Consider the following 57,671-nt stretch of genomic DNA (forward strand, 5'->3'; position numbering starts at 1 on the left):
GGGAGTAATCCCGACCAGCACTTTGCGTTGTGCGTGGTGGTATTCGAGGGTCACACCGAGCTCGGCGTACAGCCGGGTCTTGAGGGGCCGGTCTGCGGTACGCAGGACGTCGGCGGCGTATCCCGCCGCATCGACGATCCGGGCGATCTGGTCGCGACTGAGGGCGGAGCGGACGGGTACCGTCTGCAAGCGGGTGGCGGTGCGCTTGCGCAGGGCCTCGGTCTCGGAGATCCATGCGGCGACGGTGTGGGAGGCGGCGGCGCCCGAGTCGAGCAGGGCCCGGTAGTTCGTGAGCTTGCGGTCACAGTCTGTGATGACGGCCTGGAGTTCAGCCGGAGGGTGGGGGGCGGTGGTCCGCTGGGCGGCGTGGAGGCGGTCGATGGTGTCGGCGCGTCGGCCGGGGGCGAACTGGAGGCTGATCCACCGGTCGACAGGCGGTAGGACGTCCTTCTCGCGCAGGAAGAGGTTGCGCGGGTGGTCGATCTTGTTGGCGAGGGCGTACTGCTCCGGGTAGCGGCACCGGTAGTAGGGCTCGGAGCGGACGGATTGGCAGCTCATCTTGCGGTGGCAGTACCCGCAGACGAGTCGGCCGGCCAGGACGTAGACGTGCAGCTTGCCCGCCCGTTCCTTCGGGCTTCTGGTGCGGGTGCCGGAGTCGAAGATCTCCTTTGCGTGGAGGTAGTCCTCCATGGAGACGAGCGGCGTGTGGGCGATCTGCTTGGACCAGATCCACTGGCCGGGATCGTTCCAGCGCATGCGGGTTTCGTAGCCGAGGGCGACGTCTTCGACGTCGAGGAGGATCTCCTGTTTGCGCTGCCGGTTCCAGACCTGGTGGCCGGTGTAGCGGGGGTTCTGGAGGATGGTGCGTACCGCGCCCTTGGACCAGGCGATGCCGCTGCGGTGCGGATTGCGGTCGGGGTCGTGGGCGGAGGGGCACGGGATGTCGTCGCGAGTGAGGCATTCGGCGATGGCGTAGAGTCCGCGGCCGCGGAGGCGGCCGGGCAGGAACTCGCTGAAGATCCACTGGACGACCCAGCCGACGGCGGGGTCGAGCTCCAGGCGGTGAAGCCGCTTTCCGTCGGCGGCCTTCGACGGGTTGGGATGCGGCCCGGCGTCGCCCAGGAGATAGCCGTACGGGGGTCTGCCGCCCAGGTATCTGCCCTCGACGAGGGCTTGGGCCGCCATGGCGGCGCGGACGCGGATCTTGATGCGGTTGCGTTCGCCCTTGCTCATGCCGCCGAAGACGGACATGACAAGGTCGTGGGCTTCGCTGTCGGGGTTGATCGGGCCGCCGACTTCGGGCACCCACAACTCGACGCCGTAGTGGGTGAAGAGGGGGTGGGTGAGACTGTACTGGTTGTCGTAGAAGACACGTTGCGGTTCGCCGATCACGACCGCGCTGAACCCCCGGTCGGGGTTCTTGAGCGCGTCGAGGAGTGCGGAGGCTCGTGGACGTCGGCGCCAGGGCAGGGAGCGCGAGTGCCCGATGTCGAAGTACTCGGCGACGACGCTCCCGCCGACCGGTTCGATCAGAGCCTGGGCCCGGTTCAGCTGCCAGGCACGAGAGGCCGCCGGGTCCTGCAGATCCTCGGTCGAGCACCGACCGGCGAAGGCGAAACGGATCATGCCGTGCTCCTCGGGCAAGGGCCGTGACGTGATGGGCGTGGTCGTCCGTGGTACCTCTGCACGGGCCAGAGGGCCAGCTGACCGGGACCCGTCCTTTGCGGGCGGGGAGTCTGTCGGGGATCACGGCCGGGCCTCTTGGTCGAGGGCGTTCTCGCAGGCGGCGATGAGGATGCGCAACCAAACCGCCGCTGCGCCGGGGGTGAGGGCGGGAGGCTGCTCTGGTAGGAGCACCTGGACGGGCACCTCGTTGCTCGCCCTGCTCCCCAGGTGGGAGCGGTGCTGGTGCGCGGCGTGCTGCGTGCTTTGGGTAGGTGGTGTGACGTCAGGTCGGGGCGGGCCGGGTTGCATGCTGGGGCGTAGTCGGCCGGTGCATTTCGCGCTGGCTGGACGCGTCGCCTCATCCATGGTGCTCTCCTCGAACGTCGTCGTTTGAGTGGGCACCTTCTAAGGAGAAAATCCGCCCTGATGTTGCCATCGCGACGGATCTTGTTACGCCTGGCCGAGGCGCGAGGTGGCGGCTCGTGCGTGGTGCTTAGCGCATAGGGGTGCGGGGACCGTCCTGGTTGATGGGGCTGGGTGATCACGTCGGAGACGGTCCGAACGAGGTGCAGCCCGTCGGGGGAAAGGCACTCGGGAACAGGCCCGGACGCCGGGAAACAGGCGGTTGAGTTGGTGGTGGCGGGTTCGGCGTTCTAGGTATGCACCCAAGCGACCGAACTTTGGTCGTCCACGGCAGGGCTGAGTTCATAACTACCGCTCGGTTCATCGGCTCCGCCAGGTGCTTGGCAGCGGAGAGCGAGATCCATGCAACAGGCGGGATCACCTCACTTGCGAGCAATCACCGCAAGCTCACCTTGATATCCAGCGATACCGGCGTGGGCAGGATGATCGGGCAGCCCGTACCTATGCAGAAGCCCCGCTCCTACTTGTCTCGCCACCGAAGCGGAATAACCCGATTTATGTGAATTGTGCCACCATGGTAGACGGGTGATGTCAGTGGTGTAGGGAAGAATCGCTAGCGGGGAGGAGAACTGATGACTGACGATCGAGATGCCTCTGACCAGCGCATACCCACCCCTGGTGGCTGTCGCTGGTGTGGGCTTGAGGCCCGTGAACATGCTCAGCGATGGAAGCCGCCGGTGGGATGGCACAAGTGGGAGCCTCCGACGCTTGAACAACGTAAGGAGCGCATGCTCGCACGGCGCCGACAACGTCGGGATGGAGGGACTAGAGCAACGATGCGCGTTGTTACCCTGTGGCTAGCTTTCTGAGTTGTCCGAAGATCTCGCGCAGCTGGGCGGGCACCTGATCGGGGCTGGTGAGTGCGCTTACCAGCTCATACATCATGTCCGGCTTGCCACTCGGCCCGGCAGGGCTTTTCTCTCGAAGCATGTTCAGCACTTCCTTGCTGAACTTCTTGCCGGGGCGGTGCGCGGTGAAGTCCGCCGCGGTCCAAGGCGCTTGCTTCGGCCAGACATCGTTGGCGACTGCGGCCCACAGATCGTCGGGGAAGAGTTCCTCCAGCTCATTGAAGGCATCCGGCTCGCCGACAAAGCGCACGTGATCTGCGACGGAGTCGCCGAAGAATTGCTGGAGCCGGGCATCTTTGAAGAGCCCCTTGGGCAGGTTCCGGCTGTCGGCGTCCACCATGAGCATCACGGATCGGCCGTGTTCGACGAGGTATCGGGCGAGGTGAAGTGCTCCTTCGTTGTTGAAGCAAGCCCACAGGGCGATGCCGGCCGACTGCAGGGACAGCCCTTCCGACAGTCTGAACAGCACCGGGATCACTCGCTGCTCCGTATCGCCTTCGACGGCGAGGAAGCAACGCTCGTGAAGGAGAACAGAGTTGCGCAATCCCACAGCGGTTGCGATCTGCCCGAGGTGGGCATCGATCGCGCCGTGTGTGTCGGCTCCGAGCCGCTCTATGACCGTGCGCCCGTCTTCCAATCGCAGGTGTACGACGTCCGCGATGTCGACGCCGTCGATCAGGTTCATCGAGTGGGTGGCGACGATGACGTTCACGTGCGGTAGTGCGCCCTGATCGCGGACCAGTTGCATGATCTTGCGCTGGTGGCCATAGTCGAGGTGCGTGTCCGGCTCGTCGTAGATCACGATCGTCTGGACGGGCGGTGGCGCGGACTCCTCCTCGGTGTCGGATCCCGTGGAGGCGCCGATGTCGCCGAATTCCTCGGTCGACAGGAGCTGGCTGTTCCACTCCCAGATCGCGAGGGAGATGCGACGCGAGCTGCCGAGGCCGGAACTGCCCAGGCTGACGGCCTCGCCCTTCGCCCGGGAGATCCGAAGGGGAGCTCCGCGGAGACCGTGCGAGAACGAGACCTCGGGTTCGACGAACACCTCGGTCAGATCGTCGCAACGAGTCCGGATGTGTTCGCACATCGACTTCGCATCGCTTTGCAGGCGCGCCTTGATGTCGCTTTCGATCGTCTGTAGATGCCCCTGAAGGGTCGCATCCGCCATGTGCGTCTGGTAACGGCCCATCAAGGCGGTCTTTACCGCACCGTCAGGGTCGGTTGCCTTCCCGTCGAAGGGTAGGAGCCGGGGCAGCCTGCGCTCCAAACCCTTGGGCGCCGGCACCCAGGCTGACGTGGAGGCGTGCGCCAGGCCGTACTTGCGCAGGGCGGGCTCGATGTCTGGGCGTTTGATGGAGGTGAGCTCAGGCAGGAGTTCCTTGGCGGCAGCCCTGACTTCGGCCAGCGACAGCTGAGAAGGGTCTCGTAGTCGCTCGTCATCAGGTAGTGGAGCCCAGCATTCAAGTACCGAGGCCTTGCCGATGGCCGCACTTCGACGTACGCGTAGGTTTTCGGGGAGCCCGAATTCCTCCTGCTCCCAGGCGTCGAGAGTGAAGAGTCCTTCGATCCAGGTGGACGCACAGCGCGAGCAGGGAGCGGCAGCCTCACCACCAGCCGTCTCCGCGAGCTCGTACGTACGGTCATCCTCGGCCAACTGCTCGTTGCCCACGAGGAAAGCGAGAGCCGCGAGCACGGCACTCTTCCCGCCGTCGTTCTGACCGGCGAGGATCGTCGGTGTGCTCACTGGGATGTGCTGGACGTCCTTGAGCGAGCGGAACCCGCATACCGTGAAGCTGTGGAGGTGCACCGTTCTCTGCCGCTCCGTTCGCTCGCGACGAGTGGCAATCTCGTCGTCGACCAGTAACGCCCAGCCTCACGCGTCTGCATGGGCACCGAATCCCCCAGACGCATCATCTTATGTCCTGCGGTGAACCGCCTACCGCGTATGCCGACCGATCCGACTCGATCGAGCTGATGCGTGTGGGAAGCCGGGGCTGCTGGAACCTCCGAGCCGACGCCTCGCCTGCGACCGGGGCCTGTGAGACTGCTGTGTTCTACCTGGTTGTGGAGGGGTACATGTCTCTATGATCGCCTTCTTGGTCCTCAGACGATCACCAAGTCGGTGACCTTGCGTCGGTGTTGCCGTGCCATCGCCTGTGGAATCTACGGGCCTCCGGTATGAGTCACCCTTACCCAACCGTGTCTGGCCACCACTTCAACGACATCGTGAACTCCGCGCCACCGTCTGGGCTCGGCTTCCCGCCAGGGATGGGAAAACCAGGGGCTGGTGTCCACCTGTGGAGTGCCACCTCCTCCTCTGGCATGGCGAGTTGTTGTCCCGGCTGCCGCTCCTGGTGACGGCTCACAGGCGATCGCGGAGACGTCTCAGCGCTGCGTGCACGACCTGCTGGCGTCGCGGCCCGCACCAGCGGACTCCTCAATTCCGCAGGTCGGGGGTAGTTTGGTGATCGCGTGCAGGGCTGGAATCTCGGTCCCGGACGTTGTACATGGCAGACGGCGGTTCCGGAGGGGGGATTGTCTTGACCGATGCTCTGTGTGCGTGGGTGACGCCCCGGTGCGATTCCAGCCGAGGGGCGCCGAGTGACCTTGCAGACGAGGAGTCTTGAGACCGATGACGCCGAACATCCACTCCCACGAGATCGAACTGCGTGACATCGAGGAGGCATTGGAACAGGCGCTCGGCGTCGTGCGCAACGTTCCACGCGACGGCCTTACCGCCGTGGAGTGGCTTGAGGTGTCGGCGAGGCTCGGTGAGCTGCAGGCTCAGGCCCGTGAGGCGTCCGGACGCATGCGTCAGGCGCTCCTGGGCTCCGCGCGAACGGCGATTCTGGTCTATATGCGCGCGCATGCGGGGGAGCCGGTTCCTGCCGCGGCTCTGGAAGGCGTGGCAGGTATCCAAGCCTGGACCCGGCGGATCCGGGAGCTGCGCACCCCGTTCGGCTGGGATGTCGAAAGCGGCACGTGGGCCGCGGACATGCAGAAGGACCAGTACCGCCTGGTGGCTGACCGACTCGATGAGAGCGCGGCTGACGACGACCGGCTTGCGACGGCGATCAGCGGCAAGACCTCCAAGGAGCGAGTGCTCGAATACCTGTTGCACCTGAGCCCCTGGCCTGTGAGTCCGCAGCGCCTTGAAAGGGTGGCGGGGGTGCCCACCTGGCGACAGGACATCCAGGAGCTCATCGGCGAGGGCTGGCTCATTCGTTCACACGAGGACGAGCCGCAACTCGCCCCGGGTTTCCATCGCTTGGCGAGGCTCGAAGACTGAGCGCGCTGGCGGGCGGGGCCTGAAGAGGTGGCCAGTACGCAAGAAATGGATCAGATGTTCTATTAACTTGCGGGCTTCCGAACCGAGTCAAGCCGCCAAGGGTCATCTGGATTCGGCTCTTCGTCACGCCTGTCAGTGGCAGCCCATATGGTCGAGTCGGAATCGGCTATTGAGTATCCGAACGAGGGAGGGGTGCACCGTGGCAGCCGCCAGTGCTTCGGTGGAGGGGGAGTCCGGCTGGGACGGGGCGGAGAGTCTCGTGTCCCAGGTCGTGCTCGAGCAGTCGGCTCGCTGCCTGCGGGCGTACGTGGAGAATCCGAGCCTCATCGAAGAGCACTCGAACATCGAACGCTCGACGACTCAGGGCGGGTATGGACATCGGCAGCTCTACGAAATGGTGCAGAACGGGGCTGATGAACTTCAGAACGAACCCGGGGGTGGTATCCAGGTCGTGCTCGGCCAGGGCGCTCTGTACTGTGCCAACCTTGGGACAGCTGTCACCGCCGAAGGGGTGGAGACAATCCTGGCCTCGCATCTGTCGAGGAAACGGGGTACGGAGATCGGCCGTTTCGGCCTCGGCTTCAAGTCCGTCCTGAGTGTCTCCGCCACCCCGCAGTTCTTCAGCCGTAGCGGTTCGTTCGGCTGGGACACGGACCGGGCGAGCGACGCCATCCGCCAGCGGGTTCCGGGTGACGGGCCGACGCCTGTCTTGCGTCTCGCCCATCTTCTGGACCCCGTCGCAGAGCAGCGGCGGGATCCCGTCTTGGCGGAGTTGATGCGCTGGGCGACGACCGTGATCAAGTTGCCTCTCAAGCCAGGTCACGCGGATCGCTTGGCCAGGGACCTCGTAGAGTTTCCCGCGAAGTTCGCGATTTTCTCCCCGCATGTCGGCGAACTGATCCTCGAAGATCGACGGGATCCGGACAGCGTCGTTCGCCGCGAGATCTACGTCAAGGAGCAGGGCGCGACACGAACGCTCTTCACCGACGAAGACGGTCATCATCAGACGTCCGAGTGGATGGTCTTCGAGACCCTTCACGTCCCCACCGCGCGTGCTAAACGCGATGCCGGCGAGTATCACGATCGCTCTCGGATCCCACTCGCCTGGGCGGTCCCCACTAGCGGTCAGCAGGGAACGGGCGAGTTCTGGGCCTTCTTTCCGACGACGTACGAAACGACGCTGCGAGGAGTTCTCAACGCGCCGTGGAAGACCAACGAAGACCGTCAGAACCTTCTGAAGAACAACTCCTTCAACGAGGAACTCATGGAGGTCGCGGCATCCCTGGTCGTTGGCGCTCTCCCCGCCATATCGACACCGCAGGACCCGGCGCGTCACCTCACGCTGATCACGGCTCGTGGCCGAGAGGCGCGCAACTGGGCCGACGACATGCTGACCACGTTGGTCTACAAGGCAGCTGCCACCCGGCCGTCATTGCCCGATCAGACGGGCGCCCTGCGCAAGCCTGCCGAACTCAAACTGCACCCGGAGCGCCTGGACAAGAAGTGGCTCCGTCAGTGGGCCGAGTATCCGGGACGCCCTGCGGACTGGTGTCACCACTCGGTCGAGGAGACCACTCGGCGCTCGCGGGCGGAGATGATCCTCGAGCGGGCCGGGCGGGGGCCGACGACCGTCCGAGCCTGGCTTGAGGCGTTGGTCGGTGACGGCACTGCAGCGGCATCCACCGTGGCCTTGTCCATCGTGGCCGACATGGTGCAGCGCCAGAGCGTCCATTCCGAGGAGGCATGCCGGGCACGCATCCTACGGACCGAATCTGGCGAGTTCGTGGCGCCGATCGCAGACACCGTCTTTCGCCGGACGCCGTTGGACCTCTCTTCCGGAGATCTACGGTTCGTGGATGCCGACCTGGAAGCGAACCAGGACGCCGACTGGGCTCTGACAGTCCTCGGGATCCGCGAAGCTGACGCTCTCGGTCGATTCGCCGCGTTGACCAAACAGGGCTTCGGCGGTTACCGAGACGAGGACTGGGAGAGGTTCTGGCTGCTGGCGCGGGCTCCCGGCGCCGATCGAGTCGAGCAGCTGCTTGCGGAGCAGAGGGTGAATACCCACGTCCTCAAAGTGAGGGTTCGATCCGGTGGATTCCGGCTGCTCCGCTCCTGCCTGCTGCCCGGTGACGTCGTGTCATCGGGGGGTTCGGAAGACCGTGACGTCGCCGTCGACCTCGACTTCCACCAGGCCGACATCGGGTTGCTCGGCCTGCTCGGGGCGACCGATGGCCCGAAGGCCGCAGTGGATCCCAATCGTGAGCCCTGGTATGCCGAATACCGAGCGAAGATGATCGAGGCGTACTACAAACAGCTTCCTCCGGGCGTCAGCACGCCTCGCGAGCAGAGCATCGTCGTGGCCGGCCCCCAGCCGCCGGGGCCTTTGGAGCTCTTGACCCGACTCAGCCCGGGTGCCCAGGCGCGATTCCTCAAGTCCATTCCCTCCGCAGGGATGGTGGCGTCCTGGACCGTGCACGCCAGGACACGTCCTGGTGACCGTCAGCTCAGCATCGAGTCCCCGTTGGTGTGGATGGCCAAGCGACATGGAAGGCTGCCCACCTCCCAAGGCGTGCGCTCGGTGACCGAGTGTGTAAGCCCCGCCCTTTCACAGTACCGAAACCTGCTTCCTGTCGCGGAGGTGGATGCCGGACTCGCCGCCGTGCTGTGCCTTCCCGGGGAGCTGGAGGAGATCAGCGGAGAGCTGTGGATGAGCATCCTCGACGATGTACTGCACAGCGAGGACGATACGAGAGTCGGGGGACTGTACGCGTTGGGGCAGACGGTTCTGTCGGCCCCTGCGAAGATCAGGTGCCGCACGCGCCGAGGATGGACCCATCGTCCTGCGGGCGACGTCGCTGCCGCGGCCGATCGTGAGCAGTACCAGCGATTGTTCGACCACGACGTCCCTGCGGTACTCGCTCCGAGTGAAGAGGCTGCGGCTCGGCTGGTGGAGGGTTGGGGGCTGAACGCCTTCGTCGACGCGCTCATCACGGAGCTTCGGGCCGTCCCCACTGGTATGCCGACTCCTTTGGAGGATGTCTTTCCTCAACTCCGCTTCCTGCCAGGGCGGCCGATGCAAGGGCTTGAGCTCGTGCGTTGCACCGAGCTGGATGAGTTGATCTCCACCCCGGCCGGGCAATCCGTGCAGTCTTTGGACATCGGTCGGGACGGTACGGCCGTCTACTGGCGGGAGATCGACGACGACCTCGCTCTGGTGCGGCAGCTGAGCAGGTTGCTGGGTCTGGGGCTGAGCGAAGAACGCTGCCGGCAGGTGCTCAAGCATCGCGAGGAGATCCGCAAGAGCGGACGAGTCGTCACCGTTCGGAACCAGAAGGATGACGCGGACCGACTCAAGGTCATGCTGCCCGCCGAAACGTTGAGGGAACGACTCCCACAAGGGCTCGTCGAACATGTGGAGAAGACCGAGGGAAAGGCCGACGACCGCACGATCGCCGAGTTGGCGATCTCGGTCCACGGTCCGGGCACGCTCAGTGAGTACCGTTTGGAGCTCGAGGCAGCCGGATTCGCCCTCCCCACTCAGATGGCAGGCGGCCATCAGGCCCGGACCTTCGTCTCCGATCTCGGCTTCGCGTCCGAGTTCGCAGGCTTCGGCACACCGGCACTGGAACCGGTTCTCACAGTTGAGGGGCTAGTCGACCTCCCACCTCTTCACGACTACCAGGCGGAGATGGTCGGTCGCATGCGCGATGTCCTGGCCAGCTCTCCTCCGCAGCGCGGCATGCTGAGTCTGCCCACCGGGGCCGGTAAGACTCGAGTGGCGGTGGAGGCGCTGACGGAGACCCTTCGTAATCTCCCCTCCGATCGGGAGTCCACCCCGGTGTTGTGGATCGCTCAAAGCGAGGAGCTCTGCGAACAAGCCGTTCAGAGCTGGCACTTCGTATGGAAGGCCACTGGTCCTGCCAAGCGCCTCACCATCAGTCGACTCTGGAATCGCAACGAGGCAGATCCGGTGACCGAAGGATTCCACCTCGTCGTCGCCACCGACGCCAAGCTCGAAAGGGTTATCGAGACCGAGGACTACGCCTGGCTGCGTGAGGCTCGGGCCGTCGTGGTCGACGAGGCGCACACCTCGCTCAGCCCCCGGTATACGCGGGTACTCGCGGCCCTGGGACTGACACCGCACCGAACCCGCTGCCCGTTCATAGGGCTCACCGCCACTCCCTTCCGCGGCAACAGCACGGAGGAGACGGACCGCTTGGTGGGTCGCTACGGACACAACCGGCTCGACCACTCCGCCGACGGCACGGAGATCCTGGGCGACGACCCCTATCTCACTCTTCAGAACCTCGAGGTTCTGGCGTGGGTCAGGCACCAGCAGCTCGAGGGCGCTCGTATGGAACTCGACGCTTCAGAGCGGGAGAATTTCGAGCAGCTTCGGCGGCTCCCCAGCAGCGTCGAGGAACGCCTCGGTCAAGACCAGAAGCGCAACCAGACGCTACTTGACACCATCACCGATCTGCCTGCCGACTGGCCTGTGTTGCTCTTCGCGACTTCGGTGAACCATGCCAAGTTGATGGCGGCCCTGCTCGTGCGCAGAGGTGTCCGGGCCGCCGCGGTCTCCGGTGGCACGGACATCGGTGTGCGACGTCACGTGATCGACCAGTTCCGCAAGGGACAGATCCAGGTGCTCGCCAACTACGGAGTCCTGTCACAGGGGTTCGATGCTCCGGCGACCCGGGCCGTCATCGTCGCCCGCCCCACGTACAGCCCGAACGTCTACCAGCAGATGATCGGCCGGGGCTTGCGTGGTGAGGCGAACGGCGGCAAAAAGGAGTGCCTCATCGTCAACGTGGCGGACAATATCGACAAGTATGGCGAGGAGCTGGCCTTTCGCCGTTTCGAGTATCTATGGAAGACGCAGTGACCGATACCGGCGAAACTGCCGAAGTGATTCTTTCCGACGAGCAGAAGCACGTGGTCGAGCTGGGCCTGGACGCCCGCACGCTGGTCACCGCCGGCGCAGGGACGGGCAAGACCCTATGCCTCGTCCGCCGCTTGGCCTTCCTCGTCGAGGAGGAAGACGTAAGCGCCGCGGACATTCTCGTCCTCAGCTACTCGCGTGCAGCAGTGCGGGAGGTCCATGAACGTCTTTCCCGAGTGGGCGATGGCAGTCGATATGTCGACGTTCACACCTTCGACTCGTACGCCACATGGATCCTCTCCGAGGCTGATCCCGACGGCTCTTGGCGGACAGCCGGGTACGACGGGCGGATCCGCGCGGCCACTCGCCTCCTTCGTAGTGACGAGAACGCAGCCGGCTTGATCGAAGACCTGGAGCACATCGTCGTCGACGAGGTTCAGGACCTGGTCGGCGAACGCGCTGAATTCGTCAAAGCGCTTCTGGAACTTGGACGAGGCGGTTTCACCCTGCTCGGTGACCCCGCGCAGGGTATCTACGGGTTTCTGCTGGAAGATCCCGTGGAGCGGATCCAAGGCGCAGCCGCGTTATACGGCTGGGTCCGAGACCGGTTCGGCGAGAACCTGATCGAAGCGGCTCTGTCGCGCAACCGGCGTGTTCGAGACGACAGAGCCGAGGTCGCCCGCCCCTACGGCGTCGCCCTCGGTCGCACGGACGCCGACTTCGCGGCCGTGCATCGGGGCTTGCGTACGTGCCTGCTGGCCCCAGACTGCCATTTGGGCGCACTCGACGACGCGCTGCCCGTCATCGCGGATCTCGCCGCCGCGCCCACCGCCATTCTGTGCCGGACCAACGGTGAGGCACTCCGTCTCTCCGTGCATCTGTATGAGCACGGTGTCGGACATCGGCTCCAGAGGCCGGGGCTGGACCGCGTCGTGCCCGCCTGGGTGGCAGGCTTGTTCACCGCCTTCGACATCGCCAGGCCGTCCAAAGAGGCGGTCGTGAGCTACCTGGAATCTGCGCTCAAGGGGGAGACGACAGAACCACAACAGGCATGGCTCCTGGTCAAACGCATGGACGGGAACCGCAACAACCGTCATTCCCTGGATCTCGGTGCGGTGGCTTCGCGGATCGCCCAGCGTCGAATCCCCGACGAGCTCGTCTCGCAGGGGCTGGCCACCCTCGTCGTCTCCACCATCCATCGCGCCAAGGGGCTGGAGTTCGACAACGTCATCGTCATCGACCCCGGCGAAGCGCCCGGCGACCCGGTGCAGCTGGCGGAGGAGACGCGCCTGCTCTACGTGGCGATGTCTCGTCCGCGGGACCTGCTGCTGCGGCTTACATTGCCCCTGGAACTGACGAAGGGGTTGCGCAAGAACCCGGGGATCGACCGATGGGTCAAACGCCATCCCGGGTCGCAACGGCAGTTTCGCAGCCGCCGCTACGGGATGGAGATCACCGGTGATGACGTGCACGCCGAAGATCCTGCAGGTGCTGTCGGTTTCGCCGAGTCCCCGCGCACTGTCCAGGGGTATCTCGCCTCCGCAGTGGCGCCGGCTGCTGCCGTCACTCTGACCCGGATGGACGCCCCATACGGCACTGGACACCCCGGATATGTGGTGGAACACGAAGGCGTCGCTGTCGGGGTCACCTCGGAGTCGTTCGCTCGGGCGCTGCGCAGTGAGGTCGGCGGGAATCATGAATGGCCCGAGCGCATTGAGGACTTGCGAGTCGACTGCGTCGAGACGGTCGTCGGCAGCGAAGCGGCGTCGCTGAACAACGAATTGGGGCCTTTCGGCGTATGGCTTCGCCCTAGGCTGGTGGGAATGGGCAGGTTCGTCTGGCCCAAGAAGGGACAGTCGGCATGAACCCCGAGCAGCACTACGTCTTTCGCGACGAACTGGTCGGTCGGTTGCAACAGGACCTGATCGGGCCTGCTGATCCTTCATCGACGGAAGAGATCCACGACCGACCGATCACGAAATACGCAGCGGGCATCCTCTTTCCGCAGAACACGGCTTCGGTCGAGGAGTCATCCGCCCTTGATGAGGACGTGGAGGGCAGGCGCCCCACGTTCGATGCAGTGCCCGATCCGGCGGTGGCGATGGCGAACGTCCGTTATCCGTCGTCCATGGGCATGACGTTCTCTGTGGACACCAGGACCAGCTCGACGATCCACCTCACGGCGACAGCCGCACGCTACGTCGCCGAAGAGACCTCCGACGTGCGTACCCGTCGCACGACTGGCGGAGGGAGGGAACTATGGCGACGTGTTCCCGTGCCCATTCCGCTTGAGACAGTCGACGTCTCCCAACCTCGACCAGAAGAGCGGCTGCGCCTTGCTGACGGGCTGGAGCTGTTCCTGCGTGTCCGTCCCCGTGACTCCCACGGCATCGCTTCCGTCACCGTCATCCTCATAAACTCGAACACCTCCCGAGGCGGGAGTCGGGATGAGGCATCCTTCTTCCAGTCCAGGCTGACCGTCGTCGGGACGGACGGTACCGCCCCCTTCGTGGAGCGAGTGGCACCCGGCAGCGTGGACGGCGACGAGGAGCTCGCCTCGTATCGACTGCTCTACCGCCACAAGCCTGCATTCGCCACCGGCCACGGTTGTGCGGTCGAATGGGACGGCACCGTCGGCGGCACGGGGCCGGACGACGAGGTTCGAGCTCATCGCATCGGGACGACCTTCGCCCCCACCTACGAGCTATGGCTGTCTGATTCGAATCCCGACATCAACACTGCGAAACTTGGAATGCTGCACCTGGCTACCACCCCTCCAAGCCAGGTGATCGCCTCGCTTCGCGCTCTCGTAGAGGGTTATCGCGACTGGGTCGCTGACCAGCGGAAGGAGGCGACGACCCTGGCGGCCGGGGGGCTCCAAGCCACCGCTGAACAGCACCTGTCCCTCTGCGACGACGTCTGTGCCCGCATGAGTAGAGGCATCGAGACACTCCACGATCCCGTGATCATGGAGGCGTTCCAGCTGGCAAACCAAGCCATGTCGATGCAGCGGGCCCGTACCGAGTGGTTGAGGAATCCGCCGAACGAGCGATCGGCCTGCCCCGACGAGCAGGTTGGAGTCTGGCGCCCATTCCAGATCGCCTTCGTCCTCCTGGCGATGACCGGAATCGCGGACAAGTCCTCGCCTGAGCGAGAGCTCGCCGACGTTCTATGGTTTCCCACCGGTGGCGGCAAGACCGAGGCGTATCTGGGACTGATCGCGTTCGCGGTCTTTCTACGTCGATTGCGGAGTCGGAGTGATGACGGTGGCGGCGTCACCGTTCTGATGCGCTACACGCTGCGCCTCCTCACCTCACAGCAGTTCGAACGTGCGGCTCTGCTCATTTGTTGTATGGAAGATCTGCGTCGTCGGGATCAGGACCGCCGCGGCAGCAGTGAGATCTCCATCGGTATGTGGGTGGGCCAGGCTTCCACCCCGAACAAGTTGGAAGATGCCCGGAAATCCCTGCGGAAGCACGCCAGGAAGGAGGATCTCACCGAGAAGGACCCGGTACAGATTCGTACTTGCCCGTGGTGTGGCAGAGCTATGGACCACCGCAACTACAAGGTCGGCAAGGAGCGTTTGACCGTAGCCTGTGGCAGTTCCGAATGCACCTTCGGTGAGGGGCTTCCGGTGCACCTGGTCGACGAGACCATCTATGCCGAGCGTCCCACCCTGGTCATCGCGACTGCGGACAAGTTCGCGAGCATCCCGTGGCGGCCGAACGTTGGCGAGCTTTTCAATCTGGGCCACCCCGAGCCCGCTCCCGAACTCGTAATCCAGGATGAACTGCACCTGATCTCCGGCCCGTTGGGAACTCTTGCCGGTCTGTACGAGAGCGCCGTAGATCTCGCTGCGGAGCGCCCGAAGATCGTCGCGTCGACCGCGACCATTCGCCGGGCCGGTACCCAGGGGCGAGCGCTCTTCGACCGCACCATCAAGCAGTTTCCGCCGCCTGGCCTGGACGCGCGGGACTCGTACTTCGCGGTCGAGACTCCGCCCGCGGACAAGTCCAGCCGGACATACATGGGGCTGATGGCTCCGGCCACCAGCCAGACGAGCCTTCTCGTGCGTGTATATGCCGCCTTGCTGCACCACGCCAAATCGATCGAGGGCGCCGACGAGGTCCGTGACGCCTACTGGACCCTGCTCGGATATTTCAACAGTCTTCGCCTGTTGGCCGGTGCCAGACTCCAGGTGCACGACGACGTCGAAGACCGTCTCCGACTGCTCGCCAAGACTCTCGGCTCCGAGAAACGTCAGATTCTCCAGGACATCGAGCTGACCAGCCGTGAGCCGTCGAGCGCCATCCCACACCGTCTGCAAGAAATGGCCTGGTCGCTCCCCAACGCGATCGATGTCATCCTCGCCACCAACATGGTCTCTGTGGGAGTGGACATCGACCGACTCGGGCTCATGGTCGTCATGGGGCAACCTCAAGCGACGTCGGAGTACATCCAGGCCACCAGCCGGGTCGGCAGGAAGTGGCCGGGGTTGGTGGTGACGCTCTTCAACGGGGCGCGTTCCCGTGACCGGTCTCACTACGAGAACTTCACCGCCTACCACTCCGCGTTGTACCGGCAAGTCGAGGCCACCAGCGTGACCCCGTTCTCGGCCAGGGCGCGCGACCGCGGATTGCACGCCGTGGTCGTAGGGCTGGCGCGCCTTCTGGTTCCCGCTGCGCGCCCCAATGACGCCGCAGCCCACATCGAGTCGTTCGAGCCTCGACTGCGCACGGAGTGCGAGAAGGTGTTGGGCAGGGTGAAGGCCATCGCGGGCGAGAACGAGTACAAAGCAGCCCGTCGGCAGATCGATGAGATCATCGCCGACTGGGTCGTGCGAGCCGCTACGGAACCGGAACTGGTGTACTCCGATCCGCGTAATCCCGGGCGGGCTCTGCTCATCGATGCAGGGCGCCATGACGAGACCGACGACGAGATCGCCGACACCCTGCCGACCCTGTGGAGTCTGCGCGATGTCGATGTGGAGACGAAGTTCTACCTCGCGAGGGACATCTGATGACGGGTAAGGCCCTGGGCGGGGTACGTCGCGCTCAGATGATCACGACGTACGGAGTCGGTTCCCTTGTCGCCGTCGGTAGTCAGTCGTTCATGGTCGCCGGCATCGATCACTGGCCCGACCGGGCGGAGGCCGACAACGTGTTCATTCACGAGCCGCGGCTCGAACGGGACCTGCGTGTCAACGGCTTCCGACTTCCACCGGCTTCTGAGAGCGAGCGTCGGGGCGACGTCCCTGTCGTGCGCTTCCCTGTGTGGCACTCCTGCCCGGAGTCGGGCGTACTCGCGGAGTTCTGGCGTTGGGGCAACACCACAGGAGCTCCCACATGCAAGGAACACGATGATCGTGAACTGGTCCCGTCACGATTCGTCATGGCCTGCGGCAAGGGGCATATCGACGAGTTTCCGTACTACCGCTGGGTACACGCGGGCTCGCCCCCTGCTGGTCGTTGTGGGCAGATGAGGATCGAAGCGTCGGGCCGCAGCGCGGCCCTACGCGACATCGAAATCTCGTGTGCCTGCGGCAAGAAGGTGACTATGGAAGGCGCCCTGGGCGGCTCTGCGCTGAGGGGTGTCGCGACCTGCACGGGTCGTATGCCGTGGTTGGGGAAGGACGTCAGGGAATCAGACTGCGACGAGCAGCCGCGCGCCATGCAGCGTGGCGCTTCAGGAGTCTGGTTCTCCGATGTGGCCTCGGCGATCGACATCCCTCCGTGGTCACAGGGCGTGCAGAAGCTGATTGCCCGCCATTGGCAGGCTCTCGGCAAGGCGCGCCACCTGCGGGACCTGATCGAGGACATGGGGCTCAGCGCCAAGACGGGACACAGCATCGACGATCTCGTCCGAGCGGTCGAAAAGCGAAGGCGCACTGAGGAGGGTCTGGACCAGGATTCCGCGTTCGACCGTAAGCTCGAGGAGTACGAAGCCCTCACCAGGACGACTCGGGAAGACGGTCGGAACCAGTCCTTCGTCTGCGTCCCGGGGCCGGAGGGCTCGTTGGCTCCAGATCTGGCGCTGGGGCAGGTGATGCGCGTCGAGCGCCTGCGCGAGGTTCGAGTACTCCAGGCGTTCACCAGGGTCTCGGCGCCCAGCCCGGCCGACCGGGCCAAGCGCGGCGCGCCGCTCTACAACGCGGAGAGTCGCCCCGACTGGCTACCCGCCATCGAGGTCATCGGCGAAGGCGTTTTTCTCACCATCGACCAGCTACGCCTTGTCGAGTGGGAGCAGCGGGACGTGGTTCGAGCACGCGCCGCTGTCATCGACGCCGCGTACCGCGACCTGTTCGCGCCGACGGTCGGCGAGGCGGACCGCGAGATCACTCCTCGGTTCGTTCTGCTCCACACCCTCGCCCACGCGATCATCAACGAATGGAGTCTCGACTGCGGCTATCCCGCCGCGGCGCTCCGGGAGCGGCTCTACGCGGCCGACTCGATGGCCGGGATGCTGCTCTACACCGCGACAAGCGACTCCGCCGGGAGTCTGGGCGGCATCGTCGCCCAGACGGAACCCGATCGCCTGTTCTCGTCGATCAGGCGCGCACTCGAACGTGCCGCCTGGTGCTCAGCCGATCCGCTGTGCATCGAGGCCACTGCCAGTGGCGTCGACAGCCTGAACCTCGCTGCGTGTCACGCGTGTGTGCTCCTCCCGGAGACGAGTTGTGAGGAGTACAACACTCTGCTTGATCGCGGACTGCTCATCGGCACGCCGGACACCCCGGATCTGGGGTTCTTCAAGATCAGCTGATGCCGCTGGGTCTCTGATCGTGCTCGGCGAGGCGCCTCGCCGAGCACGATCCACGGGTCTTTTGAGGAAGGCTCCGTGCCTGCCGGGTGATGAGGCCGAGCCTCCTGGGAGTGACGCGCCACCGGCGATGCGGGAGGTCACTGGGTGGGAAAACACCAGGCGAACCCACGTTTGTCACAAGCACCGTCTAATCTATCCAGCATGTCCCGACCCATCACCTTGATCGACCTGTTCGCCGGCTGTGGCGGAATGACGGCTGGCTTCGTCGCCGCCAAGGGCTACAAGCCCGTGATGGCGGTCGAGTGGGAGCTGGCCGCCGCCGCGACGTACGCGGCGAACTTCGGAGAGTCCCATATGCGCTGGGGCGACATCGCGGAGGTGGCGGACGAGGACATCCCGGAAGCTGACGTGATCATCGGCGGGCCGCCGTGTCAGGGCTTCTCCAATCTTGGCGCGCGCGATGTGAACGACCCCCGCAACAAGCTGTGGAAGGAATACATCCGGTTCGTTCAGCATGCGCACCCGAAGGTGTTCGTGATCGAGAACGTCGACAGGTTCCGTAGCTCGCCGGACTTCGCCCTCCTCAAGGAAGAGGTCAAGCCCGGGGGACTTCTGGAGGAGTACGAACTCACCGACGAGCTGTTGCTGGCGGCTGACTACGGCGCCCCGCAGCGCCGGAAGCGCACCATCATCATCGGTTCGCGCATCGGAAAGATTCCCATGCCGGAGCCGGGCTTCGAGCCGACCGGGCTCCTGGGGAAGCAGCGGTGGCGGACGGTGCGCGATGCCATCGATGGGCTGCCGGAGAAGCCCGAGACCACCGAATTGCCGAAGGCGACCGAGACCTACTTCGGGAAGAGCGTCCCGGGGCCCTTCAAGAGCACCGATCTACACATCGGGCGGAACCCCACAGCTCGGTCGCTGGAGCGCTACGATCACATCCCGCCCGGCGGCGGCCGCTTCAATCTCCCTGACCATCTGCTTTCACGCTGCTGGCGTGAGAAGAAGACGGGGACGACGGACGTGATGGGACGAATGCGTTGGGATCACCCCTCGCTGACCATCCGTACCGAGTTCTACAAGCCCGAGAAGGGGCAGTATCTTCACCCTCAGTGGGATGCCGATCACTCCGGGAAGCGAGTGAATCGTCCGATCACGCACCGTGAGGCGGCGCGCTTGCAGACGTTCCCCGACGGGTTCGTCTGGTGCGGGACGAAGATCGAGATCGCGCGGCAGATCGGTAACGCGGTGCCGCCGGTTCTGGCACAAGCGATCGCCGAGCACCTCAAGCCCTACCTGATGAAGTCGGTCCCTTCACCCCGTGCTGCGGAGCGGACATCCCGAACCGTCCGCTGAGTCAGAGGCGGGTGCTGTCGGACTGCGCGACCCCGCTCGGTGGAGCGAACAGTCCGGCAGCGGTGGGATCCGGCGGCGAGCGATCAGGAACTCACGGTGCTGCTCAGCATCCGCTCGGCGACAGCCTCGATCGCCGACAGGCTCGGCAGGTGCACTTTGCCGAACTCGTGAGAGGTGGGCAGATTCACGGACTCGAAGGCGAAGGGGCGAAGCGCACCGCCCAGAATCCGCTGGGCCTGCTTTTTCCGTCCCGCGGCGCCGTTGCGGTACTCGTCGTTGCCGATGTAGAGCACGAGAACCGTCGATCCGTACCAGGCGTCGACCCGGAAGAGCGCGTCTGCGAGTGGATGCGTGCAGGCGTCCACGCCGGTCGCTCGCAGATTCGCCAGTACGTGCAGCTCGCGTAGGAACGAGTAGTAGGCGTTTCCTAAACGCCACTGGATCGCGCTCTCGACGGCGTCTCGCCCTCCTCTGTGAGGCGCCAACTCATCGATGAGTCTCGCCTGTTCGTCGCCGAGCATCGCTCGGCCGATCGGATCCCGATTGATGAAGAGGACGAACTCGATCCACGTCGGCACGCGGCCGAGGGATTCGACGACGTGGTGGAACACATGACTGAAGGCGAACGGAGGGTTCCAGTCGTTCACCTCGGGGATCCGTGTCCCCTCGCTCTTGCGAATGTCGCCCAAGGCATGCCCGCCCCTGATGCGTGACGTGTCCCGACACACCTCGTCGATGTCGCGGGGGGTCAGCCGGTAGATCACCTCGGTGCGATGGCTCAACACGTGAGGTACGACCCGGTCCCGGTACCTGGGATTCGAGGTCCACGATTCGTACTCCATGTCGGCTGCGGGCGTCGTGTTGAACAGCCTCAACACGTCTCCGGACGTAGTCTGCGTCGTCGGCCTCGTCACCTGGGCCAACTCCCTTCTAGTTCTTGTAGATGTGGAAGCGCCAAACTAGAGGCACGGTATCGATCGGCACTGACGATGGCATGCCAATTCCTCTTCTTCGAGGGCCTACGAGTCGACTACGGTAGGGCGATGATCAGCGCCTCGAACTCCTTCGATCGATTCGCGGAAGACGCTCCCGCTTCTCTCGATGCCGCCGCCGAGGAGGATCTCGACCTAGCGGCGGTCGCCGGGTGGTTTCAAGGTCAGCCACGAGTCGTCGAGCGATTCGGTGAGGCGCTGAGGCAGTCGATCGACGAGGTGCTCGATGGCCAGCGAACGGGCCGTTTCGATATAAACGAACTCGAAAAGACTGAAAAGACCTATTTGGGCACAAAGGTGGAGATCATCGTCCGGAGTGCGTTCGACCTCGGGCGGGGTGGCCCCATGGACTACCGAATCGCCGGTCATGACGTCGACGCGAAGTGGACCAGCGGTGCCACGTGGACCATTCCACGCGAAGCCATGGGGCATCTGTGTCTGCTGATGTCCGCTGACGACTATCGTTCAGCCTTCCAGGTCGGGCTCGTGCGCATCACAGACGAGGTGCTGACGCTGAAACCCAACGGAGACGGTAAACGGGCGATCTCCTCCGCGGGAAAGAGCGCGATCCGCTGGCTGATCCCCAAAGCCGAGGGGGCCCTGCCCGTCAACGTTCTGCTCGACATACCCGTCGCAGACAGGGAAGCGATCTTCCATGCTTCCGACGGATACCGCGGGAGCGGCAACGGAGGCCAGCTGCGAATCAACGAGCTGCTACGCCGTGCCCAAGGTCGGATCATCGATCGCAACACGGCGCTGACCGTCGCCAGTCAGGACGACGGGCCCAAGCGGGTACGGGACGCGCGCAAGCTCCTGCGTCCCGAGGGCATCGTCGTTCTCGGCCATCAGAACGACCATCCTCGGATCGCGCGTGAGCTCGGTCTTCCGGTGCCCGCGAAGGGGACGTGGGTGGCGGTCCGACTCGCCATCGAGCCGCCAGGCGGCCTTCGCCCAGGCGTCGACGTTCAAGGAACCAGATACGTCATCGCTCAGAACGGCGACGTGCCCGCTGCGCCCGACGAGTACTGATCGCGGGAGCCCTACAGCGTGGCGAGGTAGCCGACGAGTTCGTCGTAGTCCCGCAGCCGCCGTTGGTCGATCATCCGGTGAAACGTCTCGCGCTGCTTCCGGTACCGTCGCTCGGCGAGGACCTCGTCCACCGACGCGGTCAGCGCCGGAAGGTGCAGGTGGTAGACACAGTCGAGGTCTCCGAGTCCCATCCCCAGACGTCCCAACATGTAAGGGCGGGGTTCCATCGTGACGGCGGCGAAATGGGGCATCCGTCCCCGTCGCATGGCCGCCATCTTGGCCCCCTGCGTCCGGGGGTCCTGTAGCCGATCCGTTCGGAGCGACCACTTCAGGGAAAAGCCGGCAACGAGATGCGTCACCTCGGCGTCGCCATGGAGGTTAAGCGTGCGATGCGCCGCGACGTCGAGTCTGAGAGGCGATTCATCCCACAAGAGATCCACCAGGGAACGGCGCCGTATGTCCAGGTCGTGCATCGCGCCCTGCAGATCTTGAAGCAGTTCTCGCGTGTCGACCGACATGTCCGAGTCTGATGCGAGGCGCTGAAGGGCGTGATCCACTTCGAGGGAGGCATCATCCGCCGCCAGATCGCGAGCTGCCTTCAGATGTGCATACTGTTCGAAGTCTTCCAAGCTCTGTTCAGGTTCGATGGCCAAGTGAGGTGCAACGGACGCCAACTGTGCGGAGAGATCTGCGACCATGGCCTTCGCCCACACCTTGTCGACGTTCTTGACGGCTTCCTTCTCCAGAGGCACGCCGAGCTTCTCGAAGAACACACGCCCGAGCTCGACGGAGATCGGAGCGGAGGCGTCGCTTGTTGTGGGACGCCCGTCTCGAAATCCACAGAGATCGACCACGAATGGCGCTGGCATGTCCTGTCCCCTTGTCGTGGAGGCCGTCCGTCGGTGTCCGACGTTGTGAAATCGCCGGTCGAAGAACCGGTGGCTGCGTCCCATGGCGGTGCAGCCGGTTCAGTCGATGTCGCTGTTACATGTGCCCACGTTCCAGGAGGTTGCGCACGGCGTCCTCGGCGCGCCGGAGCACGATCTTGCCGTCGCCGTCGCTGAAGGCTACGAGGTCGCTTCCCGGCGACAACCCGGCCTCGGCCAGAAGGCCGAGGGGGAGTTCGACACGTCCGGAGTCGTCGATCGTGATCTCGGCGGGTTCGCGAATCATGGACAGATTCTGTCACTCATCGGCGGTTGCCTTCAGACGCCCCCTGTACAGGTCTCGTACGCGAGCAGCGGCCGCGGTCGGATCCTCGTGTTCCCAGATGCGCAGGACTGTCCATCCGGCTTCTTCAAGGAGCCGGTCGGTCTGTCGATCACGTTTGCGGTTCGTCTCGACCTTGGCCGACCAGTAGTCGGCGTTGGTCTTGGAGACCGTGTGATGGCTGGGACACCCGTGCCAGAAACAGCCATCGAGGAACACGGCCAATCGTGCTTTGGTGAACACTAGATCAGCGGTCCGTCTGACTGACGGGATCGGCCGGTAGGCGACTCGATAACGTAGGCCCAGGGCATGGACCGCGTGCCGCAGGGCGAGTTCGGGCTTGGTGTCGCGCCCTTTGTTGGACTGCATGCTCCGTCGGGTACCGGGAGTGGAAGCCCAAGACACCGGCGGAATTTCACGGTGGGTGTTGTCGGTCATGTGATCCCTCACACAGGAGTATGCCACTGCGACTGGTGATCGCAGTTGGCTGTCGAACTCCCTCTGCAGCTGGCGTCCCTGACGCCTCATGCGAAGCAAGTCGACTCTACCGGGCGGGCGCGAAGGCCATCGCCCGTGCCAGAGGCCGAGCCGCTCCCCTCAGGACGGGACGACGTCGCTGGGTTCCGCCGTACGAATCGGGGATCGCTGCACCTGCCGGCACGGCGGTCACCTGGGGTGCTCATTCCCTCTGGGCGACCTGGGGACCGGCCGTGTGCGCGATTGCTCCCCCCCCGGAGACGACCGGGTGCAGCAGCGGACATCACTGACCTGTACCGGGTTCATCAGGCCAATCGTCAAGAACGATCGCTTGATGACTCAATCGGGGAGAGCGGTGGCGTGGGCTCATGCGGAAGACAGGACTCCGAGCGCGTGCTGAGCTCGGCCGACGGCGTCGCGCAGGCGGTCATGAAGCGCGCTGTGGGAAAGGAAGTGGCATGCCTTATCCAGGTACAGACTGGCCGCGGCGAGATGGGTTCGCTGCTGGTGCAGGTAGGCGTTGAGGAATGCTTTCACCGGATCGTCGGTCGTTGTGACGGCGGCTTGGCTGTAGAGGATGGTCAGGGAGAAGGCCCAGCAGGCATGGAGGAAGCCGTAGACCGGGCGGCGGGTGCCGCGCCACGGAGAGTAGAAGGTGACGCCGTCCGGGAGGTGGATGCCATGGAGGGTGAGGGCGTCGTTGAGCCAGTTGTGGGCGGCTTCGTGGATGAGGTCGCGGGCGAGGATTTCGGGGTGGCCGGTGTAGTCGGTGAAGACGGTTCCGGGGAGACGGGTCAGGGCCCAGCTGTGGAGTGGTTCATCCAAGCCACGTCCGTCGAGTAGGCAGACGATCGGCGCGTGGTCGGTGAGCAGTGGGCCGAAGCCGAGCTGGGTGGCGGAGGCAGTTGCCGTGTGTACGAGGTCGCGGGTGTGGGCGGGTACTGGCGGGGCATCGGGAGCGATCAGGTAGTACTCGGTGTCGGAGATGTCCGAGCGGAGGCGGTCTTCCGGAGGCGGGGCGAGGAGCAGGTGGGAGCCGTCCGTGGGGTGCTGGAAGCAGCGTGAGGCGGCGCTGCGGTACCAGGTCAGTCGGTCGGCGTCCTTGGCTCGGGCGGCCTGTTCGGCGCCTTCGAGCAGGTGGTGGGCCAGGGCGTAGCCGTATGCAGTGGCGGGGAGTGGCCCGCCGAGAACGGACGCGATGCGTTCGGTTTGGCGCTGGCGGTGTGCTGCGAGGCCAGGCAGAGTGAAGAGGTCTTCGGTCGTTAGCGTGGTCACGGCGGAGTCCTTCTGGGCTGGTGGGCCCGGGGCTGGGCACGCCTGCCCGGCCCCGGACTCGGGTGATCAGGGCTGGGGGGTCGCGTCTGGGTCGGTAGTGGTGGGGGCCGGGGAGCGCCATGTCTCGGTGGCTGCGTTGGAGGTGTGCGCGGTCATGCGGACTGGTTCGTTGTCGCGCAGGGTCTCGACGGCTTCGAGGAACTCCTCGAAGGGCTGGCCGGTGGTCATTGTTCTTCTCCTTGGGAGTGCTGGGCTTGGCTTGAGCTGTTGGTGCGTGTGGGCGGTTGGGGTGGTCGGCGGTGCTCGGATCGGCTGCATGGCTGGTGGCTCATTCCGCGATCAGCAGGGTGAGGAACTTGCGGACGCGCCCTGCGCGGACGGGCTCGGTGCCGTGGATGAGCTGGCTTCCGAAGAGCGTGAGTGTGCCGGGTGCCGGGGTGGTGGTCCATCGGGTGCGCGTCATGCTGCGGAACCACGACGATGACAAGTCCGTGCCGTCGTGGATGAAGCACATTCCGGGTGCGTAGCCCACGACGGCGGTGGTGCGGTCCAGGGTCCAGGCGCTGTCGCTGCCAGTGGTCTCTACGTAGAAGGCCCCTCCGGTGTACGTGGTGTCGAGAGTGACGGTGGCGGCGGCGACTTGGCGGGGGCTAATGAGGGGGTCGGGTGCGATGCCGTCGGCATGTGGGGTGACGTGCTGTCCGGGGCCGTACTCGAGGTAGATCCACGGGCGATGTCCTGTCACGGACGGCAGGGCCCGAGTGATCTTTGGGAGTGCGGCGCGGAGGGCGTTGTCGAGCAGGCCGGTGGCCTCGCTGGGGATGTCTGCCATTTCGATGCGGCCGACGGGCTCGTATACCGCCTGAGCCTGAGCAGCGGTGTGCCCGGGGATCTCGTGGATGGTGGAGCGACGGTCCGTGCCGAAATGGCTGCGGCCGAGTTCGGAAGAGGGCTGGTCCATCAGGCGGGCCAGTTCTTGCATCTCGTACGTGCTGAGGAAGTCCTCGACGGTGTGGATGCCCAGGGTCTCGGATATGTGAATCATCAGGCAGCGTCCTCCTGACCAGCCTGGGCCTGGGCGCAGGGGCATCGGGCGGAAGGTGACGCCTCCGTTGCGGTCAGCACCTCGGCGAGGCGCTGCGCGGCTTGATCGAGGTCGCGGAAATATGCCGCAGAACCGGAGCCCGGGGCGGGGGTGAGCTGAAGGTCGAGCACGGGGTGGGTCTGGCCCGTGGTTCGGCAAGACAGCTCGCCACGGCGGAGTTGCAGGACGCAGGAGGGTGGCATGGCGCTCTCGGTGAGCGCGGCGGCATGGCACAGCCGGGCGGCGAGGCGCGCGTATTCGATGCGCGTACGAGGCAGGATGCCGATGCCCAGAAACCGGGGCTCGGTGTTCGGGAGGTCGTCGTACGCGTGGCCGCCGCAGCTGTCGTACGTGATCGCCGACCAGTTTTGGGTGAGCGCATCGACCACCGGACGGACGCGTGGCTCGATGCCTTTGTGCCACTGGGGGTGACGGGGGTCGAGGTCGTCGGCTTCATGGATACCGGGAAGTCCGAGGGTGTTGATGTTGCCGTGGGGACTGAGGCGCAGGCGCGCCGGAGGGCGAGGAGCAGCCGGGTCGTCCCATCGGCCCAGGAACGCCGCCACGTCGTGCATGGAGTTCGGGTGGCGGGGGCGCCACCGCCAGCGAGTGCACCACATCCCGGCAGGATGCTCGGGCTGAGCGAGCAGGGTGGCCACGCCGTCGATCAGCCTCATGCGGTGGGCGCAGTACGCGTCGTCGTCCCCGGCCTCGGCGAAGCGAAGGCGTACGGCGAGGCAGCCTGCGCTGCACGTGTCCCGGTAGTCGCAGGCGACACATGCGGCGACCAGGGTGCGGGACTGCTGGAGCAGCGGAAGGCGCCGCTGGGCATCTACGAGCCCAGGCTCCCCCGCGACCTCGGGGAGTGTGGACAGTTTGGCCTCGGGCCACGGGAGTTCGTCGCAGCTGCCGATCCGGTCATCGGGGTACAGGGTGAAGACGTGGCTGCATTTGAGTTCAGAGAAGTGGCAGGAGGTGGTCTGAAGTCCCTTGAGTCGGCGGATGACCGAGACGATCGGTTCCAGCTTGACTGTGCGGAATGTGCCCGAGGTAATCCAGTGGGCGGCGGCCTTCAGGACGAAGTCCGCGTACTGCGCCGGGGTGATGGCCCAGGCCGGGCCGTTCGGACCGACCGCCTGGCGCTGCAACTCCCGGCTGGGCAGGCCGCGGACGCTCGTGGAGCGGGTGGGAGTGGTGACCGCGGTGTCGAAGCACGGGACCAGACTGATGGTGGTCACCGCCTCGAAACCGGCAAGGTGATCGATGACCTCTCCGGCGCGTGCGAGTACGTATGGAGTGACCGCGCAGATGATTCCGGTCTGCCGGTTCCGTCGGCCCAGGAGCCGAAGGGCCTCGACCACGCGGGGATGGGTGGGCTGGCCGTCGTAGTCCACGCGCCAGGAGTTGCCCAGGCCGTCGCCGTCCAGCGAGATGCCGAATTGAAGGTCGGGGTAGTGTGCGTTGAACAGGTCGAGCCACGCATCGTCCAACAGCAGGCCGTTGGTCTGGATGGACACCTTGATGACGTTCGGCTGCGCGGCGAGGGCGTCGAGGATCTCGGCCATGCGTTCCCGGCCGACCGTGAGCGGCTCGCCGCCGTGCAGTTCGACGCAGACCGGACGGTCGGCGAAGAGCTGCCCCAGGCGGTGGACCTGATCCGCGTCAATCCGTGCTCCGCCTGGAGCCTCCTTGCGTTTCTCGTAGCAGTACAGGCAGTCGATGTTGCAGGTCTCGCCTCGTAGTTTCAGGATGACCGAGACGGCAGTGTCCGGGCCGGTGGCCTCCAGCGGCGCGTAGAGCGCTTCCGCGGCGGGGGTGGATGCGGTGGAGTTGGGCATCGCGTGCCTCCAAGGCGGCGATGGGGTGGGAAGGGAAGGGGCTATGCCCCTACTGGGCCGAGCGCGGAGTACCAGGCGATCAGGCTCTGTGCGGTGACAGGGATCTTCTGGTCGCCGCGGCGTAGGAACCAGCCGTCGGCGTACCGCTGGGGCAGCCATCCCGCAGCCGGGTCACCGATGGCGGGGGCGGTTCCCGGGCGTTCGTGGACGGGCCAGCAGGACAGGAGTGCCTGTGTGACGCGGCGTTGGACCGGGCGGAACCAGAGCCAGCCGTGGGTACTGGGGGCGAGCGTGCCGAGCGCCCGCTCGGTGGCAGAGGTCGGTCCGAGGAGCGGCAGCCACTTGTCGCCGAGAACGGGATGGCCGGCTGCCGCGCCGTCCAGCGCCAGCAGGCACAACTCCAACTTCCTGGCGGTTACTTCGACCGGCAGTTCCAGGCGGTCGATCAGCAATCCGATCAGGTCTTCGGCGAGGCTGGCGGCGACTTCGGTCTGGTCGGCCACTGCCCAGCGGCGGTAGCCCTCGCGCTCGGCAGGCGTCAGGAGCGGTTGCCAGACCCCTGAGTCGTATGAGAGGGCGGTGCGTAGATTCCGCAGGTCGGCCATGGCTGAGCGGACGCGGCGGAAAACGGTCAGATCGTCTCTGCGCACCTCGAAGGTATCGAGCAGGGCGCGCAGTTCGGCGATCTCCTCCGGGGAGGAGGTGTGGAGGTCGACGCGGATGCCGTCGACGATCCGGGATTCCCAGGCAGGTGGCCGCGAGCCGGGCACGATGCCGCGCAGGTCGACGTCACTGGTGGCGTGGGCGAAGCCATGAGCCAGGGCGCCCTCCAGCCACACCTTCTTCGCCGCGCCGGAACCGAGTAGCTCCTGAGCCACGGAGGCGGCGATCCTGCGGCGGCTCTGTACCGAGAGGTTCACCGCAGACCACCGACCGCGACCGTCGTCGGTTTGGGGGGATGGAAGAGGTGCTGTAGGAGATCTGCAGCCCACTGGTCCAAACGCCGGCGCACATCTGCGCGCTGCGCTCCGATGTGCGGGGTGATAAGCAGGTTCAGCGGATCCGGTGAGGACCGGAACAATGGGAGGTGCTCGTGCTCCACGCCGTCGACAGCAAGCCCGGAGAGGTGGCCGTCGGCCAGTGCGCGAAGACAGGCCGGCACGTCGAGAGTCTCCAGGCGGCCGGCGCACACCAGATGCGGACGGACGCGCGCGGCCTGTTCCAGGAATTCGGAGTCGATGATCCCGCGCGTCTCCGGGCGTAGTGGGACAGCGACGACGTGCAGCTGGCACTCCTTGACGAGGGTCTCGGCGGGCAGCTCGGGTAGACCGGCTGGGTTGGAAGGCCACCGGGCGAAAGTGATTCGCCCGGTGTGGGGAGCGAGAGCGTGTCTGGTGGCCAGTCCCACGGGACCGGTACCCCAGATGCCTACCCTCATCTCCCCGAGCGGCGCCGCGAGGCAGGCAACCTTGGTGTGGGCACCACGGAGTACGGCGTTGTGGCCAAGCAGGAGACGGCGGGAAAGGGCCAGGGCAGCAGTCAGCACCCACTCGGCCAGGGATGGAGCGCTTGCCGCAGCATTGCGGTGCAGCTGCACGCCCCGCTGCTCCAGGGCCAGGAGGTCGATGTTGTCGGTGCCGGATCCGGTACGGACAACATGCCGAAGCCGGGGAAGCCAGTCCAACTCCCGTACGCCGAGACGGATCCCGGAGCGCAACACCAGAACCGAGACGGATGCATATGCGCCGCCCGCGTGAAGGGCGTCTGCTTCGTGGATGACGGCATCGGGAACAGCGGCCCGGAGCATCACGGTGTCCGCCGCCCCGCGCAGGACCAGGACGTCGATCACCGAAGCACCGCCTGCTCATAGCGGCCGAAGGCCAGGTCCCCGTCACCGATGACGACGGTCACGGGCGAGGGGCTCGCGAAGTAGGTGTCGCAGGCCCGCTTGACGCCTGGCAGCCCGTCCCACGCACGCGGATTCACGGCTGTATCGGCGTAGTCGTCGATCAGGAGCACCGCTCCGACGACGAGCCGGGGCACACAGTGCTCCAGGCCGGCCAGGGTGGACCCGTAGAAATCCCCGTCGAGGTAGGCGAAGGCGATTTCTCTCGGCAAGGCGAGCGGCAGGATCTCGTGGAACCAGCCCGCATGGATCTCCGGCGGACGCTTCCCCCAGGTGTTGTGGAGGGCGCGGACGTCGCCGGGTGAGGCGACGAGATCGCCGCCGCGTAGATGATCCGAGTCGTGGTCGCTCGGGGTGGGGAGACCCTGGAAGGAGTCGTAGACGTGGATTTCGCGGTCCTCGTCGCCCAGAGTGTCGAGGACCGCGCTCATCCACAGGGCGGTGGCCCCGCGGAATGTGCCGATCTCGACCACGGCGCCGGGCACACGGCGTGCGTGCAGGGCCGTGAGTTCTTCGGCGATCACCTGGAGCCGGTCGGCACAGACGGTTCCGGAGTGCTCGCGCAGGAGCCATGTGTAGAGGTCTTTGAGCTGAGGCTCCATGAGGGTCACCACTTGTCCACGAAGGGGTCGTCGAGCTCGCCGTGCAGAGCGGCGAGCAGGGGCTTGTTGATCCTGGGGAGCAGGTAGACGTCGCCGAGCCGGTCGAGGGGCACCCATTCGAAGCCCACTTGGATCGGATCCGGCGGGTCCGGCATCCGGGGCGTGGCGTCACCGACAGCCCTGGCGAGGAAGTTGAACTGGACCTTCTGTATGTCGCCGAACTCGCCCTGCCAGGCGGCAGGAACGTACTCGACGACGCACAGCAGCCGCTCCGGGATCACGGCCAGTCCGGTTTCCTGGCGTACCTTGCGGCGCACCGCTTGCCGCAAGCCCTCGCCGGTCTGTGCCTTGCCGCCGGGGAGGTTGTAGTGGAACCCGGCGTCATCGTCGTACGACAGCAGTAGAACGGCTTCGTCTCGTACGACGGCGGCCTTGACGGACACGCTGATCTTCGGCAGCGGGCTGGTCAGATGCACGACACGGCTCCCGGCTCACCGATGCGCAGCAGGTCTCCGACCTCGGCCAAGGGCGCGCCCATAGACGAGGTGAACGTCCCGGCGGTACCGAAATGACGGATGGCGCCGCGCATTGCGGCCAAGGCTGCGCGGCTGAGGTGGTTCGCGTAGATGCACAGTCGGTAGCCGGCCTCGCCGAGCTGGTCGGCGGTGATCTGGGGGAACGCCGTGGGAACACTGGCCAGGGGAAGATCGAGACACCAGGTCCGGGAGATGTCGAGGGCCTGCCGACCGCTGGCGTCTTTGGAGTGGATGAGCACGGCGTCGGCCCCTGCCTCGGCGTAGGCCCGGGCGTGTTCCATGGCCACGTCGAGGTTGGCGCCCGTGACCAGGGCCTCGGTGCGGGCGATGAGCACCACGTCGTGTCCGGCCCGTTTGCGGATGGCTTCCAGCTGGCGGCACAGCAGATCCTGCTCGGCGAGTCTCTGGGAGGTGTGAGCCGCGAAACTATTGCATTTCGGATAAGCGCTGTCCTCGATGCACAAGGCGGTGGCACCGGACCGCAGAAGGTCGTCCGCGTATCGCTCCGCGATATGTGCGGCGCCACCGGCGTTGTCCATGTCGACGATGACAGGGAGATCGGTCACTCGGGTCACGGCGACCACGGTGTCGGCGAGGTCGCGTGGGCCGAGGACGTTGGCGTCGGGCAGCCCGTACGCGGCCGATACCTCCAAGCCGCTGACCCACAGCGCGTCGAATCCACCGTCGGCGGCCAGGCGCGCGGCGAGGGCATTCGCGGCACCTACGGCGAGCAGCGGCCGCGCCTGCTCCCTGCCCTCCAAGGCCGAACGAAGAGCCTCTGCGGAACGACTATGCATGGTTGTTCTCCTCTGTCGGTGAGGGCGGGACAAGGCCCCGCTCGCGCATGACGTCCCAGGCCGCGAGAAGCAGGGCGGACCGGGAGCGGGCGGAGTCCAGGCGGACGACCTCGCCCAGAAGCGGGTATGCGTCAGGCTGGGTGGCCACGGCGTCGTACACGTCTCGGACGCGGTTCTGCACGTTCTGCACGTCCCAGTCGGGGCGGACCGCGTCGCCTGGGCGTGCGTGCGCACGCCGAAGGGATTCGGACGGGTGCAGATCGAGGACGAACGTCAGATCCGGGGCGCAGGTCACCGCCGCCGACAGGCGCCGGTACGTTTCGGTCGGCTTCATGTCGTGCCTGACTGCGAAGAAGGCCAGCTCGCTGAGCAGCCATCGGTCGGCGATGACCGGGCGAGCGGTCTGCTGCGGCAGCACCAGCCGTTCCAGGGCGGCGCGTTTGTCCGTGCCGATGGCGGCCAGATACGCATCGCGGTTCTCGCTGCTGGGCTGGTACTTGCCACTGACGATGTCCGTGGCGACATCGGGGGCGAGGAAGTTCGTGGTGAGAACGCACAGCGGCGTGACCCCGTACAGCCCCTCCCACAGGCGGAACATGCCTTTACGCAATGTGGTCTTGCCTGTCCCGTCCAGGCCCTCGACGGCGATGAAGGGGTATCGCATGTTCATTCCACCTGCCCCGCGCCGGTGCCACCCGCGTACTTCATGAACCGCCCCCGCCAGCGGGCTGTCGTCGAGACGAGGTCGACAAGCCTCAACTCACCTAGTTCGTCGAGGAGATCGGGAAGCTCGCGCTCGGCTTCGATCCCGTACTCGATGGCTCGGCAGTAAGCCGCCCTTCGGACACTGGAATCGTCGGCTCGCAAGGCGGCTTCCAGGACACGGGTGGCGGCACCGACCGCGACCACCTGCACGGCGGACTCCAGGGCCCGCAAGTGAAGGGGACCGGGGTGGGGCTCAAGGGTCAGGTGGTGGACACCGCGATGGCGGATGACGGCGAAGAAGCCTACCCACCACGCCGCCGCGTCGCAGACTGCGGTGACCGCAGCGCCCCAGCGAGCCCGGGAGGATTCCAGCAGGAGGTTCTCCGCAGCGCGGCGGGCGGAGTGCTGTAGCGGGCTGCCCGCGCCTGTGCACTCCGGTCCATACGTCTGCGGCAGTTCGCACCAGAAGTCCAGCTCCGAGCTCCGAAGCAGTCGGTCACCGCCTTTCGGGGGCGCAGTCGGCCGTGCGCACAAGTGGGCGGCAGTCACACCGCTGATATCCGGCAGCCGGTCGCCGGCGGTGACGGCCGAGCGCCACTCGTCCACGTGGAGATGGAGGCGCTGGATGACCAGCCCGTCCGCAACAGCCTGCCAAGCGCTCTGGAGGGATGTCGCGTCAGCGGGAAGAGGGCTTTTCGCGGGTGTCACGTGGCGTGTCCCTTCGCCAGGAGGTCAGGAGGAACGACATACGAGTAGCCAGGGGTTCGGCCGCTCGCGGGGTGCCCGTTCACGATCGCAGTCGGGCCCGTACCGGCCTATGAGCGTTTATGAGTGATCGTCGAAGTCCCGTACCGGACAGGGAAGTTCGGGGAGACAATGCCCGTCATGGGGAGCACTCAGCGACGGCGGTGTGCGCAGTGCGGTTCACCGCTGAGCCGCTCCAACGCCGGCACCCGGTGCGCGCTGTGTGAGCGCGCACCGGTGAAACGTCTCGACCCGGCCTTCTGGGACGACTCTGCCGTCCGCGCTGCAGCAGCTGCCTGGGACTTCGGAACCGTGGTCCGCCTCTTTCGTCGGCACACCGGTCTCTCACAGACGGCCGTAGCCCGTCTCGTCAGCATCGACCAGGCTGAAGTAAGCCGATTGGAGCGCGGCCAAAAGAAGATCCGTGACCGCCGTCAACTCGCGCAATGGAGCGAGGCGCTCGGTATGCCCGTCGACCTGTTGGGCCCACTGCCCAACGCCGCCTCGCATCCGACCACAACGGCACACTCCGGGGCGAGTCCGGTGCTTCAGGATGGCCCCGGTCAACTCCTGCTCCCCGCCGGCCGTAATCTGCCTCCCTCTCTGCTGCCCACGCTGACCAGTCCTGCCGCCTCGTTTCGGGGCAATCTCCTGTGGCTGTCACCGAGCAGCGACCTTGAGGCATGGAGCTCCATGCCGCTCCGGGCCCTGCTCGCCGCCACCCGCATCATCGACGGGGCACGACGGTATTTCGTGATGGACGCACGTGAAGGCAGCCCGAGCCCAGAGGGAAGGACCCATGCCATCCCTGCGGCTTTTGAACTCGATGACCTCACCTACGGGATCCTGTGGGCTGTTGCGGGTTTCGACTCCGCCCTGCTCGGCGACGATGCGGCTCTCCATGAAGTGTTCCTCCAGGCACCGGAGAAACTCCTGGGAGGAAGTGGCAGCGCGATCACGTCTGGAAGCCTCACTGACGGATCACACATGCTCATCGGTTCCCAGGTATGCGCCTGGTTCATCCTGGAACAGCGCGATGCCTTGGGAGGGGACCCGGTCTTCTGGACCCGTGAACAGCGCGGGGAAGAGGCGGCCACGTGGCTGTTCTTCGAGCACAAGCACCGGTACCTCAAGCACATGGCTCCGCAGCGGCCGCAGAGCGGAGCAGGCCGCGGCTTCTGCGTTCCCCGGCAGGAGGTCGTCGCCTCGCCGACATACGAGCGTGTGCTGCTGTTCCTCGCGATCGCGTTAATGGAGTCGTACGGCATCACGACGTGGCTCACCGAGGAGCCGGAGCTCCAGGAGACCGACGGATTCGTACTCGTTCCCGGGCGCAGGGTAGCGATCGCGACCTGGGTACGTGCAGCCCCTGTTCCACGGACGTCACTGACGGCAAGCGCGCAAATGCTCCGAAATTTCACGGACGTCACCGGCCATGCGAGGGCGCACACCGTCACTGCGGGGGCGACACCGGGACAGCGACTGGTGGCGACTGCGGATTATCTCGGCCTCGACCGCCCATGGTTGGCTCGCCGCTGCCGACAACTCGCGGCAGAAGGCACTACAACCCTTGCCAGACCTCGTAGCCGTCATCTCAGTCTCGACGCACTCGACATCGCGTGCTCATACGTCGCTGGCCAATTTGCGCTCGAAGCCGGCACCCGCGCAGGCGCGACCCGATAGCCTGCACGAAACGATCTCCACGGTGCGAGAATCTGCTCGGGCTGGAACGATCTGACAGACGGGGACGACGGTGGGCGCGACAAGGACGGTAGCGGTCTACTCGCTGGGCGGCACCATCGCCATGACCACCGATCCGACGACCGGCGGCGTGGTGCCGGCGTTGTCCGCGCACGATCTACTCGCCGCCGTCCCCGGCCTGGACAGTCACGACATCGAGCTGCGCGTTCATGACTTCCGCCGGGTACCGGGCGCCTCGCTCACCCTCGACGACCTGGTTGAACTCAGCGTAGACATCCGCAAGTCGTTGGACAGCGCTGACATCGCGGGGGTCGTGATCACGCAGGGCACCGACACCATCGAGGAGACCGCGTTCTTCCTCGACCTGCGCTACGGTCACGATCAACCGGTCATCGTCACAGGCGCCATGCGCAACCCCACCATGGCCGGACCCGACGGACCCGCCAACCTGTATGCGGCTGTCATCGCCGCAGCCGACCCTCGACTGCGAGGGGCCGGAACACTGGTTGTCCTCAACGACGAGATCCACGCCGCACGGCACGTCCGCAAGTCCCACACCACCAGTCCCGCCGCCTTCACATCCCCAGGCGCCGGTCCCATCGGCCGCGTCGCCGAAGGCCGTGTGCAGCTCGCGTCGTCCCTTCCCCGTCGGACCGAACCCCTTGGCCCAACGAACCGGGACGTCCGGGTGGGCCTCTATACGGTCAGCGTCGGCGACGACGGGGCGCTGCTCGACGCATGGGACGGGCGGTGCGATGGGCTCGTCGTCGCCGCGTTCGGGGTCGGTCACGTGCCGCAACGGTTCGTCGAGACGCTTCAACGACTTGCCTCGCGCATCCCTGTGGTCCTCGCCTCCCGTATCGGCAATGGCCCAGTCCTGACGGGGACTTATGGGTTCCCGGGATCAGAGAAAGACCTGATCGGCCGAGGTCTCATTCCGGCTGGCACCCTTGGCCCCTACCAGGCGAGGCTTCTTCTCCACGCGCTGCTCGCTCAGGACGCGAATCGCAGTGCGATCACGGATACCTTCGCCGGGCAGGCGTACTGAGTCCTAGCGAAGCCGATCAGAGCACTCACCAGGAGTACCACCCATGCGTGCCCATGAACTGACCATCGGCCGGACGTTCGGCGTCACCTTCGACCACGGCGAGGACTTCTTCGGCACGCTCTCCGCGTTCTGCCGCGAGCACGGTGTGCGCCAGGGATACATCCCGTCGTTCATCGGGGCCTTCGCGGAAGCCGAAATCGTAGGCGCCTGCGAAAAGCTGGAGGACCCCGACGCCCCCGTCTGGGCCAAGACATACGTCACGAATGTCGAGGCCTTCGGAGCCGGCACCCTCGCCCACGACCCGGCAACCGGCGGCATCCTGCCGCACATCCACGTGTCCGCCGGGCTCAAGGCGCAGTCGGCCGACGGCCGCACTAGTCACCTGTTGAGCGCCAAGGTCCAGTTCCTGAGCGAGCTGCTCGTGGTCGAGGTCACGGCGCCGACCATGACCCGGCCACGCAACTCGGCGCTGTACGACGTGCCGCTCCTCACCTTCGGCTCATCGCAATGAGGCGCTTGCGCCACGGGTGCCGGGGCTCGCACAAGTCGAGAGCTTCCAGCAGCCACGCGCGCTGAGCCGACCCAAGCCGCGGGAGGACGGCTTCGAAGTCCGCCTGGTCCTTCTCCCGAGTCGCCTTGGCCTTGTAGAAGAGCTGCACTTCGGGCGCGAGGTAAGGGATGCCCTCCGCTGACACCTGCCCGACGCGATCCAGGGGCAGCCGGACCCGGGCGTCACGACGTGAGACCCACTGATCGGCATCGGACTCGTCCAGCAGCAACTCGAGGGACCACGGCGCAGCGGGCGAACGACGGCACCAGAGGCCGTTCAACGGCAGCTCAAGGAATTCACCCGGCTGCCACGGGCGCAGCCGTCCGGCCCCGGGAGGATCGGCGACGTAAAGGTCCCAGTCGGCCATACGCGCGCGGACGCGTTCTTGATCACGACGCAGTACGAGCACGTCGATATCACCGTGAGGGCGGATCTCCCTCTCGGCCGCCAGCTCGATGGCGTAACCGCCCGCGATCCACCACGGGAAGTCCGCCCCTTTGAACAGCTCGGCAACCTCGGACGGCCGGGCGGGGGACCAACGTCCCAGAACATCGCTCACCGGCCCATCCTGCCAGCTGATCCAGGCGCGCTCGTGCACTGTGGGTCGGCCCGCCCAATCCGATGCTCATAAACACCCATGAGCACGAACACGGGCCGTGGCCATCGTTGACGCCATGCCCCGCACCCGACACCGCCGTCTCACCGCTGACGGCATCACCGGCAATCGCTGTCCGCGCAAAGTACTTGGCGAAGGACGGTTCCGCTCTTCCCGAGCACCACGGTGTCGTGGGTGCGTCCCAGCCCGGATCACCACGGAGGCCGCCATGCTGCCGACCGTCCTGCTCACCGCAGCCCTTCTCCTGCCTGCCGCATTGACCGGCAGCCCGCTGCTCCGCGCCGAAGTCCGCACCTACGTGGGTCCCGGGAGCGGCCGACATCGTCGCGGCGCCCGAGGACGACACGCAGTCCGAGGGGGTGCGGTGCGGTGAACGCAACTCCCATCATCCCGCTCGGCTGCCTGTACCGCTGGACGAGCTGCACGCCGAACCCGGCGGCTACGGCGCGCGCGACACTGCGGCGTGCCCTGTCCCAGCTGGGGCTGCCTGGCGAAGCGATCAGCGATGGCGTCCTTGCCGCATCCGAACTCGTCGCCAACGCGACCGAACATGCCCTGGGACCCTACGAGTTGCGCCTTCGGCGCACGGTGGACGCGATCATGTGCGAAGTCCTGGACCACGATCCGAAGATCCCCGACTGCGCGGAGTTGCCGTCGACTACTCCCTTCGCGGTGAAGCCGCAGAGCTGTGGCGGCGGGCTGGACGCGCTGCTGGAGCTGCTGTCCGAACGAGGGCGAGGCTTGCACATCGTCCACGAGCTGACATGCGGCGCGTGGGGCTTCAGGACATCCGATGACGGCACCAAGACCGCATGGATCGCGATCCCAGTAGCGCCTGATCGTAAGCACGTGCCTTGACGGCAGTCCGCCCGAGGGTATTTGGAGGGCGGCGACTCATCTGACCTGCCGGTTGCTTTCGGGGTGGGGCTTGTCGCTCATTCGAGCGACAAGCCCCATCTTTCTCGGGTGGAGCGGCATCACGGCAGCGCATGGTCACGTAACAGGACAGATACAGAGCGGAATTGATCCTTCCTTCGTGATTGACCGGCGCGTCAGCGGGTAGCTCCAGTCACATCTGCTCACGGAGAGTGTCTGTTAGGGTCGAAAGAGTGACGGGTGGTGAGGCTGGTGAAAGCGCGATGGCGAGCCGAGGTTCTTCTTGTTGAGGCGGTCGCGGGGATGCTGTTGACGAGTTGCGCGGAGAGGCCCTCGGATGCCAAGCACCTCTCGGAGGCGCCGATTTCGCCTTCGGTAACCCGAAGTACGCCCGCTGCGGACGGTGCAGAGGCGGTGGCGGCCTACCGAGTGATGTGGCAGGACTTGACCCTCGCGTCCGAGACGTCCGATGCCGCTTCTCCGCGGCTCGGTGATCACGCCACAGGCGGCGCGTTGGAGCTGATGAAGTACGGACTCGCGAAGTCCAAGAAGGAGGACGTCGTGAGCAAGGGGGCACCCCTGGTGGATCCCAGGGTTGTGTCTGCGACCGACCGGGAGGTCGTGCTGGTGGACTGCGTGGACGACAGCCACTGGTTGCAGTACAAGCTGAACGGCGAGCTGAAGGACAACGTCCCTGGCGGGCATTTCAAGGTCGATGCGACAGTCCGGCCTACCGGAGGCGCGTGGAAGGTTTCGAACCTCTACATGCGCGAGGCCGGATCATGCTGACCCGCTGCCGTGTGACGGCCGGGAGCATGGTCACGGGGGCCGTGGTGATTCTCGCCGCCGCGCCGCCGGTGCAAGCCTGGGCAGATGGGGCTGGCTCGCAATACGCCGGGGTCAGCTGTGGACCTGGCGCCTGTGCGGCTGAGGCATCCCGGGTGAAGCAGGTTCCGGGTCGGGCGGCGTCTAGTGGAGGGGCGCGGAGCTCGGAGGGTGGCGGGGCGGCAGGGGCGCCGACGGCTGTGGCGGCGGGGTGGGAGCGTGATCCGGGGCAGATGTACGGGCCGCGCGGTGTGCCGCTGCCAATGCAGGACTTTCCGGGACCGGGGGGCGGCGGAGCGGAGCCGGGCGGCGGTGCGCAGGTTCCTGTTGAGGTGGTTGTGGAGAGGGCGGTCAAGCAACTGGTGTTGCCGAGGCCGGTGATCCGTACAAGTCCGGATGCGGACTTCGTTCAGGTGGTTCATGTGCCGACGTGGATGTGGGTGGACCGCTCGACGTGGGATCCGGTGACGGCGAGTGCGGAGGTGGAGGGGCTGAAGGTTACGGCGACGGCCCGGCCCCAGAAGGCGGTGTGGTCGATGGGCGAGGGCGGCAGTGCGGTGTGCCGGGGGTCGGGGACGCCTTACTCGGCCGCGTATGACGCGAAGGCTGCCTCGCCGGACTGCGGTTACACCTACCAGCACGCGTCGATAGGCATGCCGGGCAGGGCGTTCACGGTGTCGGTGCGCGTGACCTGGGATGTCGAGTGGCATGGCGGCGGTCAGGCAGGGGTGGTGCCGGGGCTGGTGATGGCCGCCTCGCGGCAACTGACGGTGGACGAGGTGCAGGCCGTCATCACGCGCTGACCGACGGGAGCGATGACGGCGCGCGGAGGGCGGGCCGGTTCGGCGGCAGTGCGAATCTTCTTAATTCTCTTATCCGCGAGGTGAATTGTGGGTACCTCCTTGTCTTCTTCGTCCCACAACGGGGCGCGAGCCACGGTGCCGGGGGCTCGCCGTTCTGGTCCCGAGCAGCGGCCAGGGGTGACGGGTGCTCGGCGGCGCAGGCTGGGGTGGGTGTGGGCCGGAGTCGGGGCGGTGGTGGTGTCGGCCGTAGGTTTCACGCTGATTGTCCAGGTGGTCGGCGGGCGGGCTCAGGTCTTGGTGGTGGCGCGTGATGTGCCGGCCGGGCAGGTGCTGAGGCCAGGTGATCTGCGGGTCGTGGAGGCGGCGGTCGAGGCGGGTGTGGTGCCGGTCCGGGACCGGAGCACCGTGCTGGGGCGCCAGGCGCGGGTGCCGCTGGTAGCCGGGGCGCTGCTCGCGCCGGGGCAGGTGGGGGCGTCGGCAGCGTTCCCGCCGACAGGGTTTTCGCAGGTGGCGCTAGCGGTGGAGCCGGGCGGCGTGCCACCGGATCTCTCCCTCGGGGAACGTGTCGCGCTCCTCGCCGGCCCTGCCGGTGTCGGCATGGTGAAGGGTGAGGCGGAGGAGAAGCCTGCCTCGGTCGTGACGGGGACGGTGACCGGGGTGCGGGCGCCGGAGGCGGTGGGTGGGCCACGGGTCGTGACGGTGCTGGTGGAGACCGGGGCGGCACGGCGAGCCGCCCAGCTGGAGCATCCGCGCATGGTGGTACTCCCGGCCGAGGGGCGTGAAGCTCCGTGAGGCGGCTGGTCGTCGTCGGGTCGATCACCGGCGCACCGGGAGTGACGACGACCGCCCTGGCGCTGGCCACCGCGTGGCCGCCGGAGGCTGACAGCGGGGTGCGGCCGGTGGTCGTAGAAGCCGACTCCTCCGGCGGTGACCTCATGATCCGCTTCGGGCTGCCTCCCGCACCCTCGCTGCTGGACGTTGCCGCGGCGGCGCGGCAGCCGCACCCGGGATCCCTGCTGGGCGCGGTCAGTGAACTGCCCTTCAGGGTCCGAGTGGTGACTGCGGTTCCTGGCCACGGCCCGATGATCGAAGCGGTGCGGTTGCTGGCCGCCGAGGCCGGGCGGCGCGTGCTGCTGGGAGAAGACAGTGACCGGGGCACGGTGCTGCTGGATGTGGGGCGGCTCACCGGGGACGTCACGCCGTTGCTGGAGGCGGCCGATCAGGTGGTGCTGGTGGCGCGGGGTGGAGCGGAGCCGCTGACCCACGTGTCCACGTACGGGCTGGACGACGGCCTCCGGGAGCGGCGGCTGACGCTCGCCGTGGTCGGGCCGTGCCCGTACCAGCCCGGCGAGATCACGGCGACGCTAGGCATCGGGCGAGTGGTCATCTGGCCCTGGGACACGAGGAGTGTCGCCGTCCTGAGCAGCCCCGGACGTCGTGCGCTGCGCTGCGAGGGGCTTCGTACGCCGCCACTTATGGCCGCCGCACGCTTGCTCGCCCATCGGCTGGTCGGGGCACGCGAGGACGAGCCCGCCGCACCGGGCAAGGGCAGCGACCGGGAGGCGGGTGGCAGCGGGGCGCGCCGCCTGGCCGGGCCGATGTGGACGGGGCTGGTCCCCGTACCGGGAGATGACGGGAGCGACGCATGAGTGAGGAACAGATGCCAGGCGTGACGCCAGGCTCGAACGGTGAGCGGGAGCTGGCCGGATTGGTACGGCAACGCGTGGCGGCCCGGCTGGCCATGTACGCGGGCGAGCGAGAAGCGGCGGGGCTGCCGACGGAGGACGAGGCGACGCGGCGTAGCACCGTGGGTCGGCTACTGGCCGAGGAGCTGGGGGCGCAGCGGCGCCTAGCGCTGGCCCAAGGTGGCCCGATGGTCGATGTGATCGTCGAGGAGCGGATTACCCAGGCGGTGCAGGACGCATTGTTCGGCACCGGAAGCCTGCAGCGCCTGCTGGCCGACGGGAGAATCGAGAACATCTGCGTCAACGGCTGTGACGTGGTGTGGGTCAAGGACGCCACGGGCACGTGGCGCCGCGAAGCGCCGGTGGCCGCCTCGGATGCCGAGCTAGTGGACCTGGTGCGAACCCTGGCGGCCACCACGGGCGAGGAGGAACGGCGCTTCGATCGTGGCATGCCCCGCCTGAACCTGCAGCTGCCGGATGGCTCCCGGTTGTTCGCGGTGATGGCGGTGACCGGCCGGGTGTCGCTGACCATTCGCCGCCACCGCTTCCCGGGCGCCTCGATGGCGGAGCTGGTGCGCCTCGGCGTGTGCGATCCACCGCTCGCGGCCTTCCTGCAAGCGCTGGTCAGGGCGCGGAAGAACACTGTCATCGGCGGCGGAACCAATGTCGGCAAGACCACCGTGCTGCGGGCCTTCGCCCACGAGATTCCGCCCCAGGAGCGCCTCGTGACGATCGAGGACACCTTTGAACTCGGCCTGGACACCGACATGGTCACCCACCCCAACGTGGTGGCCATGCAGGCCAGGGAGCCGAACATCGAGGGCCAGGGCGGCATCGACCAGGCAGAGCTGGTGCGCTGGGGGCTGCGCATGTCCCCGGACCGGGTGATCGTCGGGGAGATCCGCGGGGCCGAGGTCATCCCGATGTGCAACGCCATGTCGCAGGGAAACGATGGGTCGCTGTCCACTATCCATGCCTCCACCTCGCGCGGGGTATTCACCAAGCTTGCCTCCTACGCCGCCCAGTCCCCGGAGCGGCTCTCGCTGGAGGCGACGAACCTGATGGTGGCCTCGGCCGTGCACTTCGTCGTCCACCTGGGCTGGGATACGGCCGGGCGGCGGGTGATCGACTCGGTACGCGAGGTCATCGACGCCGACGGAGCCCAGATCATCTCCAACGAGGTCTACCGGCCCGGCCCTGACGGGCGCGCGGTACCCGCCACCCCGCTGCGCAGTGAAACCCTCGACGACCTGGTCGCGGTGGGTCTGGATGCCCAGGGCGTCACCTTCCAGCGGTGGGGAGCCGCTTGATGAGCGCCGTGTTGACAGGTGTCCCGCTGACAGGGGCGGCCGCCATGTTGGGGACGGTCTTCGGCCTCGGCGTGGTCGCCACCGCGTACGGAGTGGTGCGGCGCGTGGCGCCCGATGAGACCTCGGGGTTCTGGCCCCGGGTAGCGGGATGGTTGCCGACCCACTGGACCACGCGACGCGTGATGGTCGCGGTGGCGGTTGGAGTGGTCGCGGGGGTGCTGACGACGTGGCCGGTGGCGGCGGTGCTGACCACGGTCGCCATTCTCACCTTGCCCGGCCTGCTCGGCCCGGACGGGGCGGCGGCACGGCGCACGGAAAGGATGGAGGCGCTGGCCACGTGGACGGAAATGCTGCGCGACACCCTGTCCGCAGCGGCCGGTCTGGAGCAGGCCGTGCTGGCCACCGCCGCCATCGCCCCGGCTGCTCTGGAGTGCGAACTGGCCGAACTCGCCTCCTCGGTGCGCTCCGGGCGGCCCCTGTCGGTGGCGGTGCGGTCCTTTGCCGAGGACGTGCATGATCCGTTGGCCGATGTGGTGGTGGCCGCGCTGGTGATGGCGACCACCCAGCAGGCCAACAAACTCGGGCCGCTGCTGGGTGAGTTGGCGGACTCGGTGCGCGAGCAGGTGGCCATGCGTCAGCGCATCGATGCCGGCCGGGCCGGCATCCGCACCGGGGTACGGGTGACGGTGATCGTCACCCTGGGCATGGTGCTGGGGCTCGTGGTCTTCAACCGCCCCTATCTGGAGCCCTTCAACACACTCGCGGGGCAGGCGGTCCTGGCCGTGGTGGGCGCCTTGTTCGCCGCTAGCTTCACTCACCTCACTGTGATCGGCCGCCTGGATGAGCCGGTACGCCTCATCGGGCCCGCCTCAGCCGCTACCGAGTCGGGCGTCGCACAGGGAGGCACATGGTGATCGTCATGCTGCTGGGTGCGCTGTTCGGCGCCGGAGCCAGTGCGTTCGCCTATGGGCTGCGCCCACCCCGGCCTGCCCTCGCCGAGGTCCTCACCGTCCTCAACACGCCCATGCCGCCGACGGATTCACGTACGCGGGACAGGGAGCAGGATGCGGAGTGGGCCACCCGGCTCGGCCGCAGAGCAGTTCCCCTGGTACGCGCGCTCGGCTTCCCCGCCGCCTCGCTGCGCGCCGATCTGGCCGTGTGCGGATCGGATGAGGACAAGCACCTGGCGGGTAAGGCGGTCTGTGCCGTTACCGGGCTCGTCGCACCCTGGGCCGGGGTGCTGCTGATGCGCCTCGGCCCAGGGATCGCGGCGGGGTGGTGGGCGCCGCTGGGGCTCTCGCTCGCCCTGGCCGTGGTGCTGTTCTTCGCCCCCGATCTCAGCATTCACCATCAGGCGGTGCGTCGGCGCCGGGAGATGCGGCACACCCTCAGCCTCGTTCTCGATCTGACGGTGATCGCGCTCGCGGGCGGTGCCGGCGTCCAGCAGGCATTGGGCCAGGCGATTGCCGCGCCGTACGGCTGGGCCGGAGGCAGGCTGCGGCACGCCCTGGACGTCGCCCGCCTTACCCGCACCAGCCCGTGGACCCACTTGGGAGATCTCGGGCGGCAGCTGGCCGTTGCCGATCTGGCCGAGCTTGCCTCGATGCTGAATCTCGCGGGCAGTGAGGGTGCCAAGATCCGCGGCTCCCTCGCCGCGAAGGCGCGGGCGATGCGTCGGCGCCGGATTTCGGAAGCCGATGGAGCCGCGCAGGCGGCCACCGAGCAGATGTCGCTGCCCGTGGTGGGGCTGTTCGCCGCGTTCTTGTTGCTGATCGGCTACCCGGCCCTCGCCCACGTGCTGTCCATGACGTGACCGACTCTTTCACCCCTCCTACGCGACCGCAGAAGAGAGACCTGCCATGTACCAACTCGACACCCTTTCCCGGCTGGTGCGCGCCCATCTGGCCAAGGTGCGCCAGCACGCCCGCGGGGATGCGGGCTACACCACCGAGACCATCGTTGTCACCGCGCTGCTGGTGATCCTCGGCCTGAGCGTGGTGGGCGTCATCGTTGCCAAGGTCACCGCCAAGGCCAACGGCATCGACCTGGGCGGCTAGATCGTGACCGGGATCCTGTACCGACCACGCGGCGATCGTGGGGCGGCGAGCACCCAGCTGGTGCTCGTCGTCCCGGCGCTGCTGCTGCTCGCGCTGCTGGTGGTGCAGTTCGCCCTGGTCTGGCATGCGCGGCACATCGCCCAGTACGCGGCTCAGCGGGCCCTGGCCGCCGCCCGGACCGAGCACGGCACCCAAGCCGACGGCCAGGTGCAGGCGCGGCACAGCCTGGCCGCGTTGGGCGGCCGGATCCTGACCTCCCCGTCCGTCGCCGTCGAGCGCACTGCCGCCCAGACCACGGCGCGCGTTACCGGCACGGTGATGGCGGTCATTCCGGGCCTCACCCTGCACGCCTCCGGCACGGCCTCCGGGCCAACCGAGCGCTTGACCGCCGTCGGAGGTCGGCCATGACCAGAGGGTTGCCTAGTGGGCGGGCAGAGATCGAGCGGGGGGCGGCGGCGGTGGAGCTGGCCCTGGTCACCCCGCTGCTCGTGCTCGTCCTGCTGGTCGTGGTGGCGCTGGGGCGACTGGTGGATGCCCGGCTGGTGGTGGCGGATGCCGCCCACCAAGCCGCCCGCGCAGCCTCCCTGGCCCGCACCGAAGACGCCGCCCGCACCCAGGCAGAGCGCGCTGCGAACATCGCGCTCAAGGAAGCGGGAGCGGCCTGCACACGCCCCCAAGTCCGACTGACCGCTGGCGGTCTTGCGCCGGGCGCCACCGTGACGGCGACCCTGTCCTGCAACGCCGACTTGGGCGATCTCACCCGCACCCGCATGCCCGGCCACGTGCGCGTGACCAGCACTGCCTTCTCTGTTGTCGACTCCTTCAGGAGCACCCCATGAACCCACGCGGCCGGGCGTATCTGGCACTTGTGGGGGCCAAGCTGGCGGCCGGGGACGACCGGGGGCAGGTCACAGCCTTCGTCGTCGGTGCCTTCGCCGCGCTGTGGCTGTTCGCTGGGATCGTCGTCGACGGCGGACTCGCGCTGGCAGGAAAAGCCCAGGCCCTGGACGTCGCTCAAGAGGCCGCCCGCACCGGCGCCCAGCAGCTCGACATCAGCCAGTTGCGCCACGGCGGCCGTGAAGCCGTACGGCTCCTGCGCGGCGAGGCAGAACGGGCAGCCCTCGCGCACGTCGCCGCCACCGGAGACGCAGGAAGCGCGTCGGTGAAGGGTGACGAGGTCACCGTCCACGTCACTCATCACCAGCGCACCCAGATCCTGCAGCTCATCGGCGTGCACACGATCACCGTCAAGGCGACCGGCACTGCACACGCCGAACGCGCCACCCCGTAGGCGCTATCCGCCATCGCAGCCACGCGGAAGAGAAGGCAGGGGAACCTCACGATGCTCTGTCCCTTCGCGGCGCGTCAGCGGCTGAGGGCCGCCGCCACGCTGCTCGGCACGCTGACCCTCACGCTGGCCCTGCTGGCCGGGATGCCCTATGTGCTGTGGCAGGCCGTCGGCATCCCGTGGCCCGAGCACGTCTCGTCCATCGCAGAGGTAGGCGACCGACTGCTGCAGCCAGTCAGTGACCCGTTGATGATCGAGCTACTGGCCGTGGTGGGCTGGGTGTGCTGGGCCGCGTTCACGTTCACGGTGATTCGTGAATCCCTCTGGTACGCGGCCCACCTCCCGAACCTGCTGCGCGACCGCACCGCCCACCCCACGCATGTGGCCGCCCTGTCCGTGAAGGGATCGCTGGCCGCCCTGTGCATCGGCACCCTGTTCATGGCCGCACTCGGCCTGTGGCGTCCCCAGGCGGCTGGCGCCGAGCAGCCCGCCCTGGTAGGCGAGTTGAGACCCCAGATCGCCGCGACGGCCCCCGTCGCACCCAGCCCCGGCTCGCAAGCTGCATCCCATGCGGCCACCCCGGCAACACCGGCACAGAGTCCGGTCGCACGAACGCGGGCGGCATCGCCCGTGCCGCCTACCGATGCTGAGGCCATCCAGTACATCGAATACGTCGTGGTCACCGGCGACACCTTGTGGGACATCGCGCACACGCACCTCGGCGACGCACTGAAGTGGCCGCGGATCTACAAGCTCAACAAAGACCGCATCCAGAGTGACGGAGGGCGGCTCACCGATCCGGACCTGATCGTGCCCGGCTGGCGGCTGGCCCTACCCGTCCCCCAGACAGCCCCCGCCCCGTTGCCATCAGCCACGGCTGCTCCGGCGCCGTATAACCCACCGGCGCAGCCCGCCCCGACCATGCCCCCGCAGCCAACTCCTGCCCAGAACACGGTCGATGGCGGTACGGGTCGTGCCGAACACGGCCCTGCGGCACCGAACAAGCGGGAGGAGACGGCGGCCGGGCAAATGCATGCGAAGTCGGGCCCGGCCGCGATCGACATCGGGACCGCCAGTCTGATCGGCATCACCGTAGCGGCCGGGCTGCTGGCCGCGCGCCGCTACTGGTACTGGCACCACAACCGGCTGCGCGAGCCCGACTCGGAGACGGAGGTGCCGGCCCTGAGCCCGCTGGTGGACAAGGCCGCACAGGCGGCCCACGCAGCCACCCTGCCCCACTGCCCCGATGCCCCCGAGGCCCTTGTCAGGCGCCGCATCCCACCGCAGAAGCCCCGCAGCACGGATGCGGTCACCGTCGGCGTGAGCGACAACACCGAGATCCCCCTCGACGCACTGGCCGTGACCGGAGGGTGCGCCTGGAGCGGCCCTGGCGCCGAGGGCGCCGCCCGCGCGCTGCTGACCGGCATCCTCACCGCCGCCGAACGCCAGCGCCCCGGACCGCCCCACGTCACAGCCGTCGTGGCCGAAGACATGGCCGATCGTCTGCTGCCTGGACTGCCACCCCAGTTCACGGCGCTGACCCAGAGCTCCGATACCGCAGACGCCATCCGGCTGGCCGAGCAGCACCTACTCGCCCACGCCCGCGCGCGGCACGAGCCAGAGCCCTCGGCGACCGGACGTACGACGGCCCATGCTGCTGCGGAAGCCGACCCGGGCACCCTGGTGCTGCTCGCGGCGCCGGACGCGGTCCACAGCGGACAGCTTGAGGCCCTGGCCGCCCGCAGCCACCCCCAGGCCCTGATCGTCCTCACCTTGAATGCCCTACTGCCTGGGTCCGAACGCTGGCACATCGCCGACGACGGCACCACCACTCGTCCCCACGCGGACGGGCAACACCCAGGGCGGCTAAGGCTGTTCCACCTCAGCCCCGAGGCCGGACGCAGCATGACCGAATTCCTTCTCGGTGCTCACGGCCAGCGCCCCCACCTGCGGATCCTGCCCACCCCCGACTCGCGCCGCCACGACCATCCCTCCGAAACCATGGCTGAGCCCTCGCCCGAACCGGACTCGGCCCCTGCCCACCCGTACACAGCAGATGGACCGCGCCCGGCGCAGACCAAGCCAGTCCGCCTCCACGTCCTCGGGCCGATCACCCTGTACGTCCGCGGCAAATCCGATCCCGTGGGCACCAGTCTGCGCCCCGAAGTCCACGAATTCCTCGCTTTGCTCGCCGCCCACCCCTCCGGACTTCTGACCACTGACATCGCCGAAAAACTCCACCTCGATCCAGAGAGCGACCAGAACGCCCTCAAGAACCTGCGCCGTGCCGTACGCCGTGCCCTGCGCGCCGCCACCGGTATCACCGCACAAGAATTCATCCTGCGTCAAGGGGAACTCCACAAACTCCACCCGGAACTCGTGGAAACCGACCTCGCAGACTTCATCTGCAACCTGAAAAAGGCATTCCCGGCACCAGGAGTGCAGAAAGCCGAGTGCGACGCCCTGTCCGCCGTACGTGAGGCGCTGGCCCACTACCGCGGACCCTTCGCACAAGGTGGCGACTACCTGTGGGTCGACGCGATCCGCGAACACCTAGCCATGAAGGCCACCGACGCCGCCCTCCGCTTGGCCCACCGAGCCGAGCACGCCACGGAAGCACGCGAGCGGGACGCCGTCCTGACTTTGCTGGAGCACCTCGCCACGGCCCACCCCGATCATGAGCGCCTCGCCCAGCATGCCATCCGCCTCTACCAGGCCGCCGGACGTCACGATGCTGCCCGCCACACCTATACCCGCCTCAAGCGGCACCTCGCCGACCTCGGCCTCGAACCCGACCTCGCGACCCAGGTCCTCGCCATACCCAGGGCCCACTCCCGCCAGGGTCCGTAGAACCGCAGTTCACCGGGCCTTTGCGCCGAGTCGGCACATGGGAGTGGCTCGATGCCGTTCACCCCGTCGCATCCGGTGTCGCACCCCCAGTCGCTCTCGTGTGCGCGCTTGGATGCGACACCCCCGCACGGCCCGTCAGCCCAGGCCAGGGGCCCTGCTAGCCACCCATGGGCGGGGGCGACTGTATATCGGTGCAGCAACGCATCCCGATCTACGGACAGCTGGCGCCTGCCCCCGCCTTGCCTGCATACAGCCGACTGCTTGCCTGCTCACGTCTGTTTTCACCCGCTCTTCCTCCTCATCTCCCTCTTGTTCTGCCCTTTTCCCTCTCTTGAGTGCCGTTGGCCGGCGCCCCGACGGTCAGGCGGGCGCCCAGGCGTAGCCGAGGGCGCCCGCCGTGCCGCCGGGGCCGTGCCGCCGGGGCCGTGCCGCCGGGGCCGTGCCGCCGGGGCCGTGCCGCCGGGGATTGCGTACACGGACTCGAATCGTGCCCCACACTGGCACCTGGGGCGCCTTCGGATCGGTCGTGAACGGCATTGCGCGCGATACAGGCTGTCGTGAAGCCGTAAATACCCCTAAGTTCGCGTCGTGAATTACGAGATATTCCAGCATTATCAAGCCAGGATTCGGCTTCAAGTGGGGCGCAGGTCGAGCTATATTTAAATTGTTCCCGAAAAGGTCGGGGAGGAAAATCCCGCCTGTGGGGAAAATTCGAATATGAATAACGGGTGGAGTGTGCCCGAAGTTGGCCTCTTTTGAATTCGAGAAAAGGCCGCCCGCGCCCCGGTGACCGATGAAAGGCTGCGTGATGACCAGTACACCCCCACTTACCTCCACGCCTCCCGGCTCCGTACCGCCGCCGTCCACCCCTACCGCGCCGAACTCCATGACAGCGCCCGCTGGTTCACCGCCCGCAGGCGGGGCCGGAGGGAAGGCCCGCCCGGGTGAGCTGCGGGCGCGAGTCGCGAAGGTTCTCGCGGAGAATGCGGTGGCGATGTTCAGCGTGACCGAGCTGGCGAGGATCCTGGGGCATTCGGGCGGGGCGGTGGGCAACGCGTGCGAGACGCTGGCGTGCCGGGGCGAGGCGGAGCGGGTCGGTTCCAAACCACGCATGTACCGGGCGACTTCGGCGACCGCTACCGCAGCGCAACGCGCCGTGCCGCCGCCGACCCGCCCGGATCCGACGCTACCGGCGCAGCGATCTGCCGCCCCGCAGGCGGCTGCGGTTTCGCCGCCGGGTGGGCGGCCCGGGCCGGTCACCCGGCCGAACGGGCAGCAGTATCACCCCAGGGCGCTGGCGCAGCTGCCGGATGTGAAGGCACTACGCAAGCTACGTGAGGCGCAGGTGGCGGTGTTGTTGTACGGGCCGCCCGGCACCGGCAAGACCTCGCTGATCGAGGCGGCCTTCCCCGATTTGATCACGGTCGCCGGGGACGGGGATACGACGGTCGGGGACCTGGTGGGTGAGTACACGCAGGACGAGAAGGGCGGCTACGAGTTCATCTACGGGCCGCTCGTCACCGCCATGCGAGAAGGCCGGGCCCTGCTCCTGGACGACGCCACGCTGATCTCACCGAAGGTGCTCGCGGCCCTGTATCCGGCGATGGACGGCCGCAGGCAGATACAGGTCAAGGCCCACAAGGGCGAGACGATCACGGCCGCAGACGGTTTCTATGTGATCGCCGGTCACAACCCCGGCGTCCACGGCGCGGTCCTCACCGAAGCCCTCGCCTCCCGGTTCAGCGTGCAGATCCAGGTCGGCACGGACTACGACCTGGCCGCCGCCTTGAAGATCAACCGGACGGCGGTGCGGATCGCCCGCCACCTGGCCACCAGCCAGCAGGCCGGAGACGTCGGGTGGGTTCCGCAGCTACGGGAGCTGCTCGCCTTCCAGAAGATCGCCGACGTGCTGGGCACCGAGGCGGCCTTCGCCAACTTGGTCGGCATCGCCCCGCTGGAGGACCGGGACACGGTCGCCGAGATCGTCACCAAGGCGATCGGCCGCCCGGTCACCGCCCTGGCCTTGGGCCGCCAGCTCTGACCGCCCCTGCGGGGGCGGCGCCCGGCCGCCCGCCCCGCTCTGGCCCCAGGCCACCACCCCCGTCACCGCCCCGGAAGGGATCGAACCCGCCATGCCCGTACACATCCAGGCCCACATCCAGCACGCCCCGCCCGCCCTGACCGAGGCCGAACGAGACTTGGTCCGGTGGGAGGACGACGGCGGCCCAGTCTTCGAACCGCCCCCCGGCCCGCAGGCCGGGCAGTGGCTGCGGATCGCCGCCGCCTTGACCGAGAGGCTGCCGGAACTGGCCGGACGCGAGGACGTGATGGTCACCTGCGAGCAGGTCACCCGCTCCGGTGCCCCGGCCGCCTTCTACCCCGCCCGGGCCCGGCTGGAGATCGCCACCTCCCTCTTCGCCCCGCTGCGCCCGGCCCGCGATCGACCCCGCCCGGCCCGGTAACGAGGAGAACTACCCGGTGGCCTGGGGCGCCTTCACCCACGAGGCCGCGCACGCCGCCCACAGCCGGTGGGCGACCCCGCCGCCGCTGCGCGGCACCGCACTGGACACGGCGGCCCAACTGCTGGAGGAATCCCGCGCCGAGCATGCCCACCTTTCCCGCCGCCCAGGCGACCGCCGCTTCCTGCGCAGTGCTGTACACACCCTGGTCATGGGTGACTTCACCAGCCAGACGCCCACCGATCGGTGGCAGGCTGCGGCGGCGGCCGCTCTGATCCTCGCCCGCCGGGACGCCGGAATCCTCGACCCGGACGAGACCGCCCCGTTGGAGCAGGTGATTACCCACATCCTCGGCGAGGACCTCCTGGACACCCTCGCCGGAATCTGGTCGGCCGCCCACGCCACTGCCGACACCGATGGGCAGGCGATGCTGGGGCACGCTCAGGCGTGGTGCCAGGCGCTCGGCGCCGATCCCGCGCTCGCGCAATCGGCCCCCGACCCCACCGCCCGAACAGGCGAACTGGCCGACGCCATCGGCAAGGTCGCCGGTGCGGTGGCGGCGAACGAGGCCGCGCAGGCGGCGGCCCAGGCCCGTATCGAGGCGGCCCGAACGGCCCGCACGCGGGCGAAGGCCGCGAAGGCCGCCCATGCGCGGCACGCGGCATCGATGGCCGAGAAGGTCTTCGCGCCCGGAGCACGACCCTTCACCCCTGACAGCCAGCGAGAGCGGGCCAGGGGCAGCCGTGCCGCCTCGCCGGTGACCGGAACGCGAGCGCCCACCTCGGCCGAGAAGGCGGCAGCCGGGCAGCTCGCCCGGGCTCTGCGGGCGGCGGCCTACCGGGAACGCACAGTCACCGTGACGGCCTGCGCCGCCCCGCCCGGACGCTTGAGCATGCGCGGCGCACTGGCTCGGGACGCGCAGAAGGCGGCGGGCGCCACCCCCACCGCCCAGCCCTGGATCCGCACCCAACGTCGCCAGGGTCCCACCCCGCCGCTACGGGTCGGCATCGCGGTGGACGTCTCCGGCTCGATGCGCGCCGCCGCAGCCCCCATCGCCTCAGCCGCCTGGATCCTGGCCAAGGCTGCCGCACTCACCGACCCTGACTCCCGCAGCGCCACCATCGCCTACCGCCGGGCCTTGACCGCGATCACCGCACCCGGCCGCACTCCCACCCGGGTGACCGAGTTCGATGCCGACGGCGGCGGCCACAGTCTCGCCGAGGCCAGCGACGCCCTGGCCGCAGGGCTCGGCCTCATGACACCAGGGGCGGGCCGTCTGCTGGTGATCGCCTCCGACGGCTGCTACCGGCCCCGGGAGGCCGCCTCGGCCGCCGAACGCATCACCGCTCTGCGCACGGCGGGGTGTGCGGTGCTGTGGCTCGCCTTCGCCCCCGACCCCAGCCCCTTGTCCGGGGCCACCCTGCTGCATCTCGCCGACCCGGCCCAGGCCACCGCCGCGATCGGCCACGCCGCCACCGCCGCCCTCGCCGCCACGAACCGCCTGTGACCTTGCGCCGTCCCGCACGCCCCGCTGGTAGTGAAGGAGATTGATCCCCATGGCATCGCTCGCTGAACGCGCCCACGCCGCCGCCGTGTTCATCCGCCACAACTCCGCCGTCAGCCCGCACGGCCGCTACCGGGGCGAGGAACACGCCCGTACCGCCGTCCGCTTGGCGGCCGCCCTCGGCCTCGGGCTGGACCAGATCACCACCGCCCCGGACTGGCTGCGGCGCCGGACCACGCCGGGCGAGCCCGTGCTGGCCACCGCCACCTGCCCCGACACCGGCGAGCAGTTCGTCTTCCTCGCACGTCAGCCCCTGTATGACGACGAGCCGTTCGAACTCCTGGGACTCTGCCCCGAATGCAGTGGGACGGTGCCGGTCGCGGAGATCCGCCACCTCGCCGACCTTGGCACCCACCTGGCCACCGGCCCTACTCCGCGCGGCGACGGGCCCATCCCCGAAACGTTCGCCGACGACCCTGGCCACACCTCCACTTGCCGCTTCGGCGAAGACGCCTGACGCACAACAACCGTGGGCCGCTCGCTCCCGGGCGGGCGGCCGCACCCCACCACCGCTGCACAACCAGAAGAGGATCACCGCCCATGGCTCACCCCAGCCCCGCCGTCCCGCCTGCTCGCAGAGTTCCACGCCCGCCTCTGCATCGACGCACCCGAGCCGACCGCCACGGCACCCGACGACCAACTCGCCCGGCTCCTCAACGAGCTCAGTGAAAGCGACCGGCTCGACCCCCATCCGCGCTCGCTCGGGGCCGCCGCCTGCCTGCTCAACCTGGCCACCTCTGACCGCCTCACCCAGTTCTTCGACGACGACTTGCCACGTTGTCTGGACGCCCTCGGCCGCCGCCCCCATCCCGAACTCCTCGTACTGGTGAAGGCCGCCGCCGACCGCACCGCAGCAGCCGTAACCGGAAGCCGTTGACCATGCGAGGCCCGACGAAGGGCCCCGCCCGAACCGCCTGCCGATCGCGAACCGGGCCGGAGCCACCGGCCCGGCACACCTGAAAGGACGTCACCCATGCCCGACATCGGCTTGCCCCAGTATCAGGACGCCGTCCACCACATCCTCAGCCATGCCCGCGCTCTCCTCGACGGCGCAGGGGCACAGGAATATCTGCGCTTCGCCGACCTGTTGACCCGCGCGGCTCACCAACTGCATACCGAAGGCAGCCTGGACCTGGACACTTACGGTCTGGCCCATGCGGTGGCGGAGGCTGCTGGACAACTGGTGGTCTGCACCCGGATCCCCCTCCAGAAGGGGGATCCGAACCTGCAGTACCTCCTGGCCTCCCTTGACCGGCTGCCCCGCCCGGCCCGCATCGGCCTGCTCACCGCCGCCGCCCTACGCACGACACCCCACCTCGATGGCAACACCCCGCCGCCCGTCCCCGTGCCACACCAGCCGTCCCTCGCCCGGCTGCAGACCACGAGGCCCTGCCCCTGCGTATGCAACAGCGGCGGCTTCTGCGGCGGGTGTGGACACGCTGGCTGTGCAGGCCGGAAGTGAACCGCCGTATCCTCCGGCACTGCCCGGCGCGGGAGGAGCCCCCTCCACACGCCTCAGCCTGGATCAACCGGCTGAGCAGCCGGTGACGCTGGCCTGGGCGGCAAGTGGGTAGCCGATGCGGTAGTTGAGGCGCCCTCCACAGCACCGGCTTCGCGCCCCCCAGGGGGTGCGTCTGCTCGCCGAATAGCTTGCGGCTGGGACCCGCGCTCTGTGCCAAACGGTCACGAAATTGGTTACCGCGTACGCCGGGGTTCAGGAGCCCGGACAGCGGTGAAACCGACTGGACACGCGAGCGCGTCACTGCGCGGCCTCGGCGCCATGTTGCTGGTCTGCACGGTACCAGCGAGGGATCTGTACACAGGCGTCAAGCTCGCGATGAAGCGCACCGGGGCACCGGATATGTGCATGCCCCACTCGTTGTCCGGGGCAAGGAGGTGCTGGCCTCCGACTGGGGTGTGACAGATGAAAGCGCCACAAGGTCCGGTGGGCGGGCGCCCCTTCGAAGGGGCGCCCGCCCACCGGACCTTGTGGCGTCTACTCGGTGGTCGTTTCGGCGGCGGTCAGGCGGTAGGTGCGGGGAGTGTCGCTCACCTGCTCGGCGATCTGCTGCTTGACCAGTGTGACCAGGCAGTTGGCGATGGCGCCCGAGGACTTCTCGATGACGCGGCTGATCTTGGTGGCGGTGAACGCCTCATCGGGGTGCGCTTGAAGGTGCTTGATGACCATGTGGCGCAGCGCCCCGGGCGCGAGCCGCTTCTTGCCGCCCGGCAAGCTGATCGCTCCTACGGGTGCTGCCTGCTTCCCCGCGCTTGTCTGCAGAGCGGGAGGGTTTGCGTCCCCCAGAGCATTGTTGCCGTTCTCGTCGTGCGGGGCATCTTCGCCGCTGCCGTCGCCATTACGGTGCACGACGTTCTGCGACGGCGCACCAGTCGCCGGGGCAGCGGGGGCGTCCGCGCCGCCGTCGTGCAGCGCGGTCTCGTCGGGCGGGAATACCGCACTGTGCGCGCTGCTGGCGACCGGCTCCGGGACATTGGCAATGGAGGGCTCCGGCTGGGTGTTCACGGGCTCCTGATCGTTCTGGCCGTCCTTGTTGGCAGCGCGGGCGGGGGCGGGGTGCCAGCGGTCGGGGGTGCGGCGGGAGCCTTCGTGTCCGCCCGGGCTGCGTACGGCCAGGCCGTGGTCTTCGAGGGTGGTGAGGGCTTTGCCGGTGGTGGAGCGCCCAAGCCCTGCGGCGAGGGCGAGTTCGGCGACGGTGGCCGGTTCGGTGAGGCTGACGAGTTCGGTGTAGACCCCCGCGGGGGCCCCGGTCAGGCCGGTCAGCGGCTGGGGTTCGGGTACGGGGTGCAGCGGACGGACGGTGGTGGCCGTGGTGTCGTTGGACATCGGCTTGGACATGGTGGGGTTCCTCGGATTCCGGTGAAAAACGGTGGGTTGAGGTCCCCGGCCGGGGTGCAACCGGCAGAGCGGTTGCGGGTGCCCGTTGGGTGCGTGCGCATCGCGGTGGTCCCGTCGGGCGGACCACCATGGACGCTCCACTGGCCCCGATAAGTCAAGCGGCCTATCGCTCCTGTTCAGGAGCGCTTTCCGGAGCGTGGTCGGGTGCGGGTGCACCCGGGGGGAGCGGGGCGTCGAGACGGGTACGCAGCGCGCGGGCGCGCTCCTGGCCGAGGTGCAGATGGCGGCGGAGCTGGCGGATGCTGACCGGGCGGCCGGTGCGTTCGCGTACGGCCGCGTCCAGGGCCTGGGCGCGCGTGAACAGGTCGGCGTCTACCGGCCGTTCGGCACCCGGGCGGGGGTAGAGGGCTTCCAGGGGTAGGTCCGGCCGGACGTCGCCGATGTCGGGCCGCGCTGCCCCGGCGTCGGAGCGGTCGGTCGGTGCGGCAACGCCGAGACCGTGGTCTGTCTGCGCGGGTGCGGCGAGGTGCGGCGGGTGGTTGGGGCGGACCACTGGGGGTGCGGGCGGGGTGTGGTGGCGCACCTCGGTGATGATCTTTCGGTAGGCGGCGATGGTTTCCGCGAGTCCGACAAGGAGCAGGCACGGCACCAGGTGCAGTAGCACGCCGGCCACATCTGCGTGGCGGGGGCGGCCGATGCCCCCGTCGGGCCAGACCGAGGTCCAGGTGTTCATGACGGCGGCGGTGCACCCGGCCCACCAGCGCAGTGCCGCGGACCAGGCGGGCGGGCGGATGCCCCAGGCGGCGAGCCGTGCGTCCGCGTAAAGGATCGCCGCCAGCGCCAGGGCGAGCATCGGGTCGAGCAGGGCGGCGATCCAGATCGGCACGCCTCGGCTCGCGGCGAACAGGGTTACGTTGACCGCGGTGAAGACCAGCGCGAGCACTCCCACCGCGCATAGGGCGCGGGTCAGGGTGCGAAGCAGGCGCTCCGCCTCGCCGGCCCCGGGCGAGGTCACCGGATGCCTTGGGTGGCGGGGCGGGTGGCGCCCTGGAAAGAGGAGTTGGGGACTGGGCCTTCACGGACGACGGCTCCGGGGTGCGGGGCGTCGATCATGCTGCCGGGTTGGGTGGCGATGGCGACGTGGGTGATGTGGGTGGGGCTGGTGCCGAAGAACAGCAGGTCGCCGGGTAGTACTGGCGTTCCGGTCGGCACGTGGGGTCCGTGGTTGTACTGGTCCTGGGCGACGCGCGGGAGGGGGATGCCAGCGGCGTGGTAGGCGGCCTGGGTCAGCCCGGAGCAGTCGAAGCCGCCGTCGGCTGGTCCGTCCCCGCCCCATACGTACGGGGTGCCGAGTTGGGCGCGGGCGAACGCGACCGCCGTTGCCGCAGCTCCGGTTGGGGTAGGCGTGGTGGTGGCGTACTGGGAGGCGATGCGCAGGACTTCGGCGACGTACTGCTCGGAGTGGTTGTACGCGAACAGGGCCCGGTGCAGGTCTCTGCCGTCGCGGGCGCCGTTGGCGCACAGCAGGCGGGCTGCCGCGTACACGGCGTTGACCGGGTCCCACGGGGTGGGCGGGCTCTTCCCGCCGGGTGGCACCGGGTACGCGTATGCCGCGAAGGTGGACGGCAGGAACTGCATGGGCCCCACGGCGCCCGCCTCCGACACCATCGTGGGGTGCCGGCTGTGATCGGTCTCGACCTTCCCGATCGCCGCGAGGATCGTCCAGGACAGGCCCGGACATTCGGGGGCGGCCCGCTGGTAGAGGGCGAGCAGGTAGGACGGGATGTCCGCCAGGGCCTGCTTGCTCGGTAGGGCCGACACACTGCTGCCTGGGAGCAGGCTGCTCAGCAGCGCGGCGATGATGAGCACGGCGAGCAGCGGCAGAGCGAGGAGGCTGCAGCCGATGCCGGCGGTGGTCTTGGCGAGTGCGGAGCTCATGGGCCGGCCTCGATTGCGGGAGGCAGCGGGGGGACGGGGAGGGTGAGGGTGGTGTCGGCATCGGTGGGGGCCAGCCCGCCGGCCGGGGTGAGGCCGGGCCAGTGGGCGGCGAGGTCGGCGAGGGTCGTGCGGTGGCCGGTGGGTTCGAGCGGGGTCCACCAAGGGCCGTGCGGACTGGCGGTGGTGTAGTCCGCGGAACTCGTCGCGATGTGGAGGCCGAGTTCGTGGGTCGCCGGGGCGAGGCGGCGGCGCAGGGTCTGGTCGCGGGAGGCGGTGCGGGTGTGGATGAGGAGGGCAGGCCGGGTGCCGGTCGTGGTGGCCAAGGCCGCGTAGCCGGCGAGTTTGGCTTCGACGCGGGCGAGAGGCTGGCTGCCGGTGTCGTACTCGAGGAAGAACGGCAGCAGCAGGCCGCCATCGAGCCAGTGGGCGTACGTGTCAGGGCGGATGATGTCGCCCCAGCGGCGCGCGCAGGAGCGCTCGGAGAGCCACAGGTCGAGCCCGGCCTCGGGGGTGGTGCGGGTGCGGGCGGCGAGGTGGGTGAGGAGTTCGTTGACGCCGATGTCGTGGCCGAGCCAGGGCGAGTAGGCGATGCGCCCGGTATGCGTGGGGCGCCACCCCACAGCGGCCGGTTCGCACCCGCCCTGAGCAGCAAGCAGGGCGGCACCGACGGGGCCGAGGGTGTAGTGCTCGGGGGCCGAGCCCGACACGGTCAGGGGACGGAACGAATCGAGGACGGCGTGCTGGTGCAGGGTACGCAGACGGCGCTGCGCGGAGCGCAGTGAGCCGTACGCGAGGCGGACAATCTGATGGGTGGTCAGTACC

The 57,671-nt window shown here is 67.7% G+C and carries 50 protein-coding genes and 1 pseudogene (1 of these 51 only partly in view); 29 read left to right on the forward strand and 22 right to left on the reverse strand.

The window, feature by feature from the left end:
- Positions 1-714: 714 nt before the first annotated feature.
- Positions 715-1,626: pseudogene (locus BG418_RS41095) on the reverse strand (recombinase family protein); the annotation flags it as partial.
- A 1,248-nt stretch (positions 1,627-2,874) separates the two neighbouring features.
- Positions 2,875-4,680, reverse strand: a complete 1,806-nt coding sequence (locus BG418_RS04970; protein ID WP_398997595.1) for a TOPRIM nucleotidyl transferase/hydrolase domain-containing protein — start codon at positions 4,678-4,680, stop codon at positions 2,875-2,877.
- Positions 4,681-5,568: 888 nt separating this feature from the next.
- Here BG418_RS04970 and BG418_RS04975 point away from each other — a divergent pair.
- The 6 genes from BG418_RS04975 (at position 5,569) to BG418_RS05000 (ending at position 19,228) form a co-directional block, all read left to right on the forward strand.
- The gene (locus tag BG418_RS04975) at positions 5,569-6,225 is read left to right on the forward strand and encodes a hypothetical protein (protein WP_188272445.1); all 657 of its coding nucleotides are present in this window, start codon (positions 5,569-5,571) and stop codon (positions 6,223-6,225) included.
- 199 nt (positions 6,226-6,424) lie between these two features.
- The gene (locus tag BG418_RS40750) at positions 6,425-11,113 is read left to right on the forward strand and encodes a DEAD/DEAH box helicase family protein (protein WP_188272446.1); all 4,689 of its coding nucleotides are present in this window, start codon (positions 6,425-6,427) and stop codon (positions 11,111-11,113) included.
- A complete protein-coding gene (locus BG418_RS04985) occupies positions 11,110-12,975 on the forward strand; it encodes a UvrD-helicase domain-containing protein (protein WP_188272447.1) in 1,866 nt (621 codons plus the stop codon). Before BG418_RS40750 ends, BG418_RS04985 begins: the two co-directional genes overlap by 4 nt.
- Entirely contained in the window at positions 12,972-16,130 is a 3,159-nt protein-coding gene (locus BG418_RS04990) for a helicase-related protein (protein WP_188272448.1), read from the forward strand. The genes BG418_RS04985 and BG418_RS04990 overlap by 4 nt, the downstream gene beginning before the upstream one ends.
- Complete coding sequence (drmB, locus tag BG418_RS04995) at positions 16,130-17,872, forward strand: DUF1998 domain-containing protein (RefSeq protein WP_223184363.1); 1,743 nt, start codon at positions 16,130-16,132, stop codon at positions 17,870-17,872. Before BG418_RS04990 ends, drmB begins: the two co-directional genes overlap by 1 nt.
- Before the next feature lie 201 nt (positions 17,873-18,073).
- Positions 18,074-19,228, forward strand: coding sequence for a DNA cytosine methyltransferase (locus tag BG418_RS05000; protein ID WP_188272450.1), 1,155 nt, complete (start codon positions 18,074-18,076; stop codon positions 19,226-19,228).
- Between the two features lie 83 nt (positions 19,229-19,311).
- Here the strand turns inward: BG418_RS05000 and BG418_RS05005 are convergent, their stop codons facing one another.
- Positions 19,312-20,142, reverse strand: a complete 831-nt coding sequence (locus BG418_RS05005; protein WP_188272451.1) for a hypothetical protein — start codon at positions 20,140-20,142, stop codon at positions 19,312-19,314.
- A 129-nt stretch (positions 20,143-20,271) separates the two neighbouring features.
- Here BG418_RS05005 and BG418_RS05010 point away from each other — a divergent pair, with 129 nt between their 5' ends.
- Positions 20,272-21,249: a NaeI family type II restriction endonuclease gene (locus BG418_RS05010; RefSeq protein ID WP_188272452.1), complete on the forward strand. Its 978-nt coding sequence runs from the start codon at positions 20,272-20,274 to the stop codon at positions 21,247-21,249.
- Positions 21,250-21,260: 11 nt separating this feature from the next.
- On the opposite strand, the gene BG418_RS05015 is transcribed toward BG418_RS05010, so the two are convergent.
- From BG418_RS05015 to BG418_RS39600, 14 genes are all read right to left on the reverse strand, one after another.
- Positions 21,261-22,118, reverse strand: coding sequence for an NgoMIV family type II restriction endonuclease (locus BG418_RS05015; RefSeq protein WP_223184364.1), 858 nt, complete (start codon positions 22,116-22,118; stop codon positions 21,261-21,263).
- 115 nt (positions 22,119-22,233) lie between these two features.
- Positions 22,234-22,422 carry an AbrB/MazE/SpoVT family DNA-binding domain-containing protein gene (locus BG418_RS05020; RefSeq protein WP_188272453.1) on the reverse strand — a complete coding sequence of 63 codons (189 nt, stop codon included), beginning with the start codon at positions 22,420-22,422 and terminating at the stop codon, positions 22,234-22,236.
- A gap of 12 nt (positions 22,423-22,434) precedes the next feature.
- The gene (locus BG418_RS05025) at positions 22,435-22,896 is read right to left on the reverse strand and encodes a very short patch repair endonuclease (RefSeq protein ID WP_223184365.1); all 462 of its coding nucleotides are present in this window, start codon (positions 22,894-22,896) and stop codon (positions 22,435-22,437) included.
- Between the two features lie 405 nt (positions 22,897-23,301).
- Positions 23,302-24,210, reverse strand: coding sequence for an aKG-HExxH-type peptide beta-hydroxylase (locus BG418_RS40755; protein WP_188272454.1), 909 nt, complete (start codon positions 24,208-24,210; stop codon positions 23,302-23,304).
- Positions 24,211-24,276: 66 nt separating this feature from the next.
- Positions 24,277-24,438: a hypothetical protein gene (locus BG418_RS05035; protein ID WP_188272455.1), complete on the reverse strand. Its 162-nt coding sequence runs from the start codon at positions 24,436-24,438 to the stop codon at positions 24,277-24,279.
- Between the two features lie 100 nt (positions 24,439-24,538).
- Positions 24,539-25,255, reverse strand: coding sequence for a 2OG-Fe(II) oxygenase (locus BG418_RS05040; RefSeq protein WP_188272456.1), 717 nt, complete (start codon positions 25,253-25,255; stop codon positions 24,539-24,541).
- Complete coding sequence (locus tag BG418_RS05045; protein ID WP_188272457.1) at positions 25,255-27,132, reverse strand: radical SAM protein; 1,878 nt, start codon at positions 27,130-27,132, stop codon at positions 25,255-25,257. The genes BG418_RS05040 and BG418_RS05045 overlap by 1 nt, the downstream gene beginning before the upstream one ends.
- A gap of 41 nt (positions 27,133-27,173) precedes the next feature.
- A complete protein-coding gene (locus tag BG418_RS05050) occupies positions 27,174-28,010 on the reverse strand; it encodes a hypothetical protein (RefSeq protein WP_188272458.1) in 837 nt (278 codons plus the stop codon).
- A gap of 38 nt (positions 28,011-28,048) precedes the next feature.
- On the reverse strand, positions 28,049-28,981 hold the full coding sequence (locus tag BG418_RS05055; RefSeq protein WP_188272459.1) for an NAD(P)-dependent oxidoreductase: 933 nt from the start codon (positions 28,979-28,981) through the stop codon (positions 28,049-28,051).
- Positions 28,978-29,640 carry a TylF/MycF/NovP-related O-methyltransferase gene (locus BG418_RS05060; RefSeq protein WP_188272460.1) on the reverse strand — a complete coding sequence of 221 codons (663 nt, stop codon included), beginning with the start codon at positions 29,638-29,640 and terminating at the stop codon, positions 28,978-28,980. Before BG418_RS05060 ends, BG418_RS05055 begins: the two co-directional genes overlap by 4 nt.
- Before the next feature lie 5 nt (positions 29,641-29,645).
- Positions 29,646-30,116 carry an NUDIX domain-containing protein gene (locus tag BG418_RS05065; RefSeq protein WP_317453506.1) on the reverse strand — a complete coding sequence of 157 codons (471 nt, stop codon included), beginning with the start codon at positions 30,114-30,116 and terminating at the stop codon, positions 29,646-29,648.
- Positions 30,107-30,973: an isocitrate lyase/phosphoenolpyruvate mutase family protein gene (locus tag BG418_RS05070; protein ID WP_188272461.1), complete on the reverse strand. Its 867-nt coding sequence runs from the start codon at positions 30,971-30,973 to the stop codon at positions 30,107-30,109. Before BG418_RS05070 ends, BG418_RS05065 begins: the two co-directional genes overlap by 10 nt.
- Positions 30,966-31,637, reverse strand: a complete 672-nt coding sequence (locus tag BG418_RS05075) for a thymidylate kinase (RefSeq protein ID WP_223184366.1) — start codon at positions 31,635-31,637, stop codon at positions 30,966-30,968. The genes BG418_RS05070 and BG418_RS05075 overlap by 8 nt, the downstream gene beginning before the upstream one ends.
- Positions 31,638-31,639: 2 nt before the next feature.
- Positions 31,640-32,386 carry a hypothetical protein gene (locus tag BG418_RS39600; protein ID WP_223184367.1) on the reverse strand — a complete coding sequence of 249 codons (747 nt, stop codon included), beginning with the start codon at positions 32,384-32,386 and terminating at the stop codon, positions 31,640-31,642.
- A gap of 273 nt (positions 32,387-32,659) precedes the next feature.
- Here BG418_RS39600 and BG418_RS05085 point away from each other — a divergent pair, with 273 nt between their 5' ends.
- The 3 genes from BG418_RS05085 (at position 32,660) to BG418_RS05095 (ending at position 35,682) form a co-directional block, all read left to right on the forward strand.
- Positions 32,660-34,105: a helix-turn-helix domain-containing protein gene (locus BG418_RS05085; protein WP_188272463.1), complete on the forward strand. Its 1,446-nt coding sequence runs from the start codon at positions 32,660-32,662 to the stop codon at positions 34,103-34,105.
- Positions 34,106-34,175: 70 nt separating this feature from the next.
- Entirely contained in the window at positions 34,176-35,171 is a 996-nt protein-coding gene (locus BG418_RS05090; protein ID WP_317453507.1) for an asparaginase, read from the forward strand.
- Positions 35,172-35,214: 43 nt separating this feature from the next.
- Complete coding sequence (locus BG418_RS05095; protein WP_188272465.1) at positions 35,215-35,682, forward strand: PPC domain-containing DNA-binding protein; 468 nt, start codon at positions 35,215-35,217, stop codon at positions 35,680-35,682.
- On the opposite strand, the gene BG418_RS05100 is transcribed toward BG418_RS05095, so the two are convergent.
- The gene (locus BG418_RS05100) at positions 35,660-36,280 is read right to left on the reverse strand and encodes a nucleotidyltransferase domain-containing protein (protein WP_188272466.1); all 621 of its coding nucleotides are present in this window, start codon (positions 36,278-36,280) and stop codon (positions 35,660-35,662) included. The genes BG418_RS05095 and BG418_RS05100 overlap by 23 nt on opposite strands.
- 426 nt (positions 36,281-36,706) lie before the next feature.
- On the opposite strand from BG418_RS05100, the gene BG418_RS05105 reads away from it, so the two are divergent.
- The 19 genes from BG418_RS05105 to BG418_RS05190 all read left to right on the forward strand — a co-directional run bounded on the left by BG418_RS05105 (position 36,707) and on the right by BG418_RS05190 (position 53,516).
- Positions 36,707-37,195 (forward strand): ATP-binding protein, encoded by a 489-nt coding sequence (locus tag BG418_RS05105; protein ID WP_317453508.1) that lies wholly within the window; start codon positions 36,707-36,709, stop codon positions 37,193-37,195.
- Positions 37,196-37,453: 258 nt separating this feature from the next.
- On the forward strand, positions 37,454-38,002 hold the full coding sequence (locus BG418_RS05110; RefSeq protein WP_223184369.1) for a hypothetical protein: 549 nt from the start codon (positions 37,454-37,456) through the stop codon (positions 38,000-38,002).
- A gap of 299 nt (positions 38,003-38,301) precedes the next feature.
- Entirely contained in the window at positions 38,302-38,841 is a 540-nt protein-coding gene (locus BG418_RS05115; protein WP_223184405.1) for a hypothetical protein, read from the forward strand.
- Between the two features lie 231 nt (positions 38,842-39,072).
- A complete protein-coding gene (locus tag BG418_RS05120; protein ID WP_317453509.1) occupies positions 39,073-39,633 on the forward strand; it encodes an SAF domain-containing protein in 561 nt (186 codons plus the stop codon).
- Positions 39,630-40,490, forward strand: a complete 861-nt coding sequence (locus tag BG418_RS05125; protein ID WP_188272468.1) for a MinD/ParA family protein — start codon at positions 39,630-39,632, stop codon at positions 40,488-40,490. The genes BG418_RS05120 and BG418_RS05125 overlap by 4 nt, the downstream gene beginning before the upstream one ends.
- Positions 40,487-41,836, forward strand: coding sequence for a CpaF family protein (locus tag BG418_RS05130; RefSeq protein ID WP_188272469.1), 1,350 nt, complete (start codon positions 40,487-40,489; stop codon positions 41,834-41,836). Before BG418_RS05125 ends, BG418_RS05130 begins: the two co-directional genes overlap by 4 nt.
- Positions 41,836-42,750 carry a type II secretion system F family protein gene (locus BG418_RS05135; RefSeq protein ID WP_188272470.1) on the forward strand — a complete coding sequence of 305 codons (915 nt, stop codon included), beginning with the start codon at positions 41,836-41,838 and terminating at the stop codon, positions 42,748-42,750. Before BG418_RS05130 ends, BG418_RS05135 begins: the two co-directional genes overlap by 1 nt.
- Entirely contained in the window at positions 42,747-43,649 is a 903-nt protein-coding gene (locus BG418_RS05140) for a type II secretion system F family protein (RefSeq protein WP_188272519.1), read from the forward strand. The genes BG418_RS05135 and BG418_RS05140 overlap by 4 nt, the downstream gene beginning before the upstream one ends.
- A 46-nt stretch (positions 43,650-43,695) precedes the next feature.
- A complete protein-coding gene (locus BG418_RS05145) occupies positions 43,696-43,893 on the forward strand; it encodes a hypothetical protein (protein ID WP_188272471.1) in 198 nt (65 codons plus the stop codon).
- 3 nt (positions 43,894-43,896) lie between these two features.
- Positions 43,897-44,301, forward strand: a complete 405-nt coding sequence (locus tag BG418_RS05150; protein WP_188272472.1) for a TadE/TadG family type IV pilus assembly protein — start codon at positions 43,897-43,899, stop codon at positions 44,299-44,301.
- 50 nt (positions 44,302-44,351) lie between these two features.
- Positions 44,352-44,732, forward strand: coding sequence for a TadE/TadG family type IV pilus assembly protein (locus tag BG418_RS05155; RefSeq protein WP_188272520.1), 381 nt, complete (start codon positions 44,352-44,354; stop codon positions 44,730-44,732).
- On the forward strand, positions 44,729-45,184 hold the full coding sequence (locus BG418_RS05160; RefSeq protein ID WP_188272473.1) for a pilus assembly protein TadG-related protein: 456 nt from the start codon (positions 44,729-44,731) through the stop codon (positions 45,182-45,184). Before BG418_RS05155 ends, BG418_RS05160 begins: the two co-directional genes overlap by 4 nt.
- Positions 45,185-45,235: 51 nt before the next feature.
- Positions 45,236-48,031 (forward strand): BTAD domain-containing putative transcriptional regulator, encoded by a 2,796-nt coding sequence (locus tag BG418_RS05165; protein WP_188272474.1) that lies wholly within the window; start codon positions 45,236-45,238, stop codon positions 48,029-48,031.
- A 994-nt stretch (positions 48,032-49,025) separates the two neighbouring features.
- Positions 49,026-50,072, forward strand: coding sequence for an AAA family ATPase (locus BG418_RS05170; RefSeq protein ID WP_223184400.1), 1,047 nt, complete (start codon positions 49,026-49,028; stop codon positions 50,070-50,072).
- Between the two features lie 91 nt (positions 50,073-50,163).
- A complete protein-coding gene (locus BG418_RS40760) occupies positions 50,164-50,493 on the forward strand; it encodes a hypothetical protein (protein ID WP_317453510.1) in 330 nt (109 codons plus the stop codon).
- Between the two features lie 16 nt (positions 50,494-50,509).
- Positions 50,510-51,997 (forward strand): hypothetical protein, encoded by a 1,488-nt coding sequence (locus tag BG418_RS05175; protein WP_317453511.1) that lies wholly within the window; start codon positions 50,510-50,512, stop codon positions 51,995-51,997.
- A gap of 49 nt (positions 51,998-52,046) precedes the next feature.
- Positions 52,047-52,511: a hypothetical protein gene (locus BG418_RS05180; protein WP_188272476.1), complete on the forward strand. Its 465-nt coding sequence runs from the start codon at positions 52,047-52,049 to the stop codon at positions 52,509-52,511.
- Between the two features lie 12 nt (positions 52,512-52,523).
- Positions 52,524-52,931, forward strand: a complete 408-nt coding sequence (locus BG418_RS05185) for a hypothetical protein (RefSeq protein ID WP_188272477.1) — start codon at positions 52,524-52,526, stop codon at positions 52,929-52,931.
- A 96-nt stretch (positions 52,932-53,027) separates the two neighbouring features.
- A complete protein-coding gene (locus BG418_RS05190) occupies positions 53,028-53,516 on the forward strand; it encodes a hypothetical protein (RefSeq protein ID WP_188272478.1) in 489 nt (162 codons plus the stop codon).
- Between the two features lie 534 nt (positions 53,517-54,050).
- On the opposite strand, the gene BG418_RS05195 is transcribed toward BG418_RS05190, so the two are convergent.
- The 4 genes from BG418_RS05195 to BG418_RS05210 form a co-directional block, all read right to left on the reverse strand.
- A complete protein-coding gene (locus tag BG418_RS05195; protein WP_188272479.1) occupies positions 54,051-54,911 on the reverse strand; it encodes a helix-turn-helix domain-containing protein in 861 nt (286 codons plus the stop codon).
- A gap of 163 nt (positions 54,912-55,074) precedes the next feature.
- Positions 55,075-55,926 (reverse strand): hypothetical protein, encoded by an 852-nt coding sequence (locus tag BG418_RS05200; protein WP_317453512.1) that lies wholly within the window; start codon positions 55,924-55,926, stop codon positions 55,075-55,077.
- On the reverse strand, positions 55,923-56,849 hold the full coding sequence (locus BG418_RS05205; RefSeq protein ID WP_188272480.1) for a bifunctional lytic transglycosylase/C40 family peptidase: 927 nt from the start codon (positions 56,847-56,849) through the stop codon (positions 55,923-55,925). Before BG418_RS05205 ends, BG418_RS05200 begins: the two co-directional genes overlap by 4 nt.
- Positions 56,846-57,671 carry the 3' portion of a replication-relaxation family protein gene (locus tag BG418_RS05210; protein ID WP_188272481.1) on the reverse strand. Its footprint extends 164 nt past the window's final position, so 826 of the gene's 990 nt are visible here — the last part of the coding sequence; the start codon falls outside the window, past its right edge; the stop codon is at positions 56,846-56,848. The genes BG418_RS05205 and BG418_RS05210 overlap by 4 nt, the downstream gene beginning before the upstream one ends.

It is taken from the genome of Streptomyces sp. CBMA152, assembly GCF_014596475.1.
Classification (GTDB): Bacteria; Actinomycetota; Actinomycetes; order Streptomycetales; family Streptomycetaceae; genus Streptomyces.

What these genes read in the sequence shown, in the direction of transcription:
- BG418_RS05000 (WP_188272450.1), top strand. Translation starts at nt 18,074, where the DNA reads ATGTCCCGACCCATCACCTTGATCGACCTGTTCGCCGGCTGTGGCGGA.
- BG418_RS05180 (WP_188272476.1), top strand. Translation starts at nt 52,047, where the DNA reads ATGGCATCGCTCGCTGAACGCGCCCACGCCGCCGCCGTGTTCATCCGC.
- BG418_RS40760 (WP_317453510.1), top strand. Translation starts at nt 50,164, where the DNA reads ATGCCCGTACACATCCAGGCCCACATCCAGCACGCCCCGCCCGCCCTG.
- BG418_RS05095 (WP_188272465.1), top strand. Translation starts at nt 35,215, where the DNA reads ATGCGTGCCCATGAACTGACCATCGGCCGGACGTTCGGCGTCACCTTC.
- BG418_RS05205 (WP_188272480.1), bottom strand. Translation starts at nt 56,849, where the DNA reads ATGAGCTCCGCACTCGCCAAGACCACCGCCGGCATCGGCTGCAGCCTC.
- BG418_RS04990 (WP_188272448.1), top strand. Translation starts at nt 12,972, where the DNA reads ATGAACCCCGAGCAGCACTACGTCTTTCGCGACGAACTGGTCGGTCGG.
- BG418_RS05040 (WP_188272456.1), bottom strand. Translation starts at nt 25,255, where the DNA reads ATGATTCACATATCCGAGACCCTGGGCATCCACACCGTCGAGGACTTC.
- BG418_RS05015 (WP_223184364.1), bottom strand. Translation starts at nt 22,118, where the DNA reads ATGCCAGCGCCATTCGTGGTCGATCTCTGTGGATTTCGAGACGGGCGT.
- BG418_RS05075 (WP_223184366.1), bottom strand. Translation starts at nt 31,637, where the DNA reads ATGCGATACCCCTTCATCGCCGTCGAGGGCCTGGACGGGACAGGCAAG.
- BG418_RS05070 (WP_188272461.1), bottom strand. Translation starts at nt 30,973, where the DNA reads ATGCATAGTCGTTCCGCAGAGGCTCTTCGTTCGGCCTTGGAGGGCAGG.
- BG418_RS05115 (WP_223184405.1), top strand. Translation starts at nt 38,302, where the DNA reads ATGCAGGACTTTCCGGGACCGGGGGGCGGCGGAGCGGAGCCGGGCGGC.
- BG418_RS05035 (WP_188272455.1), bottom strand. Translation starts at nt 24,438, where the DNA reads ATGACCACCGGCCAGCCCTTCGAGGAGTTCCTCGAAGCCGTCGAGACC.
- BG418_RS05165 (WP_188272474.1), top strand. Translation starts at nt 45,236, where the DNA reads ATGCTCTGTCCCTTCGCGGCGCGTCAGCGGCTGAGGGCCGCCGCCACG.
- BG418_RS05195 (WP_188272479.1), bottom strand. Translation starts at nt 54,911, where the DNA reads ATGTCCAAGCCGATGTCCAACGACACCACGGCCACCACCGTCCGTCCG.
- BG418_RS05025 (WP_223184365.1), bottom strand. Translation starts at nt 22,896, where the DNA reads ATGACCGACAACACCCACCGTGAAATTCCGCCGGTGTCTTGGGCTTCC.
- BG418_RS05010 (WP_188272452.1), top strand. Translation starts at nt 20,272, where the DNA reads ATGATCAGCGCCTCGAACTCCTTCGATCGATTCGCGGAAGACGCTCCC.
- drmB (WP_223184363.1), top strand. Translation starts at nt 16,130, where the DNA reads ATGACGGGTAAGGCCCTGGGCGGGGTACGTCGCGCTCAGATGATCACG.
- BG418_RS05045 (WP_188272457.1), bottom strand. Translation starts at nt 27,132, where the DNA reads ATGCCCAACTCCACCGCATCCACCCCCGCCGCGGAAGCGCTCTACGCG.
- BG418_RS05020 (WP_188272453.1), bottom strand. Translation starts at nt 22,422, where the DNA reads ATGATTCGCGAACCCGCCGAGATCACGATCGACGACTCCGGACGTGTC.
- BG418_RS04975 (WP_188272445.1), top strand. Translation starts at nt 5,569, where the DNA reads ATGACGCCGAACATCCACTCCCACGAGATCGAACTGCGTGACATCGAG.
- BG418_RS05135 (WP_188272470.1), top strand. Translation starts at nt 41,836, where the DNA reads ATGAGCGCCGTGTTGACAGGTGTCCCGCTGACAGGGGCGGCCGCCATG.
- BG418_RS05145 (WP_188272471.1), top strand. Translation starts at nt 43,696, where the DNA reads ATGTACCAACTCGACACCCTTTCCCGGCTGGTGCGCGCCCATCTGGCC.
- BG418_RS05190 (WP_188272478.1), top strand. Translation starts at nt 53,028, where the DNA reads ATGCCCGACATCGGCTTGCCCCAGTATCAGGACGCCGTCCACCACATC.
- BG418_RS05160 (WP_188272473.1), top strand. Translation starts at nt 44,729, where the DNA reads ATGAACCCACGCGGCCGGGCGTATCTGGCACTTGTGGGGGCCAAGCTG.
- BG418_RS05170 (WP_223184400.1), top strand. Translation starts at nt 49,026, where the DNA reads ATGTTCAGCGTGACCGAGCTGGCGAGGATCCTGGGGCATTCGGGCGGG.
- BG418_RS05060 (WP_188272460.1), bottom strand. Translation starts at nt 29,640, where the DNA reads ATGGAGCCTCAGCTCAAAGACCTCTACACATGGCTCCTGCGCGAGCAC.
- BG418_RS05130 (WP_188272469.1), top strand. Translation starts at nt 40,487, where the DNA reads ATGAGTGAGGAACAGATGCCAGGCGTGACGCCAGGCTCGAACGGTGAG.